The following is a 57,671-nucleotide window of genomic DNA, read 5'->3' as shown; positions in this document are numbered from 1 at the left end:
AGCTGGTGGTGCGAGTGAGCACCCAGTCGACGACCAGATTGACGGAGATCCCCAATCCTGCGATCGCGGCGGCCGGGATCAGTGCGGCAGGAATGCCGAAGACGATGCCGTCCTTGTTTTCCATCACCATGCCGCCCCAATCTGCGTCCGGCGGTTGCACGCCAAGGCCCAGGTAGGATAGCGCCGACAGAAACAGCACCGAAAAGATGAAGCGCAGGCCCAGTTCCGCCACTAAGAGCGACATTGCATTGGGCAGGATCTCGCGAAAAATGATCCAGCTGAGACCCTCTCCCCGCAACTTGGCTGCTTCTACGAAGTCCATTGCGTTGATATCCGCAGCGACGGCACGTGAGAGGCGATAGACGCGCGTGGAGCTTAAAATCCCCATCACGAGAATGAGAGTCACATTGTTCGCGGGCAGCACTGCCAAGATTACGAGACCGAAGATCAATGTCGGTATGGCCATTAGTAGATCGACAACGCCCGACATAAGTGTGTCGACCAGCCCCCCGACCACGGCGGCCGTAAAGCCGAGGATAGCGCCGAGAGAAAAGGACAGAGCAGTTGCCATACCGGCAATAAAGATCGTGATGCGGGCGCCGTAAATCATGCGCGAGAGCAGGTCTCGCCCGAGATTATCAGTGCCCAGCCAATGCGCTGACGACATCGGCGCCCATACGTCGCCCACGATCTCGCCATTGCCGTGTGGGGCGATCCATTGCGCAAAAAGCGCACAGATAACTGCCAGACCGGTCAGGAGTAGGCCGATCCACGCCGCGAGCGGGATTTGTCTAATATTGAACATTGTTACCTACTTGGGATGCCTCAGGCGCGGGTTGGCAAGGATCGCAGCGACGTCCGCCACGATGTTGAGCCCGATGTACACGGCAGCAAAGATGAGACCGACGGCTTGGACCACCGGCACGTCGCGCTTGACGACATGATCGACAAGATACTGCCCCATCCCCGGATAGACGAAGATCACCTCGATCACGACAACGCCGACCACCAGATAGGCCATGTTAAGCATCACGACATTGACGATGGGCGCGATGGCATTCGGGAAAGCATGCTTACAGATAATATCCAAGGCTGAAAGCCCCTTGAGCTCGGCCGTCTCGATGTAGGCCGACTGCATCACGTTCAGAATAGCTGCACGCGTCATGCGCATCATGTGCGCCAGCACGACGATCACCAAAGCGATTACCGGCAGCACAATCGCTTTCAGCTTTTCAAGAAAGGGCATTCCGTCATAGACAGTCGAGATCGATGGGAACCACTGCAGCTTCACGGCAAGGAATAAGATAAGCAGATAACCGATGAAGAATTCAGGTAGTGACGTCGACGCCAAGGCAAATCCCGAAATCGCCTTATCGACAGGACCGTTGCGGAAACGCACAGCTATCAGCCCCAGGATAATTGAGAGGGGAATCGACACGGCGGCGGCCCAAAAGGCTAGGAACAGCGTGTTCCACAGCCGAGGCATCAGCGTCACAGTGATCTCCTGTCGCGTGGTGAGCGCCTTCCCGAGATCGCCAGTCAAAACCCCACCAACCCACTGGAAGTAACGCATATAGGCAGGATCATTGAGGCCCAGCTCCTGACGCAAATTGGCAACTGCCTCGGGCGTGGCCGACTGACCAAGGATGGACTGTGCCACGTCGCCTGGAAGAATCTGGGTCCCCGCGAAGATCAGCACGGAAACGGCGAAAAGGAGGAAAATGCCCAGCGCAATGCGCTGGGCAACCAGCTTTAGAACGGGCGAGCCCCTAAACGCGCCCTTCATGCTTCGATCCAGCATTGCGCCAAGGCGTAGCCGTTGCACATATCCCGCGCAGGATGCTTCACGAAGCCCTTCACGCCGGACCATGTCGCGTCGATGAACTGGTTGAAGAACGGCACGATCACGCCACCCTCGTCCCGAACGATGTTGGCCATCTCGCGATAGAGGTTCTTGCGCTTCTCCTGGTCGAGTTCGGCGCGCGCCTCTTTGAGAAGCTTGTCGAATTTGTCATTGAAGAAGTGAGTGTCGTTCCACTCCGCCGTAGACAGATATGCACTCGAATACATCTGGTCCTGCGTTGAGCGGCCGGTCCAATAGGAGGCATAGAAAGGCTGCTTTTGCCACACCTCCGTCCAGTAACCGTCCCCCGGCTCACGCTTGACCTCGAGGGTGATGCCGGCCTTGGCGCAACTCTGCTGATAGAGCTGGGCGGCATCAACCGCACCCGGAAAGGCCAAATCCGAGGTCCTGAGCAGGATCGGCCCGCTATGGCCCGACTTCTGATAGTGGAATTTGGCTTTATCTGGATCGAAAGTGCGCTGCTCCACGTCATCCGGAAAGAGCGGATAGGCATTGTTGATTGGGAAGTCGTTACCCAACGAGCCATACCCCCGCAGAATCTTGTCCAACATTTGCTCGCGGTCCAAAGCAAGCTTCAACGCTATTCGGAGATCGACGTTGTTAAACGGCGGTGTGTCGCAGAACATGTTGAAAAGATAGCAACCTCGCCCCGTCACATTCTGGATCGTGACGCCAGGGACGCGCTTGACCAAGTCGACGACCTTCGGCTCGACACGGTTGATCATGTGGACCTGTTTGCCTTGCAGAGCAGAGATACGTGCCGTGGCATCGTTGATGACTATGATTTCAATTTGGTCGGCATGGCCGAGGTTGTCGCCCTGCCAGTAATCCTTGAACTTTTCCCCGCCGTGCCGCACGCCGGGCTCGTTGACGGTCACCTTGTAAGGGCCGGCCCCTATCCCGGCGGCAGGAGCATCCTTGCCGCCATTAGGCTGGATGATCAGGTGATAATCGGTCATCAAATAAGGCAGTTCAACGTTGGGTTCCTTCAGCGTGATGATGACGTCGCCGCCATCGACCCTGATCGTTTCGATACCGCGTAGGACCCCCAGAGCGCCTGATTTGGACTCTTTATTGGAATGACGCTCTAACGTGGCCACGACGTCTTGTGGCGTTACTTCCTTGCCGTTGTGGAACGGGATGTCCTTCCGAATTTTCAGGGTCCAGGTCTTCGCATCCTTCGAGGAGCCAATTTCCTGGGCGATGCGGTATTCGATCCGGTTGTCGGGGGTTACTTCTATCAGCACCTCGCCCCAACATCTGCCGAAAGCAATTGGAGGGGCCCCCGCCGGAAGCGCTGGGTCGAGACTGTCGGTGGCGCCACCGCCCTGAAGACCGGCCTTGAGAATGCCGCCCTTTCGCGGCGCCTGCGCCTCTGCGGCGCCGGCAAGAAGCGAGTTGGCGAAGGCGGCGCTCATGCCGAGTGCCGTCGCACGGCCAAGAAATTCACGTCGGCTCATCCGGCCCGCGACGACGCGGCAGCTAAGATAGTCGAGTTCCTGCGACATAGGATGCTCCTCCCTTTGTTTGGTCCCCGAAGCCGTTCAGGCTGCTTTTGTTTTGGTGATATTAGACGGCTAGGAAGGCCGGCTTGCCCAAATTCTTCCCCGATTGGCGCAGGAAATCGGCATTTTTGACGCCTTGTGTATATAAGATGACGGAACTCCAATTTGGCAAAGCAGGCCTGCCAAATCCGGTCATGCCCTCGGCGGAAATTCGATTGGGTCGCAATAGATAGGCACAGGCGCATATCGCCAAGGCGGTGGCTATCTCCCGACATCGCACCGCCGACCCCTTCCACGATCGCAAGTCGAGGCCCCCGGATGGCACAGCTGAGCGAGAAGCACTTGGACGATCCCGAGTGCGGAGAACCCTAGGTCGTGAACTCATAAATGCGATATGAGCGAGCTGTGTGGGAAGCGGAATTGGGCTGGCTTAACCCTCCACTTCCCATTTTAGTTGGCTGGCATCGACAGCGTCCGAGCCCATGTGCTCAACAAAATAGTCTTGTATCCTCTGGCGATGTCGATCCCATCTGGGAGACATTCGCTCACTCTCATTCTCATACTCAGCTAGAAATACCCATTCCACAAATTGATCCGCTGTAACATTACCGGATTCAGGAATGAAATCGATGACATCCATGAACTTGTCACCGTGCATTCCTCCGCAATAGCCATGACCAGCACAGACCGCGTGCATAAGCGAGTAGAACCTATCATTTGTTTTCATGAAACATGCGCGATGATGAAGCGGAATGCCTACGCGCGCTGCCGTAACATATCCTTTTTGCACGTAGGTCCACAATGGGCCGTCTTCTGACCGAGACTTTTATTTTGCGACGAAATCTGATTCACGCTCAGCATGAGTCGATATGACCTGACCGATTTCGAATGGCGCGTGATCGAGCCCTTGTTGCCCAACAAACCGCGAGGGGTGCCGCGCGTGGATGACAGGCGAGTGCTGAACGGCATCTTCTGGGTGCTGCGATCCGGTGCGCCATGGCGCGATCTGCCAGAGCGATACGGCCCACGCACCACCTGCTACAATCGTTTTGTCCGATGGCGGAAAGCTGGTGTGTGGGACCGCCTCATGGCCAACATTACCAAAGCCCATGACGGCAAGATGCAGATGATCGACACCTCGATTGTTCGCGTCCATCAGCAGGGCGCGACGGCAAAAAGGGGGGTCGAGATCATTGTCTCGGTCGATCCCGAGGCGGGCTGACAACCAAAATCCATGCTCTTGTGGACGCTAAAGGCAGGCCGATCAAGCTGATGCTCACGGCAGGACAGATGAGTGACATCGCCTCCGCAGTGGACTTGATCACGGACTTGCCCGAGGGTGCCATGCTGCTCGCTGACAAAGGCTATGATGCCAACGTCTTGCGGACTGTCGTCACCGACCGAAAGGCATGGGCCAACATCCCGCCCAAGGTCAACCGCAAGGACCCGATATGCTTCAGCCCCTTCCTCTACAAGGCGCGCAACCTCATCGAGCGCTTCTTCAATAAGGCCAAGCAGTTCCGCCGTATTGCCACCCGCTACGACAAGCTGGCCGAGAACTATCTCGCCGCCCTCAAACTCGTCTCAATCCGCATCTGGTTACGCGGTAATGAGTCTACGCCCTAGGTGGCAACCCGCCCCGTCGACCATGGTGGGATGCTATCCACGACAGTGTGGTCGTACCCATCCTTCGCATCGTGTTCGAGGAGCGCGAAGTGGCAGCCGTAATCAAAGAATCAAAGAGCCCGCGAAGCTCTTGCACCACCACTGCATAGCCCTGCGTCGCGAACATTATGGCTACGGGTTTGCTGGGTTTAGGCAGGAGAGACTTTGCCGTACTTCGTCCAAAATCGCGGACAGCTTGCCGGGGCAATCCGACGGGGCGGTACACATCCGTTGCAAGTTCCACATAGCGACACGCAGCCCCGCCTCCAGAACTATGCGGCGCGAACAGCGTCGTGCCAAGGTCAGGACACAGGGGGGATGCCTCTACGCTCCTGGACTGGCCTATTTACCGCCAACCAGCAGATCGAACAGCGGTGCCAACGTAGGCCGCTTATCAAGGTCGTCTATGAACTCCCCGATCAACCCGAGCTGCTTCTCAGAGAACGGCAACATGGACATTTCGGCACAAGCTTTAAGTTTTCGCATGCCATCGGTGAGCGAAGCAGGGTTTTCGGGATGGCCGAACGGCTTGTCGATGCGGATGAAATGTTGCCTTCCAGACTTTAGCTTCACCTTTACTGTAGTCGGCGAATTGCCGTACCGACCGTGAGTGCGATTTATTTCTGGATCAATCTCGACCTTCGTGGCCGCCATGATGCGGCGGACCGATGGATCCTGAAGGGCTTCGGCGCGGAAATCGCCAATTGCGACTTGCCCGCGCTGCGCCGCCACAGCTACGGCGTAAGGCAGGCTGAAACGCGCCGCGACCGGGTCATCTGGATTCCATTTTTGATCGCGCGGCTCGACGACCACACTCGCAGCACGCTCATTCAAACCGAGCTCAATAAGAAGAATATCTTCGCCAGTGAAATTGTGTTCCTCACGTAATTGAAGGAGACCATCGATCCCGTGATGCGTAGCTCTGCAGGATGGCCAGGGTTTAAAGCTAATAGAGGCGTTCACATAGTCGGAACCAAGTTGGTCCACTATCGCATCCAGGCCATAGTCCGGTTCGAAGGCTTTATAGAAGCCATACTTCCCAAAGAATGGCTCCCTCGGACCGTTGAAACCCACGATCGCTGATAGGGCTGACTCAACACCCGAGCGAGCCCGCAAGCCCTGCTGCAGCGCGACCGTGTGTGCATTCTCCTCATACATTTGGAACTCGCCAGCGGCATGGGCGTAAGCGATACCGAATGCATTCCGCATCTTCTCTTCGTCGACCCGCAGCAACTTCGCACTCACAGCCGTGGCGCCCCAGACAGCGACCATATTGTCGCGGCCTGTATCTATAGCGTTGGTTGCGACGCTTCGTGATAGACGGATGTGCAGATCGATAGCCGTCGCGAGAGCCGACAGCAATTCGGCTCCCCTTATGGAAGCGTCGCGTTCGGCAAGGGCCAACGCGGGCGGAACATTGTATGCGCTGGCGTGGCAACCATTAATAGCAATCTCGTAGGTGTCATCAAAATCAAGGGCTCTAGCTGTCGTGGCATTGACAAGGACAGCCAAGCTGGATGGGAGCTTTTCTCCGGAAATCCAAACTGTGCATTCAGGTTTGCCACCAGACAAAGCGCCCAGTTGGCGGGCCAAGTGCGCAATAGGATCATTCGATCCTCCGATAGCGCACGCTATAGTGTCTAGGATCGAGAGCTTCGCACGGTCAATCGCTTCCCTAGGGATCGTGTCCAAACTCGAATTGAGAACGTGACTGATGATTTGCGTCATAACATCCATGGCCGAACCTCCAGGCAAGTAGATCTCTCTTTTTTCTGAGGAACAGATCCCGGCCGCCTCGTCAGGACCGCAGCAACGATCTCGGAGTGCATGACCCACGAGCGACGTTCTATGTTAAGCGCACACCTCAGCGTGTGGCTGATGACGAGCGCTGTCACCAGTCATCGTTTAATCAACATAGGAAGCCTGAGATCGTCCGTCAAAACCCGGGCTTCATTCAAGGCTCGATCCAGCATTTCGCAAACGCGTAACCGTTCATCAGTGAGTCGACCCCTCCGACATAGCCGCCAACCTTGTCGGAAATGGCGTCAACAAACTGGTTGAACATCGGCACGATCGTGCCGCCTTCATCGCGAACGATGATGGCCATCTCGCGATAGAGGTTCCTGCGCTTGTCCTGATCGAGTTCGCCGCGCGCCTCGATGAGAAGCTTGTCGAACCTTTCTTTGGAGAAGTGTGAGTCGTTCCAGGAAGCCGTCGACAAATAGACGGTCGAGTACATTTGGCTCTGCGTCGCTCGTCCGCTCCAGTAGGTTGCGCAGAAGGGCTGCTTGTTCCAGACTTCCGACCAGTAACCGTCGCTTGGCTCGCGCTTGACCTCGAGGGCGATGCCGGCCTTGGCGCAGCTCTGCTGGAAAAGCTGCGCGGCGTCGACTGCACCGGCAAAGGCAACCTCGGAGGTCCTGAGCAGGACCGGACCACTGTGGTCCGACTTTTTATAGTGGAACTTCGCCTTATCCGGATCGAAGGTGCGCTGCTCGATGCCTTCGGGGAAGAGAGGATATGAGGCGTTAATCGGGAAGTCGTTGCCGATGGTCCCGTAGCCGCGCAAGATCTTATCGACCATCTCCTGCCGATCTATCGCCAGCTTAAGCGCCATCCTCAGATCGCTATTGTCGAAGGGTGCGGTGTCGCAAAACATGTTAAAAACATCATAGCCGGGACCTGACACGGCCTCGACCTTCAGGCTGGGCACGCGCTTGACGAGATCGACAACCTTGGGCTCCACCATGTTTATCATGTGAACCTGGCCGCCCTGCAGGGCGGAGATGCGCGCCGTGGCGTCGTTGATGGCGATGATCTCGACCTGGTCGGCGAAACCCATCTTGTCAACCTGCCAGAAATTGGCGAAGCGCTCGCCGACGTAGCGGACACCGGGCTGGTTGACGGTCACCTTATAGGGACCGGCGCTGATGCCTTCGGTCGGATTGTCCTTGCCACCGTTGGGCTGGATGACGAGATGATAGTCCGTCATCAGAAAGGGCAGTTCGGCGTCCGGCTCCTTTAGGGTGATGATGACGTTCCGGCCGTCGGCCTTGAGGCTCTCAATGTTGGCCAAGATACCCAGCGCGCCGGATTTCGATTCCTTATTGGAATGGCGTTCCAGCGTAGCCACAACGTCTTCCGCCGTTACTGTTTTGCCGTTGTGGAATTCGACGTCTTGACGAATTTTGAAGGTCCAGACCTTGGCGTCCTTGGACGAGCCGACTTCCTCGGCGAGGCGATGCTCCAGTCCGCCGCCGGGCACCACCGCAACCAGATACTCGCCCCAGCATTTGCCGAAGTTGGACGGCAACGTCATGAAAACAGCCGGGTCGAGGCTTTGGGTCGCCTCACCGCCATGGAGGCCACCCTTGATAGTTCCGCCGCGGACCGGCCCCTGGGCCCGAGCCGCGCTAGCGAGGAACGAATCCGCAAACGTGGCCGAGACGCCAAGAGCCGTCGCACGGCCGAGAAATTCACGCCGGCTCAGCCGGCCCGCAGCGACGCAGCGGCTCAGATAGTCGACTTCCTGTGACATTTGGATCTCTCTCCCTCCAAGTGTTCCCCTGGGCGCCTTCCGTGCAGCCTCTGTTTTTGTGACAGTAACAATGTGAATGAGGTTGCTATCCGCGAATGCCCGCGAATAATGCAGGAAACCGGCGTTTTCGGCCCGGTGACGCATAGGAGCGATTTCTTATCGGAAGGTTCGCTAGTGGCCCACCCGCTGTTCCTGCAGTCTAGAGTGGAAGCAAACAGCGGGTTCATTGACGCTGACTGGATTAGGAATTTGTGTTTACAACGGCCGAGCTAGCCGAACTTGGAGGCCTCTCTGCTACCAGCTGCGACTGAAGCGACTGCGAGATGCTGGTGATTGAGGCTGATGTTGCCGTAGTGTCCCCAAGGCGGCGGGCGACGCATGCCGATGTTAGCGTCCATCAGCCTGAAGCGCGATTGCATAGATATCATTGATCTTTTCAGGCACGTGGTTCGGCGCTTGCCGCAAAGGCTGACTCAAAACTCGGTTACGCATGAGGCGGAGTTGCTATGCTGCGAAGGATAAGGCTAACCGACGCAATCCAGGCTCGGCGCTTGGCGATGGTCATCTCGATGTCGTTGGCCAGCCAGCGACAACATCTCAGCAAAGCGATAGTTCGCTCGACGACCCATCGTCGCGACAGCCTCTCAAAGCCTTTGGCCGTGCCGGAGCGCTTGATGGATCTCGATGGTCCACGTGTCGAAATTGGTCAGAGCCTGCGTCAGTTTTTCTGCGGCAGCGCCGCCGGCGAACTGACGGCGCAAGCTGTCGAATGGGGGCGATGACGCGACTGCCGCATTCCTGTCTTGGATCGTCCGCCGTATGCACCGCCATATCGACCAGGCACCCTTTGATATGGCGTTTGCGGGCTCGACCTTCTTGCCGGCGTTCAGGCTTGCCTGGCGACCGAGGGGGCACGTGCTGCTACCCAGGGAGAAATTTATTGTCCTCCACAGCCGATTGACTCGCGGAGCACAGCAATAGCGCTGAACCATTCCAATCCCGAGTTTCGGGTCAGGTTTTTAAGATGCTAAGTGCTCCTCTCAGTAATGATCGGCCATTGCCCTACCGCGACGGCCTTATACGGTGGGCCGACAGGATCGTCCCGGCGTTCCACGATCGACTACCCGGTCGCCGCGGAGGGCAGCGCAGGCCCCACTTCTTAGCTTTCCAATTCATCTCGGATGGCGCGGATCGCCGCCAATGTATCAAACGGAAGGGGTTTGGGGGCCTGGTAAACTTGGTCCGGCCACTGAGCGCGCTTCACCGGCAATTGCCCAGGCTGGTGGGAGAGTTTCACCGCCGCGAAGTCCGCGACTGGATCAATATAGATCACTTGGCCACCATACCCACACGCGATATAAGCGCCTCTCTCTTGGTCCTCAATCCAGAAAGTATTGTGATAAGTACCGTTTGGCAGCTCTGACTTCGCATCTACGTAGGAGCTCGCGTCATTTTCGAACGACTTGAACAGGAGAGGATTAGGGCGTCGTGTAGCCTCGATCCATTCAGATGGAACGATCTGCCTTCCGTTCAGTCTGCCGCGGCGCAGATGCAGCAGCGCGAAGCGTGCATAGTCACGCAGCGTGGCCTGGAACCCGCCGGACGACATGGCGAAACGGGATGCGTCCACGATTTGGCAGGCGTCTTCCTCCGCCCCCATCGGCCCCCACAATTCACTGCTCAACAGCTCGGGTAGAAACTTGCCGGTTACGCGCTGCATGATGAGCCCCAGCACGTCGATGTTGGGGTCAAAATACGCGAAGCGCGCGCCGTGTGGCGCCTCTTTTTCCGTTATCCGCAGAATAGCTTGCCACACGTCCCCTGGAGCATCAGGGTGCGCCTCGGAGGGGCCGAAATAGCCGCCAGCAACACAGAAATTGTAGTATTCGGTATGTGGCTCATGCCATGGGCCCTTCATCGTCGCGCCGGCCGTCATGTCTAACAGGTGCTGCACAGTTGCGCCGCGAAAGGCGGTCACTTGAAGCTCGGGCAAATACTGCGTTACCGGACTTTCAGGGTCGATAATTCCCCGGTGGACAAGGATTCCGACCATCGTCCCCGTGATGGACTTCGAACCTGATCTGGCAATGTGCTTAAAATGCGGCTCCATGCCATTCATGTATGTTTCGAACACGATCTCGCCGCGATGCAGAACCAGAAAGCCGTCAGTATAGTCCCTCTCGAGATAGTCGCGGATTGTGGCGCGCCGGCCTTCTCTGGACGAAAATTGGATGTCGCCGATATCCTTGAGCCGGCGCGGAAGTGGCAGGACGGGTCCTGCCCCCCGCCAAACCCTAGCGGTTCGCGTATATTCGCTTACGTGCGAAAATGTCCAACGGCTGTAGGGCCAAAAGGACCACTCATCCGGCGGGATCATAGGCGCCCCTGACGCCGGGTCGAGCTGCCATGACTCGGGACCGGACGGCGATGATTTGCCTGCAACACGGCGGCTGAGATCGTCGAATTCCTGAGACATCGAAATGCTCCTCCCTCTAGGGCTCTACATAGCATCGTCGATGAACTGTTTCGCGCTCACTGCCCCTGCTGTCGGCGCATCAAATCGGCGTTTTTCTCGTTGCCTACGCAGTTTGGAGGCTTTGCAAGGAAGAGCGTGTATTTCGGCGTGCAGTTTTGACCCTCTGATGGAGTGGGCCCCTCGGGCCGGACAGGATGGTTTTCGGTAATTGACTGGCAGCCAGGTTTTCAGAGGATGAAGGCCCACGGCAAAGCACCGAACCCACAGCGTCGAGTTCAAGCGGCAGGTTTCGCAGGAATATTTCGGTGGCGAGACCCTGCATGCCCTCTCGAAGCGCCACGTCATTTCACGCAATCTGGTCCGGGCATGGGTCGAGAAGTTTCAGGCGAGCGCCGCAGTGGCCGATCTTCTGCAGGCTGATGAGGCGCATTGCCGCGCTTGAACGGCTAGTCGGCAACGGTCTTCTGGAACTGGAGTTTCTAAAGGGGCTCTGCAGTACTGCGGCAGAGAAACAGGCCTACATCCGCGACCATCTGTCTCATGGTCTCTCCGTCGCCGAAGGATGCCGGCTGATGGGCCTCTCGCGCACGACCTTCTATTGACCGGCCGCGCAGCGCGGCAGGCGACACCGCGATCGAAGCGATCGCAGCTATCTGCGACGAGTTCGAGCAGTATGGCTAGCGTCGCGTCCGCGCCGGCCGGCGCCCAATCTCCTGCATGGTGGTCCTATACCCTGAGAGGTGCGATCTCTTCGCGCTCCACCAATGACAGGTACCGCCCAGAGTTGGCTTCGCCGAGGATCTGAACATCGCTGGTGGCACGATCGCCCGCCAGAATCTAATCTGCTCATCGGGCCCCGCCACAGGGCCGTCCTGGTAACCGCAAGGCCATTGTGCCAGCGCTCAGGGCAATCTACAGGGTCGCGGATGCCGAAGCCGGCATGAAGGCCCTGGAGGACTTCGAGGCCGGCGACTGGGGGCAGCGGTATCCGGCGATCACACAGAGTTGGCGGCGCAGCTGGGAGCACGTCGTGCCATTCTTCGCTTATCCCGAAAGCGTGCGCCGCATCATCTATACTACCAATGCTATCGAGGCATTGAACTCCAAGCTGCGCCGCGCCGTTCGAACGCGCGGCCACTTCCCCAATGGCGACGCGGCCATGAAACTGCTATATCTGGTGCTCGACCACGCGGCCGAGGAATGGAAACGACCGCCGCGCGAGTGGTTCGAGGCCAAAACCCAATTCGCCGTCGTGTTCGGCGAAAGGTTCGTCAGCCAGTGACGAAACCGGCCTCGCGCACAGAATTCCTGACAGTTCCTCCGGCAAATACTGCGTTACCGGACTTTCAGGATTGATAATTCCACGGTGGACAAGGATTCCGACCATCGTACTCGTGATGGACTTCGAACCCGATCTGGCAACGTGCTTAAAATGCGGTTCCATGCCATTCATGTGTTTCGAACACGATCTCGCCGTGGTGCAGAACCAGAAAGCCGTCAGATAGTCATTCTCAAGAAATTCCTGGACGGTGAACGCGGCGGCCGTCGCTAGAGTCAAATTCGATGTCACCGATATCCCTGAGCCGCTGTGAAAGCGGCAGGACCAGTCCTGGCCCCCGCCAAACCCTGGCGGTTCGCGTATATTCGCTTACGTGCGAAAACGTGCTGTAAGGCCAAAGGACCACTCATCCGACGGGATCATAGGCGCCCCTAGCGTCGGATTAAGCTGCCATGACTCGGGATCAGACTGCGATGACTTACCCGCAACGCGGCGGCTGAGATTGTCGGCTTCGTGCGACATGGAAATGGCTTCCCTCTGGGTGACTCGCAGCCAATGGGCCTATCTGGTGTATAGCATCGCTGTTGAATTGCTTTTGCCCGCACCAACCTTTTTTCGATGCAGGAAATCGGCGTTTTCTCATCGCGAAGCAGTTTGGACACGCCTTGCAGGTTCGGTGACCAACCAGTCGATGATCCGAGGATGCTGCCGACCACATGGCAAGGTGCGAAAGCGTTCCTTACCCCGAGCTTGCGCGCCCCTGATGTTGTCAACTGTGGGCCGCTCGACCGCCTTATCCTCAATATCAGCGAGGCTGGTTAAGGATAACCGGGTCGCGGCGCCGACATACCCCCGCCGGCATTGTCTCTCGAAGGAACCACGGGCTATGGGCCATATCGAGCGCCACGTTGTACTGCGCCACGTTCCACGATCCGCCATGATCATGAGCCACTAACCGCGCCTTGCCGTCCTGCTATGAGGCCCGACGGCCGAGCTCTTACGCGAAGAACGATGCAGCACGTCGAGATACAGAATGATGTCCGCGCACTTCGCAAACGCCGGAGATCATATTACTACCCGACGAAGTCCAATAAGGCCCTTTGGCGGTTGACACAAAGCCCCGAACTCTGGCTGCGAGATCGAATACTGCTGTCACTCTTCAATAGGAAGAGCTAACGATGCTTTGATTCGGTCCATTACCACCATCGTCTTGACTGCTTTGATATCAGACTCGTGAAAAAATCGACGCGTAAATGCCTCATACTCCGCCATATCTCGCACTGATATCAGGAGAACGAAATCAGCTTCACCCGTCACATAATACGCACTCATAATCTCAGGCGTGCGCCGAACCGCTTGCTTGAAGCGATCAATGATATCTACCCGCTCGCGCTCGAGACTGATTGACGCCAGCATGAGCATCGGCCGACCCACGGCGTGTGGCGAGACTATGGCAACGTCAGCCTCAATCACACCATCATCCCGCAGTCGCTTCAGTCGCCGCTGACAAGCAGTCGCAGAAAGGCCCGCAAGTTCGCCCAGCTCGGCTGTCGTTAGGCGATTGTCGCGCTGCACCGCGTTGAGAAGCTTCCGATCAACTCGATCCAGGTCCATTTCACGATCACTGCAAAGAAGAGTACATTGCGCAGAAAAACTGCTCCTCTCCGTGAATATTAGCCTGACTTCCACAATGATCAAGTCATAAAATGATGTGACAAGCGACGGTCCCTTGCTAGCCCCGGGGGACCAGAGGTTTACCACTATGAATTCGGCCGCATGGTACGGTCGCCCGCAGGACGGCTTCTCAATCAAAGGCAACTGTAGAAATTGGGCTTCCTGAATAGGTTTTGCACTCTCTGCCCACCAAGCACGGATCTGATGACGAGCATGACAAGCCATTTTCTTCCCTTGGACGTCCTCCGGACGGAGTTTCCGGCCACTAAAAGCGCCATTTATATGGATGTTGCAAATCAGGGGCTCATATCCCGAACGACCCGCGCGTCTGTGGATCAGCATCTGGACAATAGAATGAATGGCCTCAATGACGAAGAAAAAATGATGGAACTTGTCGAGATGACACGTTCCAGATTCGCTCAATTCATTGGCGCCCAAAAAGATGAGATCGCTGTCACGAAGAACGCATCGGAGGGCATTAATATAATTGGAAACGCAGTTGCTTGGATGCCCGGAGACAATGTTGTCCTGTGCCGGCACGTCGAGCATGCAAACAATATCTTGCCATGGCTGCATCTCAGAGACAAGCACAGAATTGAACTTCGGATGGTAGAAGCTGATAACGGTGCAATTCCGTGCGATGCTGTTACCAAAGCCATCAACTCTCGCACCCGTATCGTCACACTATCGACGGTCACAATGGTCCCAGGCTTCAAGACAGAGATGGAGCCGATTGCCGAAGCTTGCAAGCGGGTAGGCGCCTTTCTGTTGGCCGACGCATCCCAATCAGTTGGTATACTCCACACTGATGTAAATCGGCTCGGCGTCGACGGTCTGGTAGCATCATCTTACAAGGGGTTGATGGGCCTCTATGGGTTGGGATTTTTGTATTGCCGCCAAGAATGGGCCGATTGCCTAAGCCCTGCCTACCTCGCCCGCTTCAGTGTCGATCTGGGGAACGCACCAGAGTCCGCACCTATATTCGATTCGGTGAAGTTGCGCGCCGGCGCGCCCCGTTTCGAAATTGGGCATTACAATTTTCCGGGCGTCATAGCGGCCTACGCATCAATGGGCCAGTTGATGGAAATCGGCACGCCGGCCATTGAGGAGAGCGTTACATCGGTTGCAAACCGTCTCGTGTCGGGCCTTCTAGATCTTGGCTTACCTGTCTGCGGCGGAGCGCCCGGGCATCACATCGGAAGCATTGTGGCTCTTGGAGATCCGTCAGCGCCTACTGCTTCGCCTCAAGCCGGCCGCATTCAATCACTGCACGAGTATTTGTTGAACAACCAGGTGATCGTCTCATCACGCCGCGGCATGCTGCGCTTCTCACTTCATCTATACAACACTGCAGACGACGCTGATCGAGTTGTCGGCTTGGCTAAGGACTGGCTGGCATAGCCGCGCCTTGCTTCTTGGGAAACAGGAGTACCTTATGTCGTCTATTGGCACACAGACAGTTGAGCTTCTCCAGCAGCTCGTCCGGATTGAGAGCATCAACCCATCAGCGTCAGCAAAGGGGAGCGGGGAGCAAAAGGTCGCTGAATTTCTCGAAGACTTTTGCCGGGCGCGAAATCTACCCTTTGAATATCAGGAAGTGACAGGTGGCCGTTCGAACTTTTTTACGTGGGTGACAGGTAAGGATCCTGCCAAGCGTGTCCTGTTCATTTCTCACATGGACACCGTGCCGGTTGATAACTGGGAGGCAGATCCTTTTTTCCCAGAAGAAAAGGATGGCAGGATATACGGGCGAGGAAGCTGTGACGATAAGGGCCCCTTGGCGGCGATGTTAATGGCACTAGCCACCCTTGGAGAGCGCAAGCCCGCAGCCACGATCGTCCTGGCTGCGAGTGTTGATGAGGAGTACCGGAAGAAGGGAGCCCGAGCAATCGCCCAGTCAGGAGTTTTATACGACGCTGCAGTGGTCGGTGAGCCCACTGACTTGGAGCTCGTGGTTGCACATAAAGGATCGGTCCGCTGGCAGGTGGAAGTGGAGGGGGTGCCCGCTCATAGCTCCAAGCCTCATCTTGGAGTGAACGCGATTACCGGAATGGCAAAGGTCATTCTGGCGCTCGACAAAATCAATGAGACTTTGTCGCAACGGGTGCATCCGTTGGTCGGCCCTTCGACTCTCACAGTTACTCTCATTGAAGGAGGGGTAGAGTTGGCAACTGTGCCGCCGTCATGCCGCGTCTGGATCGACAGACGGCTCACGCCTGGAGAGCGACCGGCGGATGCACTTCAGGAGGTTGAGAACATATTGGAAGAGCTGCGGCAGGGTCCGGAGAAGATTAACGTTCGTTCGTTGCTCCCCGCTTTGGAAGATCCAGCTCCACCAAGCGCAGAGGCGACGAAAATTGCCGCAGTGGCCGCTAAGGCATGTGCAGAAGTCGCAGAAACGGGCAAGCCCCTTGGGGTTCCTTACGGCACGGATGCCAGCCAGCTGTCGTTGGCAAACATTCCCTGCGTTATTCTCGGCCCGGGGAGTATCGATCAAGCCCATACCGCCAATGAGTTCGTCGAGATCGATCAGCTCGGCAAGGCGGTCGAAATCTACCAAAAAATTATGCTTAGTTACTAGGCCGTGGTGACAGCATGATTGCGGCGAGCTTGACGAAGCCGAGGAAGTTGGCGGCGATTTTGTTATAGCGCGGAGCGATGCGCCGCCATTGCTTGAGCTTTGCGAAGAAAGCCTCGATGCCCCCAAGTGGCGCCGCCGTTCCTGGTCCGGCCGTCTTGGAGGCCGGAGCAAGATCGCCCGACGCTTGCCGATCAACTGCCGGACGACAAGACGATGCGCTTCAGCCACGAAGCCATCTATCAAGCCCTCTTCGTTCAGGGTCGGGGAGCGCTACGCCGCGAACTGTCGGCCTGCTTGCGAACGGGACGCGTGCTGCGGGTCCCCAGGCCCGCGTACGCCGTCGAGAGTAAGAGCTTTGTTTGCCGGAGATTTGATCAGTCAACGCCCCGCCGAAGCGGCCGATCGCGCGGTCGTCTACAGCCGGAAACAGCTTCTTGTTCACGACGAGGCCCTCCCGCAGCCTCAGCATCACGAGAAGACGCCGATAGCCGAAGCGGCGACGCTCCTGCGCGATCACGATGCTCGCGGTCGTCCGGCCTGCTGGTCTCGTGGCAACCAAGCTTTACACGCCCGCCGTTCGCTCATCCCGAAGCCTTCCTACAGGCGGGCGACAGCTTTCCGCTTGGCCGCGGGCGTCACCATTTCTTTCCCACAAGACGCCATTGTCGAGCATGGCGTCGGCCAGAAGCCGCTTCCGCCGCGCCCTTGCTCGCGCACGGCGGCCCTCGTCGGCGCGTACTATTGCTTTGCCCGATCCCCATTTGGATCGAAGAACGCCCGCAGCGACGCGTCGGACTCGTAGAGTTCGCCGGCGATCTCGATTTCCCACCGACTGCTTTCGAGTAACTCCTTTGTGACACCGGCAGGATGGTTTACATATCCCATTCCAACTGACGTTCCGATTGTAAAGCTCTTCACGCCAGACGAAATATACCCGACGATCTTGCCGTCGCAGCGGATAAGCTCTTCATGGAAGAGAACCGGCTTCGGATCGCGAAGCTTGAATGATACCAGTCGTTTTTTCAGCGGCCCTGCGTTTTTCTGAGACGTCAACGCCTCTTTTCCGATAAATCCGCTTTGTTTATTCCAGTCAACTGTAAATCCAAGGCCAGCTTCAAGCAACGTGTCAACTGGTGTAAGGTCAAGCTGATATTCTCGGTAGGCGCGCTCAGACCGCAGATGTTCAAGCGCGTGGTATCCTGCGGCTTTGAGGCCATACGCTCGGCCGGCCTCCCAAACAACGTCAAACACGTGCTGTGCCATCTCGGTTGGAATATGAAGCTCCCAACCAAGCTCTCCGACGTAAGTCAGTCGATTGGCTATTATGCGAGCATACCCGATATCAATTTCCTGACTGGTGGCGAATGGGAAGGCCGAGTTTGCCAGATCTGTGTCCGTTACCCGGGATAGGATTTCGCGCGATCGCGGGCCTTGCAATGAAAGGACCGCGTACCCGGATGTCACATCAGTTACCGTGACATTCCATTCATCGGTAATATGCTTTGAAATCCATGCCTTATCCCTGGGATGGACCGTCGCTGAGGAGATAATTAGGAACTCCGTCTGCGACAAGCGGTTTACGGTGATATCCGTTTCTATCCCGGCCCTTTCATTGAGCATGTGGGTGTACACCAGCTTCCCCACAGCAACATCTACATTGCCGGCGCAAAGCCACTGGAGGAAGCGGCAGGCGTCGCGACCCTGAACCAGATGTTTGCCGAAAGAGCTTTGGTCCAACAAGATAGCATCGTTGCGGGCAGCCTTGCACTCCTGACTGACGTACTTGAACCAGTTCGGCTCGTCGTAGGAGTAGATGTTTTTGGTCGACTCCCCCTCGCCTGCGAACCACATGGGACGCTCCCATCCCATTCCTTCACCAAAGCTGGCTCCAAGCCTCGCCCACCGGTCGTGAAGCGCGCTTTTGCGGACCCCTCGGGATGTCTCAGGCTGGTAGGCTGGCCAGTGCATCTTGTAGTGAAGGCCCAGCACTTCGGCTGTACGATCGTGCAAATATCGCTTGTTGACCTGGAAGGGATGAAATCGGGCGACATCAACGAAGCTGATGTCCATTTGAGGCTCGCCCGCGATGATCCACTCTGCCAGAGCTCGCCCGGCTCCTGCGCCGAATTCAATGCCCTCTGAGTTATAACCGGTGGAAACGTAAAGGTTTTTCAATCCAGGAACTTCACCGATCATGAACAGAAGGTCGGGGGTGAAACTTTCCGGACCGTTGAAAAATTTGGCAATGCCGGCGTTCGCGAGATCAGGGACAATTTCTATTGCCTTGGTCATCGGCAGTTCAAAGTGCTCCCAGTCTTCCGGAAGCTCGATGAAGGCCGTGTCCCTCGGAAGCTTGCCCATCGGCAAAGGTTTTCCCCAAGGCTCGAAGGCACCAACCAAGAGCTTTCCTGTATCTTCCTTAAGATACACATGCCCGTCGGTGTCGCGTAGCACTGGCAAGGAGGGCGACACGAAATCCATGGCTTCGGTCACTACATAAAAGTGCTCTGCCGCGTATATCGGAATTCGTGCCCCTAACTTCGACGCAAGTTCTCTGGTCCAAAGCCCACACGCAAGTACGAGAATTTCAGCTTCAACGACTCCGTCATTAGTCCGGGCTTGGTAGTGCCCATCAGCTGTACGCCAGAGGTCGGTCACTTCCGCTTTTTCGGCGATTTTTACGCCGTTTTTCTTGGCACCAAGTGCTAGCGCCATGCACGTGTCAACAGGATTGGTTTGGCCGTCGCCCGGGATGAAGACCGCACCTTCGACGATCGAGGCGTTGAGGGCCGGATAGAGCTTTTTCGCCTCGCTCGGCGAGATAATATTGGCCTCAAGGCCAAAACTCTTGGCGATCGATGCGTTGCGAGCGGTTTCGTATAGGCGCTCTTTGGTTCTGGCGACCCCGAGCGTGCCATTTCGTTTGAATCCGGTAGCTTGCCCGGTCTCGGCCTCCAGAGCGGAGTAAAGTTCTGCATTATACTTTGCGATCTCCGTTAGCGCGTGGGTGCCACGCGTCTGCATGATCAAACCAGCAGCGTGCCAAGTTGTTCCGGACGTAAGGCTGTTGCGCTCCAGAAGCGCAACGTCCTTCTTACCGTTCTTTGCAAGGTGAAAGGCAATACTTGCTCCCGCAATGCCTCCACCAACTATGAGAATCTCGTGGTGGCGAGTGGGTACCTCACGAGGACGGAGGGGCGGATTCGTAATCATATGTATCCTTGTTCGGTTTCACTCGATGCAAGCGGCAAGGGGTCGACCTGTTTAGCCAGATTGAGCTTCTATGGGAGCGTTTCCGCGCATTTCCGGCCCATCGATTATTTTGCAACAGACTAAGGGGCGGAGCTCGCGGAGAGCCTGCTAATGGGACGCAAAAACGGTGCCATTCTGCATATTACTCAAGTTCAGCGCTGAATTATTGCGCCTGCGGGCGGCGCGGCGACAATCAAACCCGGTATACGCGTTGCACGGCATGTCCAATCGTATCCTGCACCTTCTTCCCGACTCGGTCCTCGACGCAGACGGCTGGGGACCACCCTCGCCGCTTGGCCGAGCCTCCGTAAGTTCTAGAACTCAATGCCTCTACGGAGCCGACCAGTCGGCGGACCTACTGTGGGTAGTAGCGACGCGGTCTTTGAAGATGGTGCACTAGGTCCGCATTTGAATTTCCCTTGCTCTGCGTCGACGCGATCTGGGTACAGATTAGAAATGAAGGTCTCGTCCCCAATGGACCATCAAATCCAGCTGGGCACCTTAACCGGCGGCACCAAAGGAGGTGGAGCAACTGAGGAATGAAGGGGCGAGCAGACTGCCACATGAGTGGCTTAACACCAACACACCCAACGCGCTCGTCTTCAAGTGGAAGCTTCGACAGGCCGGGAAGAGCCGCCTTGCGCACAAATTCTCGACGGCCCGCCGGTCGAGCGCGACGACTGTCCCCGGCGACAAATATACCCGTCTGTCCGTTAATCGGCCTTGGTCTGCGTAGAGGCAAATCAATGCGGTCTTCGACTCGCCGGCCAGTAGCGCTTGCTGGATAGGTGGACGGCGACGAACAGCGCGGGCGACTCGCGTCTCCCAGGTTCCTCGGCGCCACGCCTACTGCGGACACTCAGCGCCTGAAACCGCTGGGAGAGATGGGACGAGGATTGGGAAGCAAAGCACAAAAGCACATCAGTGCAACCTCCCAATTCGATTATGCTAAGCTGTCAGCTAGGCCTCGCGGACAAAGGGTAACCAAAGCTTGACTGCTGCTATGGCGACGAAGCCGAGATAGGACTCTCTTGTCTTGTCATGTTTGGTGGCGACGCGCCGCCAATTCTTGAGCTTGTTGAACAGCCGCTCGATCGGGTTGCACCACTTGTATTTCGGCAATGTGCGGCGCGGGGTCCTTGCGGTTGCGCTTGGCTGGGATGACGGCCTCGATCTCGGCCTTTGCCAACTCCTCCCGAATGGCGTCGGCATCATAGCCCTTGTCGGCCAGCAGCGCTTCGATCTTGTCGGCGGTCATCCGCAGCAGTGGCGCGAAGCCCTTGATGTCGTGTGCTTCTCCGCCCGTCAGGACGAAGACGAGCGGGCGGCCTTTGGCGTCGCAGCGGGCATGCAGCTTGGTGGTGAAGCCGCCGCGCGAGCGACCAAGCGCCTCTGTCTGCTGGGTCCCCTTTTTATGCCGACTGCGCAGTGATGCGCCCTGACAATGGTTGAGTCGATCATGTCGGCGGTGGCGTCTCGCTCGACCATCTCGGCCAGCGCTTCGAGCATGGCATCGAACACGCCCGTTTCAACCCATCGTCGGTATCGGCGGAACACACTGTTCCACTTACCGTATTCGCCGGGCAACTGCCGCCATTGCGCACCGTCCGCGCCATCCACATCATGCCCACGAAATAGAGCCGGTGTCTTGTGCCGGTCGACACCCGCGCCCGCGCTCAGGCGGCAACAGTGGTCCAATCAGCGTCCATTCCTCGTCCATCAGACCAATGCGTTCGCCCAAGGCTTCCTCCAAAAAGAAGCCTTGAATCAATCAGCGAGTGTCACGTCAACCTGTGTCCACGAAGCCTAGTTCACGACTTATCCTAAGCTGTCAGCTAGTTCACGACTATCAACTCGCGGGCAACATCAGCTAGGCGCTCGCCACCCTTTTCGGTAACAACAATCGACTCCGATATTGCGGCTCCGAACGCAGGCGGCCTGACCCCAGATTGGAAATGGAAGCACATGCCCGCCTGGAGCACAGTCTTTTCGCCGGCGCGAATGCTCACGGTACGTTCGCCCCAGTCCGGCGGAAAATTCATGCCAATTGAGTACCCGGAACGGCCTTTCTTGGTGTAGCCACGGCGGTTGAGAACGCTATGCCAGACGGCATTCACCTCGTCGACGACTACACCGGGCTTTGCCATTTCGAGTACAGCGTCGCCACCTTCCACTATGGCATTGGCGAGATGCCTGACCTCTGCGGGTGGCTTTCCCATATAAATGGTACGCGTTAGCGGCGCATGATAATGACGTCTCGCTGCCGCAACTTCCAAGAGAATCAGTCCCGATGACGGCAATGGTTCATCCGACCACGTGAGGTGCGGAGCGTTCGTCTTTTCGCCAACCTGAATCAACGGACAAAGGCTAGTATAATCGCCGTATTTTCCGCCAACACCTCTTGTTTGAGAGGCGTAAATCTGAGCGACGATTTCGTACTCCGGGACTCCCGGCTTCAGATTTTCGATCGCCGTTCGCATGGTGTGGCTGACAATCAGGCCCGCTTCTCTCATATAAACGAGTTCAGCGTCGGATTTAACTAGTCTCGCCCAATTAACCAGTCCGCGGCTGTCGGAGAACTTTGCATTTGGAAGCCCTTTAATAAGGTGCTGGTGTGCTCGCGCAGTGTAGAAATGCGCATCGAGTTCGACCCCTATGCGATCGGATCCCCATCCACGTAATTTTATGATTTCGCTGACTTCGTCGTAGGGATGCAGTTCCACATGATGGAGTCGGTCATCGGAAAAATTGATGATGTTCTCAGCAGGCAGATCCGTCGTAGCACGAGCACCGTTTACGTCAACCAGCCGTCCAATCCACATCGGCGATTCTGATTGCAGGTGCAGTAGGACAACTTGGGGCGTGTAGAAGGACCAGGCGTCGTAACCGGTCAGCCAGCACATATTTGCGGGATCTTGGCAGATTAATAGGTCCAGTCCTGCTTGCTCCATCCGTGTCTTCACGTCATGAACACGGCGTTGGTACTCCGCAGGCAGAAAGGGTTTCTGATACGTCATTTCGTAGTCGTCCTCTGCACCTAGATCGGCCAAGCATTCTGCTAATGCCATTCGTACTAATCGAAACAACATAGCATGCATCCCAGGACTACTTGGCGCGGACCCCGCGGGCCAGCCGCAGAAAACCTGCGTTTTTGGCGCTTTGCGCGCAGTTTCGCTTCCCGTTGTGATAGACTTTGGCGCCGCGACCGCGGCTCTTCTTGTGCCGACGGCAAGGGAGGAGGTGCGAGCGTAGGTTTGGCACCTCAAATTTCCAGATCCATCGCGACGATCGCTCAGAGCGACCTCTCGCATGAAGTTCACTCACCGGGTCGCCCGGATCGTTCTTTGAGTGATGCACTCTTGGATGATCGAAGCGCCACGACAACTGTGCCGTGCATACTGCGGAATATACGTGTCCGGCACACCTGGCCACAGCGGACTTACCAGCTACGCCGCGCTCGAGACTTGACGCGTCGCTGTCGTCGCCCATGCGTAGACTGGTACGAATGCCACCTCCTTTGATGGTCCATAAAAGCAAGCGGGGAGAGCAGACGGCGAAAAACTCAGCAGAACCTCATTATTCGCAGGAGAACGTCCTGGCAGCGCTACACAGCGCTGCCAATCATCGCAGTCGTGGGGCTAGTTTGATGAAGACGAGCAGCCGATATGGAGTTACACATGAAAGGTTCCGCGACCCCAGCATTAATGAGGCTCAAACGGCAGGACCTTCTGCAAAAATGCGCCTACGTGAATGGCGCTTGGCTATCAAAGGTTGAAACAATCTCGGTCGTGGACCCGGCTACTGGCGAGAAACTGGCCCAGGTGGCAGCCTGTGAGAGATCCGATGTAGATACTGCAGTCAGCTTCGCGATCACCGCATTTCAACGATGGCGCGATGTTCTTCCTTCGGAACGCGGCGCGCACCTGCGGAAATGGGCCGCAGGTATGCGCGAGAATGCGGAAGACCTTGCCGCTATCATGACTGCCGAGCAAGGTAAGCCATTGACCGAGGCGCGCAGTGAGATTTCATACGCCGCTAGTTTTCTTGACTGGTTTGCAGCGGAGGGTGAGCGGGCATATGGTGAGACCATCCCGAGCCATCTTGCGAGAAGCCGACTCTCTGTGCAGATGCAGCCGGTCGGAGTGACGGTCGCTATCACCCCTTGGAACTTTCCGTCGGCGATGATCACCAGAAAAGCAGGAGCCGCGCTGGCTGCCGGCTGCACCATGATTGTCAAGCCGGCCCCGGAAACGCCCTTGTCAGCTCTGGCGCTTGCTCGTCTTGCCGAGGACGCGGGAGTTCCCGCCGGTGTGTTTCAAGTGATCACGGGAGAGGCTGCCCCGCTCGCAAAACGGCTATTGGATCACAGCGATGTGCGGGCATTCTCCTTCACTGGCTCGACCGAGATCGGTCGGATCTTGCTCGAGCAGTCGGCAAAAACCCTGAGGAAGGCTTCACTTGAGCTCGGCGGCAATGCTCCTTTTATCGTTTTCGATGACGCCCCGTTGGAGACTGCCGTAGCTGGATGCATGGCAGCCAAATTCGCCACGTCCGGTCAGGACTGCCTGGCAGCCAACAGGATCTATGTCCAGGGGGGAAGTTATCAGCGCTTTGTGCACGAATTCGCGAAGGCCACCAGCAAACTGAAAGTCGGGAACGGATTCGAACCCGGGGTCGACATTGGCCCAATGACTAAACCATCCGTCGTCGAAAAGTGCAGGCGACAGATTTCTGAAGCTCTTTGTGCCGGAGCCCGCATCGTTGTTGGTGGACAGGACAGTCCTCTCGGGGGAAATTTCGTGACCCCGACTGTTCTCGCCGACGTCACGGACGGCATGCTGATCGCCAAGGAAGAGACCTTTGGGCCGGTGGCTGCAATCCTTCCGTTCGATAGAGAGGCGGAAGTGGTTGCGCGAGCCAACAATTCGGAAATGGGCCTTGCGGCTTACGTTTACACAAGAGATCTGAACCGCGCCATGCGGGTGACCGATCAGTTGGAGTACGGCATGGTCGCGGTCAACACCCCGAAATTCACCGGCGCTCCCATACCGTTCGGCGGGTGGAAGCAATCTGGCCTCGGCCGCGAGGGCTCAAGACATGGTCTCACCGAATATCTCGAACCCAAATACGTGTGCATCAGTAACATCGCAGACTAAAAGGAAAGCCGTATGACTATCGACATCAAGGATATCAGCCAGAAGGATAGAAACGCTGTCCTGCATCCTTTCACGCAACTGAAGGATTTTGCCACCGGCAAGCTTGGTGATCCGACCATCATCGAGACGGGTGAAGGCATTCGCATCCAAGATGCGCATGGCAACCGACTAATCGACGGATTCGCCGGCCTTTATTGCGTCAACGTCGGGTATGGCCGCACCGAAGTCGCTGAGGCGATTTCCCGCCAGGCTTTCCGTCTGGCCTACTACCATTCCTACGCTGCCCACACAACGGACGAGCTCGCAATCCTTTCCGATCGCCTCGTAAAGATGGCGCCGGGCAAGATGAGCAAGGTCTTCTATGGCATGTCCGGCTCGGATGCGAACGAGACCCAGGCCAAGCTTGTTTGGTACTACAACAATCTACGGGGCAAGCCGAACAAGAAAAAGATCATCTCGCGTGAACGCGGCTATCACGGGTGCAGCGTCGTGTCCGGCTCAATGACGGGCATGAGCTTCTATCACGACCATATGGACCTGCCGCTCTCGCAGATCGTTCACACCGGTGTTCCACATCACTACTGGGGCGCCAACCCTGGCGAGTGCGAACGCGAATTTTCAGCGCGGCGCGCCGAGGAACTTGATCAGCTGATCGAACGCCTAGGCCCGGACAATGTTGGCGCCTTCATCGGCGAGCCGGTGCTCGGCACTGGCGGCATCACGCCTCCGCCGGAAGGCTATTGGGAAGCAGTCCAAGCCGTGCTCAAAAAACACGATGTGCTGCTCATTGCAGATGAAGTCATCACCGGCTTTGGTCGGACTGGCTCCATGTTCGGCTCGCATCGCTACGCTATAGAACCAGACCTCGTCACGATCGCAAAGGGTCTTACGTCGGCCTATTTCCCCCTTTCCGCGGCACTCGTCGGTGAAAAGATCTACAAGGTCCTGGAGGACGAGGCGGACAGGGTCGGCGCATTCTCGCACGGTTACACCTATTCAGGTCATCCGATCGGGGCTGCCGCGGCCAACGCGGTACTGGACATCGTCGAGAAAGAAGACCTTCCGGGGAACGCTCGCGAGGTCGGTGCATTTTTCCAAGCGCTGCTGAAGGAAAAATTCGCGCAGTTGCCTATCGTCGGCGAAGTGCGCGGCGTCGGCCTCATGGGCGCAATCGAGTTCGTGACCGATCGCGACAAAAAGAGGCGTTTTGATCCCACGCTCAAGGTAGGTGCACGAATTTCCAAGGCAGCGCGTGAACGCGGGCTTATCGCTCGCGCCATGCCGCATGGTGACATTCTGGGCTTCGCTCCTCCCTTGGTGACAACCAAGGCTGAGGTCGAAGAAATCGTTGGCATCGCAGAAAGTGCAGTGCGCCTCGTTATGGATGAGCTCACGCGAGATGGGCTTTACATCTGAGGCGAACGGCAGCCGGGCTTGAGGGTGTCATTACACACCGCTCTATCGAGCGATCACCCGGTGGCGAGGCGCGGTGGGCCGGCGCCGAAAAAAGCGCCCAAGAGCGGAGCTTAGCCCGCTCTGGAATCCGGCGCGATCGAGCTTTCGACGCAGCTAGCACGGCTTTTTCGCCAGAATGCTGTCGAACAGGTTCGATAGCCATTTTGCATGCTGCCCTGGTCCCCAACGAAGGAGTAGTCGCGCAGTTCGCATGATGCCGCGGGAAGCACGACAGACCAGGCTAGGAGAAAGGGAACCCGGGGATGCTAGACTCACAGTCCACATGCCGAAATTTTTGCTTTTACCTCCTGCCGGACTTTTCGCTCCAGGCCTTCTCGTCGGCAGTAGAAGCGTTGAGACTCGCCAACGAAGTGTTGGGGCGGGACGTGTATAGGTGGCAGGTCATTTCAGACGACGGGGAGCCCGTGGCCTCAAGTTGCGGGTTGTTGGCGTGCACCGGATCGTCGTTGTCCTTCGAACGTGAAAAGAGTCGTCGATTAATCTCGGCCCCGGCCGTCGTTGTCGTCGGAGGTCAGAATGCTCCTCGCCCACACAAACAGCTTGACGCCTGGTTACGAGAGTGTCGCAATCGCCGCAGCAGCCTTGTAGGGATAAGTAGCGGCACGATTGTGCTCGCTCGAGCCGGACTTGCAGAAGGGCGGCGTTGCGCGATTCACTGGGAACAATTTCCTATATTTTCGGAGCGTTTTCTCGGCGTAAGTGCCACTCAAACCGCCTTCGAGCGGGATGGGGACCTGTATACCTGCGCCGGGGGAGATGCTCCCTTTGACATGTTTCTAGATTTGATTGACCACGACCATGGGACGATAGTCGTCAATCGCATTTGCGAAAAGGCCATCGCGCATAGGACCCGTTCTGCGGGTGACCGCCAACGTTTGCCTCTCCATTCTCGAGTGCGACTAAACCATCAAGCAGTTATCAAGATAATCGACAAGATGGAGGCAAACCTCACGGAGCCACTGCTATTGGACGAGCTTGTGGGACTAGCCGGCCTTTCCCGCCGTCAAATCGAGCGGCTGTTTAGGCGGGAATTGGGATGTTCTCCGAGCCGCTACTATTTGGATCTTCGTCTGGAACGTGCGCACCTGCTGCTCATCAGCTCGCGCCTGCCAGTCGTCGAAATCGCGATGGCTTGCGGCTTTGTCTCTGCATCGCATTTCTCAAAAGCGTATCGCAACGCTTACGGATGCGCGCCGCATCAATCACGATTACCAGTTTACCAACGAGAGATAGTGCGGTCGGACCGGTCGGAAAAAAGAACCCGGCAAATCGATCGGAGGCTAAGTAACGAAAGAAGGCCTAACTGCCACTAGGAGAGCGCCGCATCGTTTCTCTAAAGCGTGTCGCGGTTAATCGGCCTCATATCCGGCAGCCCTGAAGAAGTTTCTGCATTCGGTTGGCTCAAACAGATGGCAGATGTCGCCGAGGGCTTGGCAGAGTGCGTCGAAGGTTCTGGCCGCCTTCTTTCGCAGCAGCGCCTTGAGTTTTGAGTAGGCCATCTCGATCGGGTTGAGGTCGGGCGAGTATGGCGGCAAGAACAGAAGCCAGGCGCCTCTTTGGCGGACGAGTTCAGCGGCACGCTCGCCCTTGTGGAAGCCGACATTGTCGAGAACGACGACGTCGCCAGGCGATAGCTGGGGAGCGAGTTGGGTTTCGACATAGTGTTCGAAGATAGCGGCATTCATCGGCGCGTTGACGATCCACGGTGCGACAAGACCGTGGCATCGCAGCCCGGCGATAAAGGTCTGTGTCTGCCATTTGCCAAAGGGTGCATGCGTCCTGAACCGCTCGCCCTTCGGCGCCCAGCCAGTGCGTTTGGTCAGCTTGGTATTGGTCGACGTCTCATCGATGAACACCAGCCGTGCCAAGGCCTTGTTGAAGAAGCGCTTTCGCCGCCCCATCCACACCTCACGCGCCTGGCGTACGTCGGCCCGCCGCTGTTCGCTGGCCTGTAGAGTTTTTTTTATGACTGAGCCCCAGGCGATGGAGCAGCCGCCCGACATTGGAGCGGTGCACGCTCACCCCGCGCCCTTCCAGTTCGACGCAAAGCTCGTCCAGTGTCAGTTCGCCGGTCTCGGCCAACCGCGAGCGGACAAACTCCGCATGCGGCTCAAGCTTGCCGCCGCCCACATGACCCTGCCGGCGCGCTTCAAGGGATCCAGTTTGCTCGCGCAGTTTGATCAGATTGTTCACAAAGCGAGGCGAAACGCGGAAATGGCGAGCAGCCTCGCGATGCCCATGTCCCTCATCCACATACGCAACAACACGCCGACGCAACTCAAGCGGTAGCGGCTTGCCCATCGCGGTTTCCTTTCAACCGCAATGAATCATGAACTCAAACCAATGGGAATCTGGAGGCTTCTGTGAGGTCCGCGGGCACGACGGAGCCGCTCGGCACGACGTCGGACCTCATTGCAAGCCGGATTGAACGGAGCCGCGGGCAGGACTGGCGTTATGGGATTTGTAGCCCTGCGGAGCGGTGGGGATTGTCTTTGCCAGGCTGATGAACGGCGTTCGCGGTTCGACCACAGCGATGGACAGCATGGCGGAAGGCAAAACCGTGATGGCGTGAACCGTCAGACAGGTAGCAGTGGCCTGTGCCGCTGGTCTGGCTGCTTGCGGCTTTGTGCGGTGGGACAAAGGTCTGGGTGCCGGCGCGCATGGCGACGGGTGCCGAACCAGACGATGTGGACGCACTCGGCGTGATCATGAGGTGTCATTCCAGAAGGGGGTCGGCGGCGGCTGCCCGCATCGCCAGGTGGCGAGCGTGACCATCGCCCCTCCGCAGCATGGGCAGCGATGCGTCAATGCCAGGCGCTCGGCGGCGACAGCGGCGCTTTCGGCACTCGGTTCGAGATTGTTCTGCTGCTGGCTGGCCAGCAGTCGGTGGCACAGGCCGAGCCTGGCGGCGCGATGACCGTTGGCGAGGAAGCCGTAATGACGGATGCGATGGAAGCCGTCGGGCAGCGTGTGCAGGAGGAAGCGGCGGATGAACTCATCGGCATCGAGCGCCATGACCTTCGTCCTGGCGCCATGACGATAATCCCGCCAGCGGAACGCGACGCGATCTTCGGCCATGCTGACCAGCCGGGAGTTGGCGATGGCGACACGATGGGTGTAGCGGCCGAGATAGGCCAGCACCTGTTGCGGCCCGCCGAAGGGCGGCTTGGCGTAGACGACCCATTCGAGGCGACGGACTTCATCGAGCAAGCGGGCGAAGGCGTCGGGCTTTGCCAGGTGGGCGAGATCGCCGAAGAAGCCCAGCCGGCCCGCATCATGGGCCACTCGCAGTTCCTCCAGGAAGCGGCGGCGAAACAGGCGCGACAGCACGCGCACGGGTAAAAAGAATCCCGGCCTGCACGAGATCCAGCGTGTGCAGTCCGGCGAGACGCCGCCGCCCGGCACGATGCAATGCAGATGGGGATGGTAGGTGAGAGCCTGGCCCCAGCTGTGCAGCACCGCGATGAGGCCGATCTCAGCGCCCAGATGTCTGGGATCGGCGGCGATCGTGCGCAGCGTCTCGGCCGCCGCCTTGAACAGGATCGTGTAGAGCGCCGTCTTGTTGTGAAAGGCGATCGCGGCGACCTCGACCGGCAGCGTGAACACCACGTGGAAGTAGGGCACCGGCAGAAGCTCGTCCTGCCGCGCGGCGAGCCAGTCCCGGCAGGCTTGGCCCTGGCACTTGGGGCAATGCCGGTTGCGGCAGGAATTGTAGGCCACGCGGATCGCCCCGCAGGATCGGCAGCCCTCGACATGGCCGCCGAGCTCGGCCGTCCGGCAGAGCTCGATCGCGCTCATCACACGCCGCTCGACGCGCCCGAGATGGCCGTCATGGGCCTGTCGATACGCCTCGCCATAGCGGCGGAAGATATCCGCCACCTCCAGTCTCGCCGGCATGGGCGGGACCGGATCAGCCCGGCGGCACGACCTCGACGTTCAGCCGGTCGAGCGGGCTCGTCGTGCGCCGGATGAGGCCATTCGAGACCCTGGTGTAGCGCGCCGTGCTCGACAGGTTGTTGTGGCCGAGCAGAACCTGGATGATACGGATGTCGGTGCCGTTCTCCAGAAGATGCGTGGCGAAAGAGTGCCTGAGCGTGTGGACCGTCACCCGCTTGTCGATGCCGGCGGCCGCACGCGCCGAGCGACAGGCCGAATACAATACCTGTACATCGATAGGGCGATCGGCGCCGCGCCCGGGAAACAGCCAGTCCTGCGGCTTCGCCAGCCGCCAGTAAATCCGCAGGATGCGCAGAAGCTGCGCCGACAACATCACGGTGCGGTCCTTGCCGCCCTTGCCGTGCTCGACCCGAATGACGCCGCGCCCGCTGTCGATGTCGCCGACCTTCAGCCCGACGGTCTCCGAGGCGCGAAGGCCAGCTGCGTAGGCTGTGGTCAGGGCCGTGCGCGTCTTCAGGCTCGGGACCGCTTCCAGGAACCTGACCACCTCGTCGGCGCTCAACACCACTGGCAGCGTGCGTGGTAAGCGGGCGTAGACAATGCGCTCCGGGATCTCGGCATGGCCCAACGTCACGCCGTAGAAGAACCGCAGTGCGCACACCGTCTGGTTCAGCGCCGGCCACGAAATCCCCGTTGAAACCAGATGCACCTGGAAGGCGCGCACGTCCTCAAGGCCAAGCCGGTCAGGGGAGCGGCTAAAGTAGCGCGAAAACTTCGCCACCGCATGCACGTAGGATCGCTGGGTGGCCGGCGACAAATTGCGGATCGTCATGTCCTCGATCATGCGCCGGCGAAGAGGGCTCAACTCGACCATCTCATTGCTCCTGTTCTCGAGATTGCGCTTCAACAGCCACAATCCTTCAAAACAGAAACGTCACCCGCAAACCGATCCGCCAAATGCCGCGTTAGCGGCTTCGTTCAATCCTGAATCCATCAAAACGCGACGCGCTTTAGATGCGGAACCGCTCGGCGGCCGCCGGGTCGTCGAGGAAGGGCTGCTGCTCGATGTCGACGCGGCGATCGGCATCCATGTCGATCCCTCTACCGTGACCGGAAAGATTGCGGTCGGCGCGGGGGCGTCGACGCCATCGCCATCGCCTGCTCAACCGGATGATTATTCTTGTTTACTGGTGCGCGCAATTCACACGCATTGCGGTGATCGTCTCTTCGGGATGCAGACTGCAACTGGCCGGCTGCAGCGGTTGCCGTCGTAGCCCGTGAGAGCAGATGTGCACGTCCGGGAATGTTGGCTGTAGAGCAAAATGGAGTTCTGTTCGCTGCCGATTTAGACATACCTTTGACGGATGAGTCTGTTGACAGCTTCGCTCTGATCTATGTGAACGGCATGCCCTGCATTGTGCAGCAGATGGAAATCCGAATTCCTGATCAGCTTTGCCAGCTTCAGCCCTTGTTCCGGCGTTACGGTTGGGTCGTCCTTCGACCAGATAATCAACGTCTCTGACTGAAGCCGATCAAGGTAGGGGAAGATGTATCTTTGTTGTAGCCCAACATAAAGACGCATATTGGTTTCTTCTTCGGGCAGTTTCTGGAATATCTCCCATTGTCCGCGTGCGGCAGCTCGCCGATAAGCCTCTCGCTTCGCGTGTTCCACATCCTGCCCACAGGCGCGGGTGCCTTTCCACCATCTACTAACGTATTCCTCTTCGCTTGGCATCGGTCCTGAATAGTCGTAAGCCTGCTGGCAGGCCTGCATCCAAGCATCGTCACGGTCGTCTCCAAACGCTGGTGATACGGAGTTGGCGGTCAGCAGTACGAGCTTGGAAACAAGATCGGGACGCACGATTGCGACCCGCGCGGCGACGAATGATCCTTCTGAATTACCTACCAACGTGATCTGCTTCAATCCGAGCGCTTCGATGAAGCCAAGCACGTGATCCACACGACCCAGCCGGTTGATGTATTTGTGATCAGCGGGATAATCCGTCCCACCGAAATGGAGCTGGTCAATCGCGATTACTCTAAACTGGTCGGACAGGCCGTTCAGCTGCCGAACAAAGGAACTCTTTCCCTCCGCGCCGAATCCGGCACCGTGTAGAAACACAATCGGCTCACCGGCTCCGGCCTCGCAATATGAGGTCGCGATATCTCCAACCCATATGCGATGTTGAGTAATCATTTGATTCCTGGCAAAACTGGTCGTGTCAGGTTCGGCTTGGATATCGAGCGGACCGCTTGCTCATGAGTGTAGCAGCCTCACTGGGGCGCCCTTGCGCAAATCATCTTCTATCAGCGCAGGAAATCAATGCTACATCGCTGATTGCGCACACAACCACCGTTCGTTGGTGGGCTGGAAGAGTCCTCACTACCGGTATTCGCGTTCGATCATTACGAATTGTGGACATATGTCCGTGCCCACGACCTTCGGATAAGCCGTTGCTGTCTCTGGAGTGGGACATCAGCTAGCGGCGGCGACGGTAGCGCACTTCCCTGCACGGACCTCGTAGCAGTTGCGATTAGAGCCTCGGAGAATCCGCTGCGTGACTTTCTTGGGGAAGGCCGCCGGGTTCCTGGTAGCTTGGCGAAGGACCATGCCTCGGACGGGCGGCAACTATGAGGGCGTCTCTCGGCCGGCATACGGCCGCCGGATCAACTCGGAGCAGCATAAGGGCATTTAAAGTCGGAGGCCGAGACAAAGCAGCACGATATCGCGATTCGACGACCGGAAGGCGCGAACTGATGAGCAGCAAAACAGTTGAGAGTGACGCGCTCGGGCTCCTACCTTCCCCCTAAGACGGCGCTTCTTCTGTAACGGGCCTCGTCTTGTTCCCTCGTAACTTCGTCCGATGCTGGGGTCTTGCTTCTGTCCGCAGTCGGCGCTTTTGGCCGCTGCCTGATGGGATCTGATCGGGATCGGCTGGCCAATCTAGGGACGCGCAGTCATCAAACGAGCTTCTCCCGTCTTAGCGGCCTAACCGGGTCCAGCGTCCGGCAACGGACGTCGTAACGGCAGGATCTGGTGTCGACGCCCGCCGTGTTCCTCCTTATCCTTATCCTTATCCTTATCCTCTCATCGAACGCTTCACGAAACGACTGCCGCAGGACGGCCTGTCGGCAGAAAGCGCTCAGCGCTGCGCATCATCTGGTGCAGAACCACTGCCAGCTTACGCGCGAGTGCAACCTTGGACTTTCGCATCCCGGCCCGCTTCGCCACCGCAAGCGCCCAGGACTTCAAGGCCGAGCCCTTGACCGGTCGCGTCAGCATCACGTTGGCCGCCTCGTAGAGCGCCACACGCAACCTCATGGTCGCCCACCTTTGAGGTGCGCCCCGCCACGTCGGTCTCACCAGGCTGGTACTTCCTCGGCGTCAGGCCGAAATGGGCGCCCACCATCCGGGACGAGCGAAACCGCGACGGGTCGTCGATGGCCGCCGAAAATGTCAGCGCTACCAAAGCCCCGACCCCCGGCACGCTCATCAGGTTGCGCACCTGCCCATCGCGACTTGCCAACCCGACAAGACGCTTCTCGATCGTCTTGAACTCGCATAGCAGCACCGCTCGCTCTTGAGAAGAGCCTCGGCAATCTGCTGCAGCGTGTCATGATGGGCGACCAGTTCGCGAAGCGGCCGCTCAAACGTCTTCGGCGTCGTCGGGCCAACCTTCAGGCCAAAGCCGCGCAGGACGCCGCGGATGCTCATCTCGACATCGTGCCGCTTCGACTGCAGCAGCTTGCGCATCGTCAGCAGGGCGCGAACCTCCTGGGCCGGCAGTGACTTGCAGTGCACGGGCCGGAACCAGCCAAGCCGCTTGAGTTGAGCAATGCCGCGCGCATCCTTGCGATCCGTCTTGACCGGCATCGCCTTGAAGGCGTCGCGCCCATGGCGCGTCTCGAGAAGCTCCACTGCCAGGCCGGACGCCTGCAGCCCAGCAAATAGCCATTGCGACAGCGGGTCTGCCTCCAGGCCAATCCGCGCAAGCGGTACTTCGAGCGCCGCAAACCAGGCGATCAGCGCCTCCGGCTCGCTCGCCACACGATCTTGCCCTGCCTATCAACCACACAGACACTTGAGCATTCCAATGACACATCAATCCCGGCATAATACTACACGGTCGTCCCTCCTTGATGTTTGGCGCTGGCTTCGGCCATGACGCCGTTCACACCATCATTGTGAGGGACGACCGCCTCGACCGAAAGTCTGGCCGCGGCGCCAGAGGCCCGTTACCCCATTTAGCTATTTGCCTCCAGTACGGCGCTGAGGAACTGCCGCGTCCGCTCGTTCTGCGGATTGCCTAAGAGCTGGTCGGGCGGGCCCTGCTCGATGATCTTGCCGTCGTAGAAGAAACAGACCCGGTCGGAGAATTCCTTTGCGAAGCCCATCTGGTGCGTGACCATCAGCATAGTGAGGTCATGCTCGGCGCCGAGCTTGCGGATGACGCTGAGCACCTCCCCGATCAGCTCCGGATCGAGCGCCGAGGTCACTTCGTCGAACAGCATTACCTTGGGCCGCATGGCCAGCGCACGAGCGATCGCCACGCGCTGCTTCTGTCCCCCGGAAAGCTGGATCGGGAAGTGATTCTTCTTGCCGCTGAGCCCCACCATCTCTAGCAGTTCGGCTGCGCGCGCCTCGGCGTCCTTTTTCGGTAGCCCGAGCACGGAAACCGGCGCCTCCATGCAGTTTTGCAGCGCGGTCATGTGCGGGAAAAGATTAAAGTGCTGAAAGACCATGCCGATCTTGCCGCGCACGCGCCTGAGATGCCGATCACTCGCCAGCACCATCTGACCCCTCTTCTGCACGTGCGTCAGCGGCTCACCGTCGACCCATATCACCCCCCCGTTGATGCGCTCCAGCGTCATCAGCATGCGCAGAACCGTGGTCTTGCCCGACCCAGAAGGGCCGATGATGCAAACTTTCTCGTTGCGGGCGATGCTGAGATTGAGTTCGTTAAGCACGGTCAGCGCGCCGTAACGTTTTGTGACGTTCTCGAAGCGGACGATGGGTTCGTTCATGACCTTCCCGTTGCACGGGATGTCGGGATTGTCCAGCACTGTCAGCGCCCCATAACGTTTTGCGATGTTCTCGAAGCGGATTCTTGGCTCGTTCACGACGGACCTCCTACTGCAAATGATAGCGGCGGTTGAGCCACAGGCTAACCGATTGCACGATGGCGGAAGCGACCAAGCTGAACACGAGAAAGAAGAAGCCGGCCATGATTATGGCCTCGGTATAACGGTAGTGCTCGGCCCCGAAATTCTTCGCCTGTTGCAACATCTCCAGGATCGCGATGGCCGCTAGGATGGGCGTTTCCTTGAACATGCCGACAAAGTAGTTGCCCAGGCCGGGCACGATGGGGGGGATCGCCTGCGGCAGGATGATGGCGCGCCAGGTTCGTTGCCGCGACAGGTTGAGCGCCGTGCAGGCCTCCCACTGGCCTTCTTCCACCGCCAGGATGCCGGCACGATACACCTCTGAGCAATACGCGGCGTAATGGATGCCGAGCACGCCGATGCCAGCCGTCCAGGCGGGGATGACGATACCGAACTGCGGTCCCACGAAATAGACGAAGAATACCTGCAGCAGCAGCGGCGTGGAGCGGATGAACTCCACGATCTCCGTCACGGCTATGGACACGTAGCGGTTCGGCGACTGGCGGATCAGCGCGAAGACTAAGCCCAGCACCAGCGCGATCGCGAAGCCGAGCAGTGTAGCCTGAACCGTCACTATCGCGCCGCGGTAAAGGTACGGCAACGCTTCCCAGACGTAGGACCAGTCCCATATGCTCATGACAGCACCTGCCGCACAAAGCCACTTGATAGACGACGCTCCAGCCAGCGCACGAAAGGCGTGATCAGGGCGCGCGCGATGACGTAGTAGCCAAACAGCGCCACCGCGAAGAACAGCAGGTAGTTGCCGGTGGCGTCGGCTGCCAGCTTGGAGGCGGCGGTAAGCTCGGTGATGGTAATGAAGAAGATGAGCGAGGTCGACTTAAACAGCTCGATCAGTAGGTTGCCCCAGGGCGGCAGCATGATCCGGACCGCTTGCGGTAACACGATGCGGCGCATCATGGTGAGCCGTCGGAAATTGAGCGCGATGCTCGCTTCATACTGGCCACGGTCGACGGCCTGGATAGCAGCGCGCACCAGCTCGGCGCCGTACGCGGAGACGTTCATGCCGATGCCGAAAATTGCGACGGTCCACGGCGCTAGGGCGACGCCGAAGATCGGCAGCACAAAGAACAACAAGTACACCTGCACCAGCAGCGAAGTTCCGCGGAAGAATTCGATATAGCCAACCGCAAACCAGCGCAGCGGCCAAAGGGGAGAGACCCGGAGCAGGCCAGCGATCAGCCCGAGTACGATCGATACCACAGATGCGCCGAAGGTTACGACAAGCGTGGTCAGAGCGCCCTTGACGAGCGCCGCCACGCTGAAGCCAAGCGCGAATTCGTTCATGTCCCTGCTCCCCGCCGAGCGCCTCCCGGGCAATGACCGGGGAGGCGCATCAGGTGTGGAAAACGGCTGACGCCGGGCATCACTCCTTGCAGAGCTCGGCGGTCGTGGTGCCGTCCGGCAGGTGGATTTTGGTGTAGCCGTACTTGCCGACCGACTTCATCATCTCGTCTGAGCCGATATAGTCCTTCAATACCTTGTTGAAGGCGTCGACCTCGGCCTGCTGGTTGGGCAGGAAGGCGATACCGGAGTAGCCGGGTTTTTCCGACGGGCTGTACGGATTGGCCAGTTCCACGCTGGCGTCCTTGTCGGCGAGATCCTTAACGGTGAAGTAGAAGGCCGAGCCCCCGGCGGCGCGGCCGGCTTTCACCGCCTGCAGGATTTCGGCCGGGCCGGCGACCTGCATGATACGATTTTCCGGAATGCCGACGTCTTTGGCAGTCTTAACCGTCTCGTAACCGGCGGCGGTGACCAACGTTAGGCCCTTGTCACGGATATCGCCGAAGGAGTGCAGGTCTTCAGGGTTGCCCTTCGGCACAATTAGGCCCTCAGTAAACTTTCCGATCGGTTCGGAGAACAGCACATTACGGCAGCGCTCGGGCAGGATGTACATGCCACCGGTGATGATGTCGAAGCGGCCCGCCTGCAGGCCAGGAATCAGCGAGCCCCATTCCGCCACAATCGGCTCGACCTTGGTCGTGCCGAGCTTCTTGAGGATGTCGAGGGTGACGGCGTTGAAGAAGCCGAGCGGCTCGTTGTTTTTGCCCGGATAGGCAGAGGGAGGGGTGTTGGAGAAGCCGATCCGGATCGTCCCTCCGCTCTTGATCTTCTCGAGTAGCGTCTGCGCCGAAGCGGAACCGGCGAACCAGGCGGTTGCCAGCGCCGCCACACCCAGCGCAGCCATACCCTTCAGAACAGCACGCCTGAAAAGACCACCCCTGTGCTCAAGGTATTGCCACTTGTTCATTAGTAATCCTCCGTTCTTTCTCGCCGCTGGTCACACCAGCACGCATCGTGAGGCGACTTCATATCCATCTGTTGACATAAATTATGATGCGGCGGTTCCCTTGCTATGCGGGCTCAACATTGCTCCTCGGTAACCTGGTTGGTTCCAACTTGCCCATCCTTGATACCGGGCCGCTCAGGCCCACTTCGTGAATATAGCAGCACAAAGAGGCCGCTTTGTGCGAAATATTGTTAACACACGCAGTGAATCGGCGTTTTCTCTGTCTAGCGTACAGGACGACGATATCTGCTGCTGGAGTGGGAGATCCCTCGCTGTACGCGACATCACTGGGTGGGCACACGCGAGAGCGAAGGGGCCAATCCTGCGCCAGAGCTGGAATGTTTGCAGCCCAGCAGGCATGCGCGGCAAAGAACCCGCAGCGCGCGTGAAGACGCCCACGAGGGACAAACAGGCGGATAATTGATGCGGACCACGCAGTCCACCAAGATGCAATTGCGGAGCGGGGCCGCCTATAGTACCCATCCGGTGAAGAAATGGCTTGCCGCCATCGAGACCAGAAAGCTTGCGGGCCTCGGCAAAGCCGTTTTGCAGGCCCGTCGCCGAGAGGCGATTGCGTACTGACGCGCTACCGCCGCAACCGTGGACCCGGGCGCGAATGCCGCGGCCAGTATCCGGCACTGATCCTCTTCACTCCAACGACGACGACGCTCAGGCCCGGTCAATAACGTCACATGGCTCATGATGTGCTGCTAACTACGCTCATAAGGACGACCTTAGGAGCGCAGCCTCGCTACCGTGCCATGCTCGCGCAAGGCGGCCCTCGCCGGAGGCGTACCGCCTATAGGTCGTCTTCCCGATTGAATGCGCGTGGCTGATGCTTGCGGCAACTCTGGTTTGCTGGGGGTGCCGTCCTCACCTTGTTTGATGACGAATGCATAAGCGACGCCTTTCTCCGCAGCGCCTTAAGCTTGGCGAGTGCGCTCTCGATGAGCTCGAAGGCAAAGCGGACTGGCGGAGAGTCGGGCAGCGTGGCGCCCGCCACTCCGTGAACTCACGTGTCTGGCCCTTGTGGCTCGACAGATTTGTCCATCAGGCTACGTCCGCCAGCTCCGCCGAGCATGAGCCGGGCTAACGCCAAGCTTAGCCCACTGGTCGTGAAGTACGCTTTTGCTAAAACCGGGTCGCGGGCTGATGACCTGGTATAGCGGCGAGTGAGCGCGGGGGCTTCTGGAAACCTCTCTTTAATGTTGCACGGGCAGTGGGGTGCCGCGTCGTCCGGGCGCTCCGGCATGACTGCGCGGCAGGATCTTGAGCGTTTGAGAGCTGTTCGCGCGCTCAGTCCAATATGAAAAGTTGACGCGGCGCCTTTGTAAGAACCTCGACGCCGGATTCGGTGACGCGAATGCTTTCGCTAAGCACATAGCCGAAGTCTTCCTCGACCCAGGAACCTAGATGCAAGTGGAAGGTCATGTTTGGCTCGAGAACCGTGGTATCGCCCAGCTTTAGGCTGGTCGTGTTTTCCATCCAGTTGATACCGATGGAGTATCCGGCGCGCGACCGCTTCTTGAATCCGTGCTTCTCGGTCGTGCTGTGAATCACTTTGGCCACTTCTCCGCTGACGGCGCCGGAGCGTATTACGTTAAGCCCCGCCTCGAGGCCGGCGAGTTGGGCTTCATGGATACGCAGCAAGCGATCGGACGGTTTGTCCAGGATATAGGTCCGGCAGATTGGAGCGTGGTAGTCATGTCGGACGCCAGCTATTTCGAGATTGACCTGTGAACCTTCCCGGAGGATGTCCTCGCTCCAAGTGGTATGCGGATTTCCAATTCGAGACGTGGCGCAGAGGTAGGGCGTTGCGATCCAAGTTCCGGGTTTGCCGTTCGCTCCGCGGGCGAGCGTCCGAACAATTTCGGCGATGGCATCTGCCTCCCTGATGCCGGGGCGCATAACTTCGGCGGCCCTAAGCACACCTGCGTCCGAAATGGCAGCCGCTTCGCGCATGACGCTAATCTCGAGATCCGACTTGAGCGTGCGAATTCGGGTTACCACGGTCGAAAAGTCATCCATGCGGGCCTGCGGCAAACGGCACTTAAACTTTTCACCCGAGTAGAGCGTCAAGTTGCACAGCTCAAACCCAATACTGCACTGCCCCAATCCCTGATCCAACAGGAAGTCAATTACCGCATCGTGACCGTCCTTGTCCGGGTCACCCACCAAATCTTCTGTATAGCCTATGATGCTGCCACGTTCCATGAAGGTTTCCTGGACGGCCGCAGCAACGTCCATCCAACGCAGGATGAAGACCGGTTCTTCCCGTGAGCTCAAGATGACAAGACCGCGCGTGTCATAAGAGCGAGCAACCGACCCCGTGAGGTAAGTTATATGTGCGTTGTCTGTGATGACAACCGCGGCGGTGTCACGCTCAGCCATCCTCGTTTTCACCGCATTAAGCCTGCGCAGATATTCCGAGCGCGGGAATACCTGCGGACCTTTGACTACTTGCATCAAAAACTCCCTCGGATGTACCTCAGAGTGTGTCTGACCAGGGCTCATGCTCCTTGCCCTGGGCGCACGCCGCCCCTATATTGCTCTCGATCTCGGCACCTACAATTCAACAGCTCGATAGGGACCGCATCTCCGCCGCAACACTTTACGACTGGCGGATAACATTGCGAGCAATGACGATCAACTATGTCATTTTGCGCGCCTCTGCCTATTGCTACTTGACGGTTGCGAGATCCGGATGCCGACGTTTCTCGTCTGAACGTAGCCGTCCAGTGCTTCCCTCCCCTTCTCCCTGCCGTAGCCGGACTGTTTTACCCCACCGAACGGCGTCTCGACGCCGCCGACGTACCATCCGTTCACGTACACTTGGCCAGCCCAAAGCAGATCCGCGGTCCAAAGGGCTCGGTCAATATCCCGCGTAAACACGCCCGCAGCCAAGCCCTGATCGGTGCCGTTCGCGAGATCGACCGCCATTACCGGATCATCGAACGCAGTGACGGCAAGAACAGGGCCGAAGACTTCTCTCTGGAAGAGACTACTCTCTTGCCCAACATCGGCAAAAATCGTCGCCGCCATGAAATAGCCGCACCGCTCGGAAAGTGCAGTTCCGCCGATCACAAGCCGTGCCCCTTGCGAGAGGGCAGTCTGGCAAGCTCGCTCGACTCCCTGTCGCTGCTTTTGCGAGATCAAGGGGGTGATTTCGAAGTTCTCGCGTCCTGGACCAACCGACAGTCCTTCGACGCAGACCTTCACTCTCTCTACTAGTTCGTCTGCAACAGAGCGTTCCACGAGCAGTCGTGTAAGGTTATTGCAATTCTGGCCGGCATTTAGAAAGGTCCCGATCCGCACGGCTTCTACAACGCCGTCAAGATCGGCGTCGGGATACACAACCGCAGCCGACTTGCCGCCCAGTTCCATGATACAGGGTACTATACGGTCCGATGCGGTCTTGAGGACCATTCGCCCGGTTGCCATCGAGCCTGTGAAGACGATGTGGCGAACATCGGAATGGTTGATCAGCGCCTGGCCTGCCGTTTTCCCGTAGCCGCTGAGCACATTGACTGCTCCGGCAGGCAACCCCGCGGTCTCGCAGGCGCGTGCGACTTCAATTCCGGACAAGGGTGCCAGCTCTGGTGACTTCACCACCACGGAGTTGCCGGTTGCGATAGCGCACGCCAACGAACGAGCTGTCAGCTCTAGTGGACCATTCCACGGGACGATCTGAGCGGACACGCCGAAAGGACTTCTGACGGTGTAGTCGACTAAATTGGCTCCGCGCGGGATCGAACGACCTTCGAGCTTGTCGGCCAGGCCACCATAGTACCTCAGGTATCTAATGGCGGTTCGAACTTCGTCGTGGGCGAGATCCAGTGCCTTCCCCGTCTCGGCGCAGTTAATTGTCGCGATCTGGTCGCTGCGGGCTTCGAGTGCGTCGGCTACGCGAAACAACATTCGTCCACGATCATAGGGATGCATATCTATGAGGACGCGGTCGCGAAAGACGCGATGAGCGGCAGCAACGGCGATTTCGACATCTTCGGGCCCTGCTTCTGCTACGACGGCAATCGTCTCGGCATTCGACGGGTCATCGACCTCGATCCGTGTACCGGACAAGGAATCCCGCCACGTGCCATCGATGTAATTTTTGGTCACCTCGGCGTTAGCCATTCTAGTCCTCTTTCGACTTCTCATCCGCGCGTGCCGCTGCTTGACGTAGTGACCTCCTCGGGGCGGATTGGGTTGTCACCCGATGGTATGATAAGGCCTTAGCTTAACCGTGACGCCGGTCACGACCGACAAGGGTGGCCGCTAAATGTGGAGCGAGTGCCCTGAAGCTTACCCGCACCTCTGGGCGGTGAAGGCTCTATATCGCCGCGCATCATCTTTGCGCTCATTCGATGAATTTGACAGTTGAAGGGTAATCTGGGATATTCTTATAGCGATGAGTAATTTCTTCGCCAACGATTATGTCTTTTATTGCAACAATACTCGCCCACGCGCCGGCGTCTCCATCGGTCCAGATTGTTTCTGCGTTTGGGTTCGCGGAATGATTCACTAAGGAGATGAAACCGAAGACAACGTAACCCACCACCCGATTAGGTCCCTCTCGCAGATCCAGATCATCTCTCACAAAGTAATATTCGAGCAATCCTGTACGATTCAGCATGTTTGCGTCATCACCTTCGAATCCCCATGTTGGGGCGCGATCAATTACGTCTCCCGCCTTGAACGGAATATTTGCAAACACGCCGCGACCTTTGCGGGGAACGTTTTTAACATACACTGCATTGCAACGATCAAAGATCCTGTCGACCATCTCTGGTTACTCCTGGGTGATGGAACGTTCCTAACGTTGTTCACTAGGGTGAATTCAGTCTTCCGGCCCCGCTTCAGCAATAATGCTGACTTCAAAGAAGTCGACATTCGCACTCGCCTAGGAGGATCGCTGTATCCGTCAGGCGCGGCAAATCCAGGTTTCACCATCGGCACCATGCCTCCCATACGGGCTAACTCACAACGAGGCAGCTCCTCGCTCACCCGACACATTGCTGGGGCGGCAGTGCGCGTCTTCTACCGGAGAAAGCCAAGGCACTATGTAGTCCGTATTCCCCTTGGTGAGAGCTACCAAAACGCGTGGGTGATTCTCAGGTCCGTAAGACCTATCGTGCTGACGTACCGGCTTCTGACGCGTCCCGTCGCTGGCATCGGATGGAAACCTCGAAAACCTGGCCTTCGATTCTTTGCTCCGGTGATTTGCGTGGAGACGGCGGATGCAGACAGGTTGAGTCTATGGCTGCTCCAGAGAATTGGGCCTCAACGCGAGGAACCGGTAAATGAACGATCACGTTACAATTCTTGTCGCATCAAAATACATCTCTTTGCTTGATGAGGCAGCGCGCAATTCTGGCTTGCTATTCAGGATGGGTGAGAATTTCGAAGAATACGCCGAGATTACCGCGGGTATTGCCGGAAAGGCCCGTACAGATCCGAACTTCCGGCCAGATTGTTCGCAGCTTGATGCTGGTCGTGCGTTTTGGATCGTCGGAGAAGACCGGTCTGGCAAAGTAGCGCATGTTCAGGCACTTCGGGTGGACGATTTGACGGCCACCAACTTGGCTAGACATCTAGAGTCATTGAAAGCCTTCTACACGAATCCAAAGAGCCTCGCCGGCCCAGGCTCCTCATGCATTTGCCGGGCACCCACCGCTCAAAGAATAACTCGACTGGTAGCTTATCACGGCGATATATGGCTCCGAGAGGATTTTAGGGGGCAGGGGTTACCGAGAACGTTTGCGGGTATTGCATTTGGGCTGGCGTGGGTGAAATGGACACCCGATTTCATTTATGCCCTTGTCCCTACTTGGTCAGTTGAGAAGGGAGTTGCGGATCAGTATGGCTATCTCCACCGAGAGGCGAGCGGGGCCATTTTGAGTCTACCTGACCGAGGCATCGAAGAGGATGATTGGCTTGTTTGGCTAACGCGACGCGAATTGTCCCGGCTCATTAAAGTTACCGGTGGCTCAAGACGCTAGAGCCTTCTGATCTTGGGCATACGCCCGGAGGGTATTCCCGAAATAGTTGGCACATTCCAGCGGAGTGAAGATCTCGGGAAGCTGGACGATCGCGACGAGGACAGTTTCGACCGTGCAGGCGGGCGGCCGCAAGGTCCCTGAGTTCTGCGAAGACCTGCTCGATGGGGTCAGATCGGGCGAATATTTAGAGAGACGGATCAAGTTGGCACCGACCTTGCGGGTGTCGTGGCGAAGGGGCTGTTTGTTGTGCGAGCGACCTGCGGATCCCCGACTGCCTGGCCGAAGGAATATAACCGGACGCGTCGATATTTTGCCCCTCCTCAATGATTGAGCAGCGGATGGCGCGCGCGCGGGTGAAGAAATCGAACAGCTTGTCGCCTTCGCCCCAGCGGATCGCCCGCTGCAGGTGGGCTAGATCCTCCAAGAAGCGAGCCATCATTTCGAGGATCGCGTCGCGATTGTGCAGGCACATGTCGTGCCATGTTCTGGGATCGGAAGCCGCGAGGCGAGTAAGATCGCGGAAACCGGAGGCGGAATATTTGATGACCTTGCTTTTTGTGACCGTTTCTAGGTCGGCTGCCGTGCCGACGATGTTGTAGGCGATGATGTGCGGCAGGTGCGAGACGAGGGCCAGGGTCGTGTCGTGGTGCTGCGGGTCCGTCGTGCCAATGTTGGCGCCGCAGCGGCGCCAGAATTCGGAGAGCTTCTCCAGCGCAGTGAGGTCGGTGCCTTCCAGCGGCGTTAAGATGCACCAGCGGTTCTCGAACAGATCGGCAAAACCCGCATCACCTGACTTCTCCGTGCCGGTCAGCGGATGGCCGGGGATGAAGTGTACGCCCTCCGGCACGACGGGCTGCATCTGAGCAATCGCGGAGACTTTGGCGGAGCCGACTTCGGTTAGGATAGCGCCCTCCTTAAGCGCCGGCTCGATTTCCTCAGCCACGGCGCCTGAGGCCCCGACGGGCACTGAGACGACAACCAGGTCGGCCCCGCGTACCGCTTCGTTCGCCTCCGTCGTATAGGTATCGCCGAGCTTCAGCTTCTCGGCGCGTTTCAGGGTCTCGATGCCACCACTTGCGATGGCGATATGGCCGGCCAACCGCTCACGGCAGATGACCCGCGCCAACGATGAGCCGATCGGGCCGATGCCGACCAAGCCGATCTTTCCAAACAAACGTTTCGACATGGCCATCTTTTCAAGAATTTGGTGCCTGCGGCGACAATTCCGCCTAATGGATCGCTTCGGTCCCGACCGTCATCCGCAACGCATTTGAACAGCCGCAGCCTGCAACGCGCGCGCGGACATGTTACTTGATCTGGTCTAGGCTGAGGGTATGCTAAAATCCGTCCCTCTCCTGTTCTCGATTGCACTGATGTTTGGCCACGATCATCCTTTAGTGGCGCAACCTGCGCTGCCTATCCGTGAGAGGCACTGATTGTTCTTGTTCCCCAAGGCTCGGAAATGGTGAAATCGACCAATCAATGATGTCGACGGCCCGTTCAAGTATCCCCGCAGTCTGAGTTTGGCTTGGTGAAGCGGCGATGACATGTCCGAGACGGTCTTGGTAATCGCCTTTCCTGACGACCGGCGTCTTGGGGTTAACATACATTGCGACCTCGGCGACACCGGGTACAGCAGCCGCGTGACCGTCGCCACCGATCCAATCCAGGATGCCATCTCTATCCGCGATCAGGAATCGTGCGGCCGCAACCTTCGAATGCCGTCTGCTCAAATCCCATTCCTCGCCGATAGCAAGCTTGATATGCTCGGTGACCAGATCGACACCGTAAGCCAGCTGAACCAGCCGAGGATTGGGCCCACCCGCAAGACGCGGATTGACTTCAATGACGACTGGTCCACGCTTCGTCCACCGGAATTCAATGTTCGTTGGCCCCCAGCCAAGGTCGAGAGCTCGCAAACAGCTCAGCGAAATGTCTGCGATACGTCTATAGTCCTCATCATTCAGCGGGGCCGGATGACTGTACCCGCTAAAGACGAAATGCGGTAGGCGGCCGAAGTCACCAGCGGCAATTCCAATCACTTCATTGCCCATTATGTCAGCGCTATAATATGGGCCTTGTGCGAATTCTTCCACCAGTATCCTAGGCGAAGATCGCGGTATAATCTTCCCACCCAACAGATAGGTCGTGTGTTCGACTAACTCACCGAAATCACGGCACAATCGTACCCCTATGCTGCCGTGGCCTACCGCTGGCTTAAGAATCACCGGCAGACCGATCTCCGCACCAGCTCGTTCTACCTCCTTTGCATTTGCTGCCAAGTGATAAGTAGGTACTGGAATGCCGGCTTGCGCAAGGAGTTGACGTTGAGTGAATTTGTCGCGACACCGCTCAACAGATTCAGGATTCGGCCCCGGCAGGTTGAGATGGCGGCAGAGCTTGCCAACTGTCGCATAGACCAACTCGTCTGCGCTCGTAATGCCGGCAAGCCCATAGGTCGCATGCAGCAGCGAACATTCGTGGATCAGCGCATCAAGCTTGTTTGTGTCGACACGGATCGCTTCAACGCTTACTGGGGCATGATAGTCGTAGCGAGCTGGATCAGCCGACAGAGTAATCGGATGAAGGCCAAGACGGTGGGCCGCTTTGACGTATAGCGGGCCATTGCTCCTCGTGCCTTCAATCAGGATGAGTGCTCTTCTTGCCATCGGCGGCAACCTCCTTGGCGTGCGGTGCAGTGGTCCGAGCCTAAAATCGCATCCAGCTTTCTTTCGTGCCTGACACCAGACTGTGCGCTGAAACTACCACGGTCAGCTATCTGCATTCGCAAAAGTTCCGTAAATTTAGCTGAAGGATCTTTTGCACTGCTTTGTTTGCCGGTGCGGCACGGAGCGTTCAAGGAATTTTTGGGGGTGCAATGTTCGAGAGCGCTAGTGCGACTTGAAAAGTCTAAACTTATGACCGGCAGCGTCACAAACCTTGTATGGGTGATATTCCTCAAGCTCGATCCCGGTTTATTGTCTCATCTCCGGGCTCGGCGGAGGCGACCCTCTCCTCGTCCGACCTGCCCTTCGCGCCGGGCGGCGTGGCCTGCTGCCGGTTTTTCGGACACCGGGTTAAGCTAACATAGCTTTCTCCTCGAACTCGACAGGGCTCATATAGCCCAACGTCGAGTGCCGTCGCCGAGGGTTGTAGAAGCGCTCGATGTAATCGAACACGTCGGCCCTTGCGTCATCCCTCGTCCTGTAGACCTTGCGGGTTGTCCGCTCTGTTTTCAGCGACGAGAAGAAGCTCTCCATCGCAGCATTGTCCCATACGTTGCCCGACCGGCTCATCGAGCAGGTGATGCCGTGATCGGTCATCAGTCGCTGGAACTGCTCGCTCGCATATTGGGCGGATTCAAGCGGTCGTCGCAACACCTGAACGAAGGAGGTTGCGATGGGCATTGGAAAGCGACGATCACACCGTTCTGGACGGGCCCCGTTGCCGTCACCGGGACGTCCGCCAGTGGCGGGGCGATCTGAACTCCAGCGATTCTGGTTGGGGATAGCGCAGGGGCTGACCAGCGAAGATGCTGCGCTGGCGGCTGGTATGTCGCAGCCTGTTGGAACCAGATTGTTCCGACAGGCGGGCGGCATGGCACCAGCGATGTTCAGATCTCCCACCAAGCCGCCGTCAGAGCGATACCTTGCGTTTGCGGAACGTGAGGAGATCGCACTTCTTCGCGTTCAGGGCCTTTCGAGACGCGAGATCGGACGCCGACTTGGCCGATCCGCCTCGACTATCTCCCGTGAGCTACGACGCAATGCCGCGACGCGCAGCGGCGGGCTGGAATATCGTGCATCGACAGCCCAATGGCACGCCGACCGATCGGCCCGTCGGCCCAAACCGACCAAGCTTGCGCTCAACACAACCTTGCGCACTTATGTGGAGCAGCGACTGGCCGGCGTCGTCATGACCCCAAGTGGCGCAGCCGTTCCTGGTCCGGCCGTTCGGTGGAAGGGCCGCCGGCACGGTCCGCGAAAGGATCGGCGATGGGCCAGGGCTTGGAGCCCGGAACAGATCGCCCGACGCTTGCCGATCGACTTCCCGGACGACAAGACGATGCGCATCAGCCACGAAGCCATCTATCAAGCTCTCTTCGTTCAGGGTCGGGGAGCGCTACGCCGCGAACTGTCGGCCTGCTTGCGAACGGGGCGCGTGCTGCGGGTCCCCAGGGCCCGCGTACGCAGTCGAGGTAAGAGCTTTGTCTTGCCGGAGATCATGATCAGTCAACGCCCCGCCGAAGCGGCCGATCGCGCGGTGCCGGGTCACTGGGAAGGAGACCTCATCCTTGGTCTTGGCAGCTCGGCGATCGGCACGCTGGTCGAGCGTACGACACGCTTCACGATGTTGCTGCATCTTCCCCGGCTTGCGGGGCATGGCGAAGCTCCGCGCATGAAGAATGGCCCTGCTCTCGCGGGACACGGGGCCGAAGCCGTGCGCGACGCGATTACGCGCACCATCATCACCTTGCCCGAAGAACTGCGCCGTTCGCTGACCTGGGATCAGGGAGCCGAAATGGCTCAGCACGATCGTCTCAAGATCGACGCGGGTGTCCAAGTCTACTTCTGCGATCCGCAAAGCCCATGGCAGCGCGGCACCAACGAGAACACCAATGGGCTGCTGCGTCAGTACTTCCCGAAAGGCACCGACCTGAGCATTCACAGCGCCGACGAGATCGCCGCCGTGGCAGCGGCCCTCAATGCCCGGCCGAGAAAGACCCTGGGTTGGAAAACGCCGGCAGAAGCGCTTGACGAGTTGCTGTCGTGAGTGAACACAATCAGTGTTGCGACGACCGCTTGAATCCGCCTTGCGATCCTTGGTCGGAATGATGCAGCAGGCTGTCCGGTTTGCCTCGGCGCCACATCGCCATGATGAGGGCGTCGGTGACGAGTTGCGCCGTCATCTCGGCCTTCATCGCCCAGCCGACAACACGCCGTGAGAACACGGTCGACCGCGGCGGCAACGCAGAGCCAACCTTCCACGGTCCAGACGTAGGTGAAGTCGGTGATCCACTTCTGGTTCGGCGCCGATGCCTCGAAGACGCGGTTGAGGCGGTTGTCGGACACTGCCGCTCGCTCGCCGATGTCGTTCGGCAGCCCACGACGCCGCGGCCGGGCGCGCAGTCCGTTCTCCCGCATGAGCCGCTCGATACGCGCCCCGCACCCACGTGGCGAAGGGCCTGGACACCGGCGCCGGCTGGACTACCCGGTGCGATCAGGTGCTTGGGCGAGGCCTGACGCAGATCGACCACCTGTTTGCCCAGCACGACCCGCGCGAGGGTCCGTTGATCAGAAGCGGCGATCCTCGAAACTGATCACTGAATCCACGACATATTCTCCCGACGCCCCGCATCGAAAAAGCCGCTGGCCAGGGCCGTTCTGGTTGACTTCGGTGGGATTATGAATGTGCCGCTTATCCTGCGTGGTCAGCCACTCGGTGAAATCCGGTGACATGAAGCATCGCGGATCTCCTGCCGCGCGCGGACCCCGGACCGATCCGCCTCGTCTTATGCACCATCCCGATCACAGGGGGACGGTACCTACGATGTCGCCGGCCGGTGCCATTTCCACGAGGAGGCGATCCAAAAGGCGATGAGCTCTATAGTGAGACCGGTCTGGCTGAACCAAGCGCTTCAAATGCATCCAGGATCCGATCGCGCGTTTTCTTATCGGGCGAGACTTCCGACATGGCGAACAGGCTTGCCCTGGCCCCCGCAACATCGTTGAACCCCAACTGCAGACGCGCAAGCTTTTGCCACGCGTCAAGCACTCCCGGCGCGATCTGGGTTATCCGCTGATACACCGCAAGGGCTCGATGAGGGTCGTTGTCATTCTCCGCGCGAACAGCCTGGTTGTTCAACAAACGTGCTAGCACGTCACGATTGCTCATCCGCACGACGTTGAGTGAGGAAGCGTCGCCTTCTTCGCCAAGGCAAGCCCGGCAGATTGCCCTTATCCTCCCTTCTGACACCAGGCCGCCGCCTTCGAAGGGATCGATCACCACCGGGCTCTTTTCGCCGATCTGGACCAGCACATGGCCCGGCAGATTGAGCACATAGGCACTCCATCCAGCCCGGCGGGCCATTGCGACATAGAGGATTGACAGTGCAATCGGCAGGCCGCGCTTACGGTCGAGCACACAGCTAAAATCGCCGTTGACCGGCGCATCATAAGTTTCGGTATCGCCGACAAACCTGAACTCCCCATGCAGCACGCGCGAAAGCACGGCGGCGCGTTCTCTCGAAAGAACCGCGGTCCGCCCTTCATCCCACACCCGGTCCTCGATCTCTTCCAGCCGTTCGAGATAGGGCGCGATATCCGTACTCTCGTGATCCAGATGGCTCAGCGCCAGCGATGCCAGGTCGAGCAGGATATCCTCATCCTCGATGAGGCCGATGATGGCGACATCCATGATCACTTCTCCTTCCCGATAAGACCAAGCTGTGCCATCAGTGCCGGCCAGCTCTGGCGAATGTCGTGGCGATAGGTGTCATCCCGGCTCGACTGCTGCAACTTCGGATCGACAAGCCATGCGGATTGCTGTGGGCTGAGCAGGTCCGCGAGCCGACCGCGATAGGGCACGGCCAGGTTGATCCGCGTACGCTGGGCGGGGGTTAAAGGCAGATGACGGGCCGGCGACTTGCGCAGGTAGAACTGCGGCTCACGGTCCAACTCGAACCCGCCGCTTTCGGTCGGATTGAACCCTTCCGCACGGGCATAAGCATCCAAATCAGGGCGCGAGACCTCGTGCGGATCGACATGCACCTGCACCACTTCCTCGCCATCGACCCAACCGGCGTCGGTCGTGATTACCGCTGGATGCTGGGCGAGGCTCGTTTCGCCCGACCAGAAGCACGGAGTTGTGTAAGTGACGCGTTTGCTGAGGCCATATTCGATCAGCAGGTCGCGCTCCAACAAGCGGAAATAGCCAGGGACATCATCGCCGAGCATTTCGAGAACGGCAGTGATCTTTTCGTGCAATCCCAGCCCATCGTAGCGATCGGCCAGCTTCGGTAGGAGCTCGGCTCCATCAGGCCCGAGAAACCGCACCACGGGGTTGTTCCACGATGGCTCGTCGTAGCGGCGCAGGACCTTGGCGTCTACACCGGAATGGTTGTTAAAGACCGCCACCGGTACGAACCGATCGGCGATCAGCTCCACCATCAACGGATGAGTCAGGACATCCTGCCCAAAGCGTACGCAAGTCGAACACCCGGGCACTTCCTGGAACAACAGCAGAACAGGTTTTCCCTGTTCGCCAGCCAGCGCCAAGCCGCGATCGTGATCGCGCAGCCAAGCGACTTCGCCGAGCTCACGATGCTCGCGATAGGAAATTTCATTTTTTTGCATGGCAATCATATGGTGAAGCCAGTTCGCAATACAACAACGATGGCAGCCAACTGCCTCGCTGATCGAGTAGCCCCCATCTCACCTGAGGTCATGGGGACCGTCGGCCTTCCAGTCGCGGACGGCGCTGTCATCAGGCGGTGTCGATTTGTCGGTGATCCTGTCGCCGATCGCGGAAGCGTCCCGCCATCAGCCGCTGTTGCTCTTGTACGCAAAATCATCATACGACCTCGTGTTCATGGTCCGGCGGGGCCGGAGGTTTATGGTGCGGATGAGCCAACGACTTGCGCTGGGCTCAGAAAGCTCCTGACGCGGCGCTCCCAGAACAGCGCTGTCTTCGCGGCCGAAGACGGTGGCGCGGCGATTCTCGTCCACTTGCACGTGATGATGCCAGCGACAACACCGCCGACCATTCTGAACCGCCCGGACCGAATCCGCGCGGTTTCCAACTTCGACGCCGGAGATGTCTGCGACTAACAATGACGTCCTCCGGCACAAGGCTCTCGCGCCAGCCGGTGAGGGAAAATTGGGAGCCTCTTTTGATCTGCATGTTCGACCTTTTTACCCGGAGATCGTTCAACGGTGCACGATGCGGGTCGGGCACGAAAGAGGGCGATGACGGATCGAAGCTTGGATTTGTGACAGCGCAAAGAAAAATCACCTTTGGCCATGGAGTCGATAGCCGAGCGTTATAAGGGGCGATGAAGGTCTTCTCTCCGTGACCGCCAGTCTTCTCGCGGCGTGGGAACTACCCACGCCGATGTGTCCGAGCAGCGTGAACCGGCGTGAGTAAGGCCAGGCCGGACTTACGCCTCGAAAAAACCTGGCCGGCAGGCTTGGTCGCTTGAGTGAAAGGTTAGCGGATATGTTCGCGTCTCGGCGCCCCGCGAGGATCTGGCTAGCAGCGCCCTAGGCTTGACGCGGCAGGCTGTTGGCCGACCAGCTCGCGCACGCCGGTCGTCTCATCGATCCGGAGAGAAAGCCCCCGTCGAGGAAATCGCCCGGCTGTTGTTTGTGCATCACGCGGCGCTTGAGGGCACTGCCGGGTAGCCATAGACGCCTCGAAGCTCTGCTATATGATCGTCCGATCAATCTCCTCCAGGACCCTGTCTCGCTAATGCGGCCTGGTCCCTGTCGAGGAACGCTGCGGCCTGTACGGACAGGAACTGCAGGGTCTTCAGCCGATGGAGCTAAATGCCAACGACAGATAAGGCGTTAGAAAATCGGGCGGGTTGGCTCGGTCACCGGTAAAGACGCCACCGGAAGTGACACCGATGAATACCGGACGATCCCGCAGCATTCCACCTTCGCGGCCGGCGTCGACTTCATCGTGCGACCAACCGGCAGGATTTGATCGATTCACGCCCTGAGAGTCGAGGGAAATTCTGAAGTTGTACATCGGCGTTCCGATGACAATCACCGGCAGCCTCGATTTCCCGGATAAGTGCTTCGGAAAGATCGAGGATGCCCTCCGGCGGAGCCGCTAACGTGGCCGGCGTCAATAAGGCAGCTGCGTAGTCAGCCACGGTGTGCGGCAAGGGTTCGGGCCCAAATCACGCCGGCTGATGCCCGCATCCGGCGCAACCTCGAGAAGCATTTTGACGATCGCCGCCGAAAGCTCGCGGCTATGCGATTCTTGACGCGGACTGCAGTCAATATGGAGAATGGCTTCAAGAAGTTGCGAACGGACAGAGCTCAGATTGAGCCGGCCGGCGCGACGGCGGGGAAGTCCTTGTCGTGATCGAACACGTTATTGAAGAAATTCGTCAGGGAGTACATGGCCACCAATGCGACGATCTCGATGATGTTCGCATCGGTGTAGCCAACCTCGCGGACAGCTTTCAGATCGGCGTCACTGACGTGCCCCCGGGTCTCGATGACTTTACGCGCAAACTGGACAGCGGCGTCCCGTTTCGGGTCGCTGGCGTGGCCCTTCCGGGCGAGAATGATGTCATCAGCTGATAGCTTGGCCATGTGTTCGGCCGTGAAGCTGTGAACCGTCAGGCAATAGTTGCAACCGTTCACTTCGGAGACGGCGAGGCCGATACTGTCGCGTGTCCTCACGTCGAGCGCTTTGCTCAGAGAGCCGAGCAGGGCGGCCCACGAGTTGAACGCGATAGGGCTCTGCGCGAAGGCCGCCATCATGTTGGGGGTGAACCCGATGTTATTGGCGAACGCATCGAGAGTCGGTTTCGATTCAGCCGGCACGTGTTCTGGTCTCAGAGCAGTAGTTCTTGGCATCGTAGTCTCCATAAGTTATTGATTTAGTTGAGTATTATGCGAAGTCCAGCACGTCGGCCACCGGCATGCGCGGCTTCTGCGGCCAGTTGCCAGCTCGCTCCGGCCCTACGGTCAGCAGCATGACTGGGACTTCGTCTTCACGCAGGCCGAACTCGCTGTGCACGGCCTCTGCGTCGAAACCGATCATCGGCGTGGAACCCAGGCCAAGCGAGCGGGCCGCGTAGATGATCGCCGCGGTGCCAAAGGTCGCGGAGCGCACAGCCTCATCGCGCTGGCGCTGCGGTTGATCGTCATACAGTCCGCGAGCGGGGATTTCCCATTCCGGCACCAGGTGCGCCGGCATGATGCCGGCTTCGACCACCGACGCCAGGCGCTCGGGGACGGTGCTGGCATCGGCCAACTGGCCGACGATGATGAAGGTAACGGCGGCGTCGGAAATCGCAGGCTGGTCCCAGGCGATCGGGCGTAGTCGGGCCTTGGCTTCAGGCGAGCGTACGGCGATGAAGCGCCAGTTCTGCAGGTGGAAGGAGGTTGGCGCGGACGTGCCGATACGCACGAGGTCGCGGATCTGGTCGTCGCTCAGGGTGGCAGTAGGGTCGTAGTACTTGGCGGCGCTACGGCTCAGGATAGTTTCGATGACGGCGTTCGTCGGGGTTGGTCGCGCGGTTGAAGGGGAAGGTTGAGGCGCGATAGAGCTTCCGCTCTTTTCGACCCGTGCGTGGATTTCCGCGATGGCGCCGGTTGCACCCCCGGCGGCGGCTGTGGCGATGTAGTCCATTGGCTGGCTCCTTCATCAAGTGATTACGGAGCCCAATTTACGGCCGACAGTGCAAATTTCGAGGCTGGATCTGCTCAAAATAATGCGTGAAAGGATCAATCTGCGCGCACATCGGTACTAGGAAGCGCCTAGATACTCGCCCTTGTGCGACAGTCGGCGCCATTCCCCCGGGGTCATCCCCATCCTTTCAGCGAACACACGCCGGAATGCGGAAACCGATTGATACCCGACCGTCTCGGCCACGGTCTCTGTGCTGATCGCCGGCTTCTTCAATTCGTTGGCAGCCAGACTCATCCGGAGATCGGTCAACAGGTCGAGGGCGGAGCAGCCTAGCCTGTCTTGACAGTGCCGCATGAACGTCGCGCGTGACATGCCGCACAAATCCGCCAGATCAGGCAGTTTCCAAGACTGCGCAGGATCGGCGAACATTGCGGCGATTGCCGGAGCCAGCCGCGGATGGCCGGCCAGCGCCAACAAGCCTTCGGGGGCTTCCTCGGCTTCGCTCGCCGCTCGCAGTACCAGCGTGAACAGTGCCGAAGAAAGAGCGTTGAGAATTGCGCGTCCTCCCGCTCGGTCGCGGGCGGACTCCATTCGCATCAGCCCCACCAGGCTGGCCAGTTGGTTGGCGGCGGACCCGGCGCCCTCTTCTCCATGACCGTCCATAGCTCGCGCTACGAGATTGGCCGGCATGTAATTACGGATCAGCCGATCATGAGGCGGGGCAATAAAAAATCTCCCACATAACAGATCGAGTTGCTCGCCCTGGCCAGAGTTCCGGCTAAACATCCATCCGGCGGAGGCCCGGCTTTCGTGGGTACGGATTGGTGTTTGCCGGCTACCGTCGTGCAGCACATGCGCTGCACCGTGTGGCAGCAGAACGATATCTCCGCTCAGCAGCTCTCGCGCTGTTCTCGTCTCTGGATCCTCGAGAATGGCTCGTCCCTTGACTATGACGTGGTAGGGAATTTCGTTCGCCGCAGCCTGGCTCCAGGCAACGCGCCACGGAGCACCGTAGGCGCAGCGGACCTCGAGCTGACCGGTAACGGTGATGATTTGGAGGAGATGGCTTAGCCAGTCGACTTCAGACACGGGACCTCGAAACGCTGTGGTATCTTATCGTAATCGCACATTGGTTCGCCAAGCTGCTGACCGATTGCTGACGGCAGGGGATCGGGCACTAGAGTGCTGGAGAGCCGGACGGCCGGCATCGCAAATCTTGCAACCAGTCGCCGGCGAGACTACGCACATTGCGTTTACAACAAGGGCAATGGTGTGACAGCGAGGATATTTCTGGCCGGGGCACCTGGTGTCATTGGCCGTTCGCTGGTTCCCTACCGTCGGTCGGCCGGTCATACTATTGTCGGCGCGACGCGAACGTCAAAAGGGCGAAGCATTTCTGAAAACCCAGGACGTAAGCCCAGTTGTCGTGCATGTTTTCGCGTCGTGGGGCCATATCATCCTCATCGGCAAGTCTCAAACACCGCGCGCCGGCGAGAGTGTTGCCAGTTAAAATCAAACCTCATTGAGTTCATGATTTTTTGCGCGTCGGGTCGGTGGCATCGATTCCATAGCCGAAGGCCATTGGATCATCGGTTTTCGCCGGTTCTATTTTCGTTCACCTGTAAAGAAATCCCCAAAAATGACGACATCCCACGAATCGAGAGGTGGAAGATGAAAGCAATCGTTGCGACGGACCAGGCTTCGGGAACGGCCGGGATGAAGCTGGTGGAGCGGTCCGATCCGCAAGCAGCGGCGCCATTGGGAAAGCCGCATGCACACGATACCCTCTCTATCATATGTCGCCATTCTCGGTGTCTTTGGCAGTAGTGGTTTTCGGAAATGGACACATCAACCCTAATAATCGCGTACAAGGTAATGAGCGAACGTAGCATTCGGGGCACCGCGCGGATTCTGGGGAAGCCGGCGTCGAGCATTGCTGCGGCCATCGACCGACTAGAAACAGAGATCTCTGTTTCACTCATACAAAAGGTTGGGACAAGTGTTGTCCTAACGCTTGAGGCGGAGAGAATATCTCCTTTGATCAAACTGCTTGCTGATCACATACAAGATGCAATCTCGGTTGGTAACCGCAGTGCGTTCGACGTCTCTCTAAGCTTAAAATCCCTTACCCGCTTTGCGCGTGTTGCGGAAACAGGCAGCATTCGCCGAGCGGCCCAGAATCTCGGGCTTGGACAACCTCAGCTCGCCCGTCAGATTGCGCATATGGAATCTGCCCTCGGCTGCCGTTTGCTCAATCGGAATGTGGACGGCTCAAGAACAACGGAAGCAGGAAAGCGATTCGCTAAGTCAGCTGGCGCTATCGAAACCGTTTGGAACGACCTCTCCCATGCTGCGGCCGGACGGTTTCGCCGGAGTGCTGCAACCATCAGACTCGGCTCAATCATTCCCTTAGGTCATGAAAGTTTCGTTGCCACACTGCTCGCTTCGCTTCTCGCTAGATGGACGGACGATAGGCCCCGCGAGCCACTTTTCGTAGCTAGTACGACGACGGATGAGTTAATTGCAGGCCTTAAGAGCGGGGCCTTCAATGCTGTACTTCTAAACACCGTAAAGGTCCCGACAGACTTTGATGCTTACCTCATAGCCATGTCTCCACTATCATTGGTGGGGCACTCCACCATTGTCGGGTCACAGCAGTGCAAAGATGGCCTCGCTAAGATATTGGAAAGGACACCTATTGCGATCCCAAGTGCCAGGAGTGGACTGCGCCAAATTATCAACCGACTGCTAGCCGAGATACTTACTGAAGCTGAGTTGGAAAAGTTGAGAATTATAGAGGTTGATTCGATGCCAGTTATCCTAAACCTCGTATTGGGTCATGGAGCGGTATCCATCCTGCCGTCGGAATCTGTCACCAGCATTCGCGACGATCTTTCTCAAATCCCGCTCCATCCTAATCACAATCTACCGCTATGGCTTGTTTGCCGAAAAAACGAGAGCAGCCGCTTAATCGCTCGTGCGGTTCTGACTGTGCTTGAAGGCTTAGGATACGGCGAGAAACATCGGCAGCGACGTTCAGCCTCTGGACGACCAGACTAAGCAAGCGCCGGTACGCACTGCAATTTCAACCTACCACCGACGCCGGCGACTTGACGATCTCCATTTGCGTGTCTGATAGCGCCGTTGGATGTGTGCAAAATTGGCCCCATAAGCCGGGGAAACGGCGTCCAATTTTGACCCCTCCCTGCCACCTCGAACGCTGCATTCGCTCGGTTTCTTAGAGAAACCTCGATAGGCCCAAGTCATTGATTTTGCTTTCGCATTCAATGCCGTGGATTTCGATCGCCTACCTACAGTATCTAAGTTTTCGAAGTTTGGGATATCCCAAAATATATACACCAGCGTGCAACGTCATAGGGCCTTTTCAAAGGCTGGAACCTGTGTTTGTCTATACAAATACAAAGACCCCAGAGGAACTCATGTGTATCAGAACCGCCCGCGAAGCA

Annotated in this window: 44 protein-coding genes and 7 pseudogenes (1 of these 51 running past the window's edge); 14 read left to right on the top strand and 37 right to left on the bottom strand. The window is 58.2% G+C overall.

The features are described 5' to 3' along the window. From DPM33_RS30360 to DPM33_RS35975, 4 genes are all read right to left on the bottom strand, one after another. Positions 1–805: the 5' portion of an ABC transporter permease gene (locus tag DPM33_RS30360; protein ID WP_112101058.1), read on the bottom strand. Its footprint begins 20 nt before the window's first position; the window shows 805 of its 825 coding nt (coding positions 1–805); its start codon is at positions 803–805; its stop codon lies off the left edge, out of view. Between the two features lie 6 nt (positions 806–811). Continuing rightward, positions 812–1,786, bottom strand: a complete 975-nt coding sequence (locus DPM33_RS30355; protein ID WP_112101057.1) for an ABC transporter permease — start codon at positions 1,784–1,786, stop codon at positions 812–814. Further along, positions 1,783–3,372, bottom strand: coding sequence for an ABC transporter substrate-binding protein (locus DPM33_RS30350; protein ID WP_112101056.1), 1,590 nt, complete (start codon positions 3,370–3,372; stop codon positions 1,783–1,785). The genes DPM33_RS30355 and DPM33_RS30350 overlap by 4 nt, the downstream gene beginning before the upstream one ends. A gap of 427 nt (positions 3,373–3,799) precedes the next feature. Further along, positions 3,800–4,171 carry a hypothetical protein gene (locus DPM33_RS35975; RefSeq protein WP_146770346.1) on the bottom strand — a complete coding sequence of 124 codons (372 nt, stop codon included), beginning with the start codon at positions 4,169–4,171 and terminating at the stop codon, positions 3,800–3,802. 57 nt (positions 4,172–4,228) lie between these two features. Here DPM33_RS35975 and DPM33_RS30340 point away from each other — a divergent pair. Further along, positions 4,229–4,995, top strand: a protein-coding gene (locus DPM33_RS30340; protein WP_112101054.1) for an IS5 family transposase whose coding sequence is annotated in 2 segments (ribosomal slippage) — positions 4,229–4,553 and positions 4,553–4,995 — 768 coding nt in all. Because the reading frame shifts where the segments join, the coding sequence is not laid out codon by codon here. A gap of 381 nt (positions 4,996–5,376) precedes the next feature. Here the strand turns inward: DPM33_RS30340 and DPM33_RS30335 are convergent. Both DPM33_RS30335 and DPM33_RS30330 read right to left on the bottom strand, forming a co-directional pair. Then, on the bottom strand, positions 5,377–6,771 hold the full coding sequence (locus DPM33_RS30335; protein ID WP_112101053.1) for an MmgE/PrpD family protein: 1,395 nt from the start codon (positions 6,769–6,771) through the stop codon (positions 5,377–5,379). 217 nt (positions 6,772–6,988) lie between these two features. Beyond that, positions 6,989–8,572, bottom strand: a complete 1,584-nt coding sequence (locus DPM33_RS30330) for an ABC transporter substrate-binding protein (RefSeq protein WP_112101052.1) — start codon at positions 8,570–8,572, stop codon at positions 6,989–6,991. Positions 8,573–9,123: 551 nt separating this feature from the next. On the opposite strand from DPM33_RS30330, the gene DPM33_RS37175 reads away from it, so the two are divergent. Then, positions 9,124–9,354 carry a hypothetical protein gene (locus DPM33_RS37175; protein ID WP_245442493.1) on the top strand — a complete coding sequence of 77 codons (231 nt, stop codon included), beginning with the start codon at positions 9,124–9,126 and terminating at the stop codon, positions 9,352–9,354. Between the two features lie 377 nt (positions 9,355–9,731). Here the strand turns inward: DPM33_RS37175 and DPM33_RS30320 are convergent, their stop codons facing one another. Further along, entirely contained in the window at positions 9,732–11,048 is a 1,317-nt protein-coding gene (locus DPM33_RS30320; RefSeq protein ID WP_112101050.1) for a serine hydrolase domain-containing protein, read from the bottom strand. A 419-nt stretch (positions 11,049–11,467) separates the two neighbouring features. Here DPM33_RS30320 and DPM33_RS36700 point away from each other — a divergent pair, with 419 nt between their 5' ends. Then, positions 11,468–11,650, top strand: coding sequence for a hypothetical protein (locus DPM33_RS36700; RefSeq protein ID WP_208648471.1), 183 nt, complete (start codon positions 11,468–11,470; stop codon positions 11,648–11,650). A gap of 275 nt (positions 11,651–11,925) precedes the next feature. Next, positions 11,926–12,330: pseudogene (locus DPM33_RS30310) on the top strand (transposase); the annotation flags it as partial. Positions 12,331–13,479: 1,149 nt separating this feature from the next. Here the strand turns inward: DPM33_RS30310 and DPM33_RS30300 are convergent. Continuing rightward, positions 13,480–13,941, bottom strand: coding sequence for an Lrp/AsnC family transcriptional regulator (locus DPM33_RS30300; RefSeq protein WP_112101048.1), 462 nt, complete (start codon positions 13,939–13,941; stop codon positions 13,480–13,482). 414 nt (positions 13,942–14,355) lie between these two features. Between DPM33_RS30300 and DPM33_RS30295 the strand changes: the two genes are divergently transcribed. From DPM33_RS30295 to DPM33_RS37170, 3 genes and pseudogenes are all read left to right on the top strand, one after another. Beyond that, the gene (locus DPM33_RS30295) at positions 14,356–15,402 is read left to right on the top strand and encodes an aminotransferase class V-fold PLP-dependent enzyme (protein WP_245442491.1); all 1,047 of its coding nucleotides are present in this window, start codon (positions 14,356–14,358) and stop codon (positions 15,400–15,402) included. Positions 15,403–15,409: 7 nt separating this feature from the next. After that, positions 15,410–16,582 (top strand): M20 family metallopeptidase, encoded by a 1,173-nt coding sequence (locus DPM33_RS30290; RefSeq protein ID WP_245442488.1) that lies wholly within the window; start codon positions 15,410–15,412, stop codon positions 16,580–16,582. Positions 16,583–16,735: 153 nt separating this feature from the next. Continuing rightward, positions 16,736–16,994 (top strand): annotated as a pseudogene (locus DPM33_RS37170) (IS30 family transposase); the annotation flags it as partial. A 12-nt stretch (positions 16,995–17,006) separates the two neighbouring features. Here DPM33_RS37170 and DPM33_RS30275 read toward each other — a convergent pair. From DPM33_RS30275 to DPM33_RS30260, 5 genes and pseudogenes are all read right to left on the bottom strand, one after another. Continuing rightward, positions 17,007–17,345 (bottom strand): annotated as a pseudogene (locus DPM33_RS30275) (IS3 family transposase); the annotation flags it as partial. Further along, the gene (locus DPM33_RS30270; protein ID WP_112101045.1) at positions 17,321–19,795 is read right to left on the bottom strand and encodes a GcvT family protein; all 2,475 of its coding nucleotides are present in this window, start codon (positions 19,793–19,795) and stop codon (positions 17,321–17,323) included. The gene DPM33_RS30270 and the pseudogene DPM33_RS30275, both read right to left, overlap by 25 nt. 1,078 nt (positions 19,796–20,873) lie before the next feature. After that, on the bottom strand, positions 20,874–21,263 hold the full coding sequence (locus tag DPM33_RS37165; RefSeq protein ID WP_245442522.1) for a transposase: 390 nt from the start codon (positions 21,261–21,263) through the stop codon (positions 20,874–20,876). Positions 21,264–21,388: 125 nt separating this feature from the next. Continuing rightward, a pseudogene (locus tag DPM33_RS37160) lies at positions 21,389–21,454 on the bottom strand (hypothetical protein); the annotation flags it as partial. A 215-nt stretch (positions 21,455–21,669) separates the two neighbouring features. Next, on the bottom strand, positions 21,670–22,902 hold the full coding sequence (locus DPM33_RS30260) for a M24 family metallopeptidase (RefSeq protein ID WP_245442485.1): 1,233 nt from the start codon (positions 22,900–22,902) through the stop codon (positions 21,670–21,672). Between the two features lie 609 nt (positions 22,903–23,511). On the opposite strand from DPM33_RS30260, the gene DPM33_RS30255 reads away from it, so the two are divergent. From DPM33_RS30255 to DPM33_RS30245, 3 genes are all read left to right on the top strand, one after another. Then, positions 23,512–24,990 (top strand): NAD-dependent succinate-semialdehyde dehydrogenase, encoded by a 1,479-nt coding sequence (locus DPM33_RS30255; RefSeq protein ID WP_112101100.1) that lies wholly within the window; start codon positions 23,512–23,514, stop codon positions 24,988–24,990. A gap of 12 nt (positions 24,991–25,002) precedes the next feature. Continuing rightward, positions 25,003–26,406, top strand: coding sequence for an aspartate aminotransferase family protein (locus tag DPM33_RS30250; protein ID WP_112101044.1), 1,404 nt, complete (start codon positions 25,003–25,005; stop codon positions 26,404–26,406). 302 nt (positions 26,407–26,708) lie between these two features. Further along, positions 26,709–27,779, top strand: coding sequence for a GlxA family transcriptional regulator (locus DPM33_RS30245; RefSeq protein WP_112101043.1), 1,071 nt, complete (start codon positions 26,709–26,711; stop codon positions 27,777–27,779). 36 nt (positions 27,780–27,815) lie between these two features. On the opposite strand, the gene DPM33_RS30240 is transcribed toward DPM33_RS30245, so the two are convergent. The 4 genes from DPM33_RS30240 to DPM33_RS30225 form a co-directional block, all read right to left on the bottom strand. Then, positions 27,816–28,469: an IS630 family transposase gene (locus tag DPM33_RS30240; RefSeq protein WP_112101042.1), complete on the bottom strand. Its 654-nt coding sequence runs from the start codon at positions 28,467–28,469 to the stop codon at positions 27,816–27,818. Next, entirely contained in the window at positions 28,375–28,767 is a 393-nt protein-coding gene (locus tag DPM33_RS37155; RefSeq protein WP_112101099.1) for a helix-turn-helix domain-containing protein, read from the bottom strand. The genes DPM33_RS30240 and DPM33_RS37155 overlap by 95 nt, the downstream gene beginning before the upstream one ends. Before the next feature lie 405 nt (positions 28,768–29,172). After that, complete coding sequence (locus DPM33_RS30230; protein ID WP_112101041.1) at positions 29,173–30,363, bottom strand: IS91 family transposase; 1,191 nt, start codon at positions 30,361–30,363, stop codon at positions 29,173–29,175. Between the two features lie 13 nt (positions 30,364–30,376). Beyond that, positions 30,377–31,237 carry a site-specific integrase gene (locus DPM33_RS30225; RefSeq protein ID WP_112101040.1) on the bottom strand — a complete coding sequence of 287 codons (861 nt, stop codon included), beginning with the start codon at positions 31,235–31,237 and terminating at the stop codon, positions 30,377–30,379. On the opposite strand from DPM33_RS30225, the gene DPM33_RS37820 reads away from it, so the two are divergent. Then, complete coding sequence (locus DPM33_RS37820; RefSeq protein ID WP_425373603.1) at positions 31,167–31,637, top strand: hypothetical protein; 471 nt, start codon at positions 31,167–31,169, stop codon at positions 31,635–31,637. The genes DPM33_RS30225 and DPM33_RS37820 overlap by 71 nt on opposite strands. Positions 31,638–31,708: 71 nt before the next feature. On the opposite strand, the gene DPM33_RS30215 is transcribed toward DPM33_RS37820, so the two are convergent. The 9 genes and pseudogenes from DPM33_RS30215 to DPM33_RS30170 form a co-directional block, all read right to left on the bottom strand. Beyond that, positions 31,709–32,560 carry an alpha/beta fold hydrolase gene (locus DPM33_RS30215; RefSeq protein ID WP_112101039.1) on the bottom strand — a complete coding sequence of 284 codons (852 nt, stop codon included), beginning with the start codon at positions 32,558–32,560 and terminating at the stop codon, positions 31,709–31,711. Positions 32,561–33,463: 903 nt separating this feature from the next. Then, positions 33,464–34,470 (bottom strand): annotated as a pseudogene (locus tag DPM33_RS30210) (IS110 family RNA-guided transposase). Between the two features lie 138 nt (positions 34,471–34,608). Further along, the gene (gene ehuA, locus DPM33_RS30205) at positions 34,609–35,388 is read right to left on the bottom strand and encodes an ectoine/hydroxyectoine ABC transporter ATP-binding protein EhuA (RefSeq protein WP_112101098.1); all 780 of its coding nucleotides are present in this window, start codon (positions 35,386–35,388) and stop codon (positions 34,609–34,611) included. A 106-nt stretch (positions 35,389–35,494) separates the two neighbouring features. Then, positions 35,495–36,163, bottom strand: coding sequence for an ectoine/hydroxyectoine ABC transporter permease subunit EhuD (ehuD, locus tag DPM33_RS30200; RefSeq protein WP_112101038.1), 669 nt, complete (start codon positions 36,161–36,163; stop codon positions 35,495–35,497). After that, positions 36,160–36,831 carry an ectoine/hydroxyectoine ABC transporter permease subunit EhuC gene (gene ehuC / locus DPM33_RS30195; RefSeq protein ID WP_112101037.1) on the bottom strand — a complete coding sequence of 224 codons (672 nt, stop codon included), beginning with the start codon at positions 36,829–36,831 and terminating at the stop codon, positions 36,160–36,162. The genes ehuD and ehuC overlap by 4 nt, the downstream gene beginning before the upstream one ends. Positions 36,832–36,910: 79 nt before the next feature. Further along, a complete protein-coding gene (gene ehuB / locus DPM33_RS30190; RefSeq protein ID WP_245442481.1) occupies positions 36,911–37,795 on the bottom strand; it encodes an ectoine/hydroxyectoine ABC transporter substrate-binding protein EhuB in 885 nt (294 codons plus the stop codon). A 1,335-nt stretch (positions 37,796–39,130) separates the two neighbouring features. After that, positions 39,131–40,300 carry a M24 family metallopeptidase gene (locus tag DPM33_RS30180; RefSeq protein WP_112101097.1) on the bottom strand — a complete coding sequence of 390 codons (1,170 nt, stop codon included), beginning with the start codon at positions 40,298–40,300 and terminating at the stop codon, positions 39,131–39,133. Between the two features lie 189 nt (positions 40,301–40,489). After that, the gene (locus DPM33_RS30175) at positions 40,490–41,968 is read right to left on the bottom strand and encodes an aldehyde dehydrogenase family protein (RefSeq protein ID WP_112101034.1); all 1,479 of its coding nucleotides are present in this window, start codon (positions 41,966–41,968) and stop codon (positions 40,490–40,492) included. Positions 41,969–42,191: 223 nt separating this feature from the next. After that, positions 42,192–42,617, bottom strand: coding sequence for an SET domain-containing protein-lysine N-methyltransferase (locus DPM33_RS30170; RefSeq protein WP_112101033.1), 426 nt, complete (start codon positions 42,615–42,617; stop codon positions 42,192–42,194). Positions 42,618–43,134: 517 nt separating this feature from the next. On the opposite strand from DPM33_RS30170, the gene DPM33_RS30165 reads away from it, so the two are divergent. Continuing rightward, on the top strand, positions 43,135–43,833 hold the full coding sequence (locus tag DPM33_RS30165) for a hypothetical protein (protein ID WP_112101032.1): 699 nt from the start codon (positions 43,135–43,137) through the stop codon (positions 43,831–43,833). Between the two features lie 184 nt (positions 43,834–44,017). On the opposite strand, the gene DPM33_RS30160 is transcribed toward DPM33_RS30165, so the two are convergent. From DPM33_RS30160 to DPM33_RS30150, 3 genes and pseudogenes are all read right to left on the bottom strand, one after another. Further along, entirely contained in the window at positions 44,018–45,019 is a 1,002-nt protein-coding gene (locus DPM33_RS30160) for a prephenate/arogenate dehydrogenase family protein (RefSeq protein WP_208648470.1), read from the bottom strand. Positions 45,020–45,227: 208 nt separating this feature from the next. Then, a complete protein-coding gene (locus DPM33_RS30155; protein ID WP_112101031.1) occupies positions 45,228–46,502 on the bottom strand; it encodes an ATP-grasp domain-containing protein in 1,275 nt (424 codons plus the stop codon). Between the two features lie 408 nt (positions 46,503–46,910). Next, a pseudogene (locus tag DPM33_RS30150) lies at positions 46,911–47,195 on the bottom strand (integrase core domain-containing protein); the annotation flags it as partial. Positions 47,196–47,232: 37 nt separating this feature from the next. Between DPM33_RS30150 and DPM33_RS30145 the strand changes: the two are divergent. Further along, positions 47,233–48,606: an IS30 family transposase gene (locus DPM33_RS30145; protein ID WP_167449268.1), complete on the top strand. Its 1,374-nt coding sequence runs from the start codon at positions 47,233–47,235 to the stop codon at positions 48,604–48,606. A gap of 40 nt (positions 48,607–48,646) precedes the next feature. On the opposite strand, the pseudogene DPM33_RS30140 reads toward DPM33_RS30145, so the two are convergent. The 8 genes and pseudogenes from DPM33_RS30140 to DPM33_RS30110 form a co-directional block, all read right to left on the bottom strand. Next, a pseudogene (locus tag DPM33_RS30140) lies at positions 48,647–49,001 on the bottom strand (DDE-type integrase/transposase/recombinase); the annotation flags it as partial. 126 nt (positions 49,002–49,127) lie between these two features. After that, positions 49,128–49,292 carry a hypothetical protein gene (locus DPM33_RS36440; RefSeq protein ID WP_167449267.1) on the bottom strand — a complete coding sequence of 55 codons (165 nt, stop codon included), beginning with the start codon at positions 49,290–49,292 and terminating at the stop codon, positions 49,128–49,130. A 145-nt stretch (positions 49,293–49,437) separates the two neighbouring features. Then, positions 49,438–50,250 carry a transglutaminase family protein gene (locus DPM33_RS30135; protein WP_112101030.1) on the bottom strand — a complete coding sequence of 271 codons (813 nt, stop codon included), beginning with the start codon at positions 50,248–50,250 and terminating at the stop codon, positions 49,438–49,440. Positions 50,251–50,252: 2 nt separating this feature from the next. Beyond that, entirely contained in the window at positions 50,253–51,197 is a 945-nt protein-coding gene (locus DPM33_RS30130) for a VPGUxxT family thioredoxin-like (seleno)protein, type 2 (protein WP_208648469.1), read from the bottom strand. Positions 51,198–52,362: 1,165 nt separating this feature from the next. Beyond that, positions 52,363–52,584 (bottom strand): hypothetical protein, encoded by a 222-nt coding sequence (locus DPM33_RS30125; protein ID WP_112101029.1) that lies wholly within the window; start codon positions 52,582–52,584, stop codon positions 52,363–52,365. 296 nt (positions 52,585–52,880) lie between these two features. Beyond that, positions 52,881–53,426 (bottom strand): carboxymuconolactone decarboxylase family protein, encoded by a 546-nt coding sequence (locus DPM33_RS30120; protein WP_112101028.1) that lies wholly within the window; start codon positions 53,424–53,426, stop codon positions 52,881–52,883. 34 nt (positions 53,427–53,460) lie between these two features. Further along, complete coding sequence (locus tag DPM33_RS30115) at positions 53,461–54,204, bottom strand: nitroreductase family protein (protein ID WP_245442479.1); 744 nt, start codon at positions 54,202–54,204, stop codon at positions 53,461–53,463. A gap of 117 nt (positions 54,205–54,321) precedes the next feature. Further along, positions 54,322–55,293 (bottom strand): AraC family transcriptional regulator, encoded by a 972-nt coding sequence (locus DPM33_RS30110; protein ID WP_112101027.1) that lies wholly within the window; start codon positions 55,291–55,293, stop codon positions 54,322–54,324. 786 nt (positions 55,294–56,079) lie between these two features. Here DPM33_RS30110 and DPM33_RS30105 point away from each other — a divergent pair. Next, positions 56,080–57,264 (top strand): LysR family transcriptional regulator, encoded by a 1,185-nt coding sequence (locus tag DPM33_RS30105; protein ID WP_167449266.1) that lies wholly within the window; start codon positions 56,080–56,082, stop codon positions 57,262–57,264. The last annotated feature ends 407 nt before the right edge of the window (positions 57,265–57,671 follow it).

Origin of the sequence: Mesorhizobium hawassense (genome assembly GCF_003289945.1) — a bacterium.
Classification (GTDB): Bacteria; Pseudomonadota; Alphaproteobacteria; order Rhizobiales; family Rhizobiaceae; genus Mesorhizobium; species Mesorhizobium hawassense.
Note: the sequence above shows the minus strand (reverse complement) of the source record. Positions and strands in the feature narration are given on the sequence as shown.

Bases quoted from the DNA above. Each gene is read 5' to 3' on its own strand.
- DPM33_RS30355 (WP_112101057.1), bottom strand. From the start codon at position 1,786: ATGAAGGGCGCGTTTAGGGGCTCGCCCGTTCTAAAGCTGGTTGCCCAG.
- DPM33_RS30350 (WP_112101056.1), bottom strand. From the start codon at position 3,372: ATGTCGCAGGAACTCGACTATCTTAGCTGCCGCGTCGTCGCGGGCCGG.
- DPM33_RS30335 (WP_112101053.1), bottom strand. From the start codon at position 6,771: ATGGATGTTATGACGCAAATCATCAGTCACGTTCTCAATTCGAGTTTG.
- DPM33_RS30330 (WP_112101052.1), bottom strand. From the start codon at position 8,572: ATGTCACAGGAAGTCGACTATCTGAGCCGCTGCGTCGCTGCGGGCCGG.
- DPM33_RS30320 (WP_112101050.1), bottom strand. From the start codon at position 11,048: ATGTCTCAGGAATTCGACGATCTCAGCCGCCGTGTTGCAGGCAAATCA.
- DPM33_RS36700 (WP_208648471.1), top strand. From the start codon at position 11,468: ATGAGGCGCATTGCCGCGCTTGAACGGCTAGTCGGCAACGGTCTTCTG.
- DPM33_RS30300 (WP_112101048.1), bottom strand. From the start codon at position 13,941: ATGGACCTGGATCGAGTTGATCGGAAGCTTCTCAACGCGGTGCAGCGC.
- DPM33_RS30295 (WP_245442491.1), top strand. From the start codon at position 14,356: ATGAATGGCCTCAATGACGAAGAAAAAATGATGGAACTTGTCGAGATG.
- DPM33_RS30270 (WP_112101045.1), bottom strand. From the start codon at position 19,795: ATGATTACGAATCCGCCCCTCCGTCCTCGTGAGGTACCCACTCGCCAC.
- DPM33_RS30260 (WP_245442485.1), bottom strand. From the start codon at position 22,902: ATGGCATTAGCAGAATGCTTGGCCGATCTAGGTGCAGAGGACGACTAC.
- DPM33_RS30255 (WP_112101100.1), top strand. From the start codon at position 23,512: ATGAAAGGTTCCGCGACCCCAGCATTAATGAGGCTCAAACGGCAGGAC.
- DPM33_RS30250 (WP_112101044.1), top strand. From the start codon at position 25,003: ATGACTATCGACATCAAGGATATCAGCCAGAAGGATAGAAACGCTGTC.
- DPM33_RS30245 (WP_112101043.1), top strand. From the start codon at position 26,709: ATGCTAGACTCACAGTCCACATGCCGAAATTTTTGCTTTTACCTCCTG.
- DPM33_RS30240 (WP_112101042.1), bottom strand. From the start codon at position 28,469: ATGTCGGGCGGCTGCTCCATCGCCTGGGGCTCAGTCATAAAAAAAACT.
- DPM33_RS37155 (WP_112101099.1), bottom strand. From the start codon at position 28,767: ATGGGCAAGCCGCTACCGCTTGAGTTGCGTCGGCGTGTTGTTGCGTAT.
- DPM33_RS30230 (WP_112101041.1), bottom strand. From the start codon at position 30,363: ATGCCGGCGAGACTGGAGGTGGCGGATATCTTCCGCCGCTATGGCGAG.
- DPM33_RS30225 (WP_112101040.1), bottom strand. From the start codon at position 31,237: ATGGTCGAGTTGAGCCCTCTTCGCCGGCGCATGATCGAGGACATGACG.
- DPM33_RS30215 (WP_112101039.1), bottom strand. From the start codon at position 32,560: ATGATTACTCAACATCGCATATGGGTTGGAGATATCGCGACCTCATAT.
- ehuA (WP_112101098.1), bottom strand. From the start codon at position 35,388: ATGAACGAACCCATCGTCCGCTTCGAGAACGTCACAAAACGTTACGGC.
- ehuD (WP_112101038.1), bottom strand. From the start codon at position 36,163: ATGAGCATATGGGACTGGTCCTACGTCTGGGAAGCGTTGCCGTACCTT.
- ehuC (WP_112101037.1), bottom strand. From the start codon at position 36,831: ATGAACGAATTCGCGCTTGGCTTCAGCGTGGCGGCGCTCGTCAAGGGC.
- ehuB (WP_245442481.1), bottom strand. From the start codon at position 37,795: ATGAACAAGTGGCAATACCTTGAGCACAGGGGTGGTCTTTTCAGGCGT.
- DPM33_RS30180 (WP_112101097.1), bottom strand. From the start codon at position 40,300: ATGCAAGTAGTCAAAGGTCCGCAGGTATTCCCGCGCTCGGAATATCTG.
- DPM33_RS30175 (WP_112101034.1), bottom strand. From the start codon at position 41,968: ATGGCTAACGCCGAGGTGACCAAAAATTACATCGATGGCACGTGGCGG.
- DPM33_RS30170 (WP_112101033.1), bottom strand. From the start codon at position 42,617: ATGGTCGACAGGATCTTTGATCGTTGCAATGCAGTGTATGTTAAAAAC.
- DPM33_RS30165 (WP_112101032.1), top strand. From the start codon at position 43,135: ATGAACGATCACGTTACAATTCTTGTCGCATCAAAATACATCTCTTTG.
- DPM33_RS30160 (WP_208648470.1), bottom strand. From the start codon at position 45,019: ATGTCGAAACGTTTGTTTGGAAAGATCGGCTTGGTCGGCATCGGCCCG.
- DPM33_RS30155 (WP_112101031.1), bottom strand. From the start codon at position 46,502: ATGGCAAGAAGAGCACTCATCCTGATTGAAGGCACGAGGAGCAATGGC.
- DPM33_RS30145 (WP_167449268.1), top strand. From the start codon at position 47,233: ATGGGCATTGGAAAGCGACGATCACACCGTTCTGGACGGGCCCCGTTG.
- DPM33_RS36440 (WP_167449267.1), bottom strand. From the start codon at position 49,292: ATGTCACCGGATTTCACCGAGTGGCTGACCACGCAGGATAAGCGGCAC.
- DPM33_RS30135 (WP_112101030.1), bottom strand. From the start codon at position 50,250: ATGGATGTCGCCATCATCGGCCTCATCGAGGATGAGGATATCCTGCTC.
- DPM33_RS30130 (WP_208648469.1), bottom strand. From the start codon at position 51,197: ATGATTGCCATGCAAAAAAATGAAATTTCCTATCGCGAGCATCGTGAG.
- DPM33_RS30125 (WP_112101029.1), bottom strand. From the start codon at position 52,584: ATGTACAACTTCAGAATTTCCCTCGACTCTCAGGGCGTGAATCGATCA.
- DPM33_RS30120 (WP_112101028.1), bottom strand. From the start codon at position 53,426: ATGCCAAGAACTACTGCTCTGAGACCAGAACACGTGCCGGCTGAATCG.
- DPM33_RS30115 (WP_245442479.1), bottom strand. From the start codon at position 54,204: ATGGACTACATCGCCACAGCCGCCGCCGGGGGTGCAACCGGCGCCATC.
- DPM33_RS30105 (WP_167449266.1), top strand. From the start codon at position 56,080: ATGAGCGAACGTAGCATTCGGGGCACCGCGCGGATTCTGGGGAAGCCG.